At 70.5% G+C, this 46,455-nt stretch carries 49 protein-coding genes and 2 pseudogenes; 25 read left to right on the forward strand and 26 right to left on the reverse strand.

From position 1 onward, the window contains the following. Positions 1-234: 234 nt before the first annotated feature. Positions 235-696: a DUF4231 domain-containing protein gene (locus tag VGX25_RS31705; protein WP_326921639.1), complete on the reverse strand. Its 462-nt coding sequence runs from the start codon at positions 694-696 to the stop codon at positions 235-237. Positions 697-720: 24 nt separating this feature from the next. Continuing rightward, positions 721-2,025, reverse strand: a complete 1,305-nt coding sequence (locus VGX25_RS31710; RefSeq protein WP_326921640.1) for a TIR domain-containing protein — start codon at positions 2,023-2,025, stop codon at positions 721-723. 415 nt (positions 2,026-2,440) lie between these two features. Between VGX25_RS31710 and VGX25_RS31715 the strand changes: the two genes are divergently transcribed. The 3 genes from VGX25_RS31715 to VGX25_RS31725 are packed head-to-tail and all read left to right on the forward strand — an operon-like array spanning position 2,441 to position 5,384. Further along, entirely contained in the window at positions 2,441-3,361 is a 921-nt protein-coding gene (locus VGX25_RS31715; protein WP_326921641.1) for an efflux RND transporter periplasmic adaptor subunit, read from the forward strand. Between the two features lie 2 nt (positions 3,362-3,363). Continuing rightward, positions 3,364-4,062, forward strand: coding sequence for an ABC transporter ATP-binding protein (locus VGX25_RS31720; RefSeq protein WP_326921642.1), 699 nt, complete (start codon positions 3,364-3,366; stop codon positions 4,060-4,062). Next, a complete protein-coding gene (locus VGX25_RS31725) occupies positions 4,059-5,384 on the forward strand; it encodes an ABC transporter permease (RefSeq protein WP_326921643.1) in 1,326 nt (441 codons plus the stop codon). Before VGX25_RS31720 ends, VGX25_RS31725 begins: the two co-directional genes overlap by 4 nt. A 21-nt stretch (positions 5,385-5,405) precedes the next feature. On the opposite strand, the gene VGX25_RS31730 is transcribed toward VGX25_RS31725, so the two are convergent. Further along, positions 5,406-6,212, reverse strand: coding sequence for a carbon-nitrogen hydrolase family protein (locus VGX25_RS31730; protein WP_326921644.1), 807 nt, complete (start codon positions 6,210-6,212; stop codon positions 5,406-5,408). Between the two features lie 65 nt (positions 6,213-6,277). Here VGX25_RS31730 and VGX25_RS31735 point away from each other — a divergent pair, with 65 nt between their 5' ends. The 4 genes from VGX25_RS31735 (at position 6,278) to hisB (ending at position 11,064) form a co-directional block, all read left to right on the forward strand. Continuing rightward, on the forward strand, positions 6,278-7,849 hold the full coding sequence (locus tag VGX25_RS31735) for an ABC transporter substrate-binding protein (protein ID WP_326921645.1): 1,572 nt from the start codon (positions 6,278-6,280) through the stop codon (positions 7,847-7,849). A 114-nt stretch (positions 7,850-7,963) separates the two neighbouring features. Then, positions 7,964-9,280 (forward strand): histidinol dehydrogenase, encoded by a 1,317-nt coding sequence (gene hisD, locus VGX25_RS31740; RefSeq protein WP_326921646.1) that lies wholly within the window; start codon positions 7,964-7,966, stop codon positions 9,278-9,280. Further along, a complete protein-coding gene (locus VGX25_RS31745; protein WP_326921647.1) occupies positions 9,277-10,371 on the forward strand; it encodes a histidinol-phosphate transaminase in 1,095 nt (364 codons plus the stop codon). Before hisD ends, VGX25_RS31745 begins: the two co-directional genes overlap by 4 nt. Positions 10,372-10,464: 93 nt before the next feature. Next, entirely contained in the window at positions 10,465-11,064 is a 600-nt protein-coding gene (gene hisB / locus VGX25_RS31750) for an imidazoleglycerol-phosphate dehydratase HisB (protein WP_326921648.1), read from the forward strand. On the opposite strand, the gene VGX25_RS31755 is transcribed toward hisB, so the two are convergent. Then, positions 11,061-11,645, reverse strand: a complete 585-nt coding sequence (locus tag VGX25_RS31755) for a trimeric intracellular cation channel family protein (RefSeq protein ID WP_326921684.1) — start codon at positions 11,643-11,645, stop codon at positions 11,061-11,063. The two genes, hisB and VGX25_RS31755, sit on opposite strands and share 4 nt — an antisense overlap. Before the next feature lie 96 nt (positions 11,646-11,741). Between VGX25_RS31755 and VGX25_RS31760 the strand changes: the two genes are divergently transcribed. The 3 genes and pseudogenes from VGX25_RS31760 to VGX25_RS31770 form a co-directional block, all read left to right on the forward strand. Continuing rightward, positions 11,742-12,749 (forward strand): serine hydrolase, encoded by a 1,008-nt coding sequence (locus VGX25_RS31760; RefSeq protein WP_326921649.1) that lies wholly within the window; start codon positions 11,742-11,744, stop codon positions 12,747-12,749. 11 nt (positions 12,750-12,760) lie between these two features. Further along, positions 12,761-12,919 (forward strand): hypothetical protein, encoded by a 159-nt coding sequence (locus tag VGX25_RS31765; RefSeq protein ID WP_326921650.1) that lies wholly within the window; start codon positions 12,761-12,763, stop codon positions 12,917-12,919. A gap of 93 nt (positions 12,920-13,012) precedes the next feature. Next, positions 13,013-13,564 (forward strand): annotated as a pseudogene (locus VGX25_RS31770) (hypothetical protein); the annotation flags it as partial. On the opposite strand, the gene soxR reads toward VGX25_RS31770, so the two are convergent. Next, the gene (soxR, locus tag VGX25_RS31775; protein ID WP_326921652.1) at positions 13,561-14,025 is read right to left on the reverse strand and encodes a redox-sensitive transcriptional activator SoxR; all 465 of its coding nucleotides are present in this window, start codon (positions 14,023-14,025) and stop codon (positions 13,561-13,563) included. The pseudogene VGX25_RS31770 and the gene soxR overlap by 4 nt on opposite strands. A gap of 56 nt (positions 14,026-14,081) precedes the next feature. On the opposite strand from soxR, the gene hisH reads away from it, so the two are divergent. Continuing rightward, positions 14,082-14,711, forward strand: coding sequence for an imidazole glycerol phosphate synthase subunit HisH (gene hisH / locus VGX25_RS31780; RefSeq protein ID WP_326921653.1), 630 nt, complete (start codon positions 14,082-14,084; stop codon positions 14,709-14,711). On the opposite strand, the gene VGX25_RS31785 is transcribed toward hisH, so the two are convergent. Continuing rightward, positions 14,708-15,031 carry a hypothetical protein gene (locus tag VGX25_RS31785; protein WP_326921654.1) on the reverse strand — a complete coding sequence of 108 codons (324 nt, stop codon included), beginning with the start codon at positions 15,029-15,031 and terminating at the stop codon, positions 14,708-14,710. The two genes, hisH and VGX25_RS31785, sit on opposite strands and share 4 nt — an antisense overlap. A gap of 93 nt (positions 15,032-15,124) precedes the next feature. Here VGX25_RS31785 and VGX25_RS31790 point away from each other — a divergent pair, with 93 nt between their 5' ends. Both VGX25_RS31790 and VGX25_RS31795 read left to right on the forward strand, forming a co-directional pair. Continuing rightward, entirely contained in the window at positions 15,125-16,036 is a 912-nt protein-coding gene (locus VGX25_RS31790) for a helix-turn-helix transcriptional regulator (RefSeq protein ID WP_326921655.1), read from the forward strand. Further along, positions 15,984-16,151 (forward strand): DUF397 domain-containing protein, encoded by a 168-nt coding sequence (locus tag VGX25_RS31795; RefSeq protein WP_326921656.1) that lies wholly within the window; start codon positions 15,984-15,986, stop codon positions 16,149-16,151. Before VGX25_RS31790 ends, VGX25_RS31795 begins: the two co-directional genes overlap by 53 nt. A gap of 19 nt (positions 16,152-16,170) precedes the next feature. On the opposite strand, the gene VGX25_RS31800 is transcribed toward VGX25_RS31795, so the two are convergent. Genes VGX25_RS31800 through fxsT form a run of 3 tightly spaced genes read right to left on the reverse strand, consistent with a single transcriptional unit; the run spans position 16,171 to position 19,626 of the window. Next, the gene (locus tag VGX25_RS31800) at positions 16,171-17,196 is read right to left on the reverse strand and encodes a tetratricopeptide repeat protein (RefSeq protein WP_326921657.1); all 1,026 of its coding nucleotides are present in this window, start codon (positions 17,194-17,196) and stop codon (positions 16,171-16,173) included. Next, positions 17,165-18,136 (reverse strand): tetratricopeptide repeat protein, encoded by a 972-nt coding sequence (locus tag VGX25_RS31805; protein ID WP_326921658.1) that lies wholly within the window; start codon positions 18,134-18,136, stop codon positions 17,165-17,167. The genes VGX25_RS31800 and VGX25_RS31805 overlap by 32 nt, the downstream gene beginning before the upstream one ends. Beyond that, the gene (fxsT, locus tag VGX25_RS31810) at positions 18,133-19,626 is read right to left on the reverse strand and encodes an FxSxx-COOH system tetratricopeptide repeat protein (protein WP_326921659.1); all 1,494 of its coding nucleotides are present in this window, start codon (positions 19,624-19,626) and stop codon (positions 18,133-18,135) included. Before fxsT ends, VGX25_RS31805 begins: the two co-directional genes overlap by 4 nt. Positions 19,627-19,658: 32 nt before the next feature. Between fxsT and priA the strand changes: the two genes are divergently transcribed. Continuing rightward, positions 19,659-20,393 carry a bifunctional 1-(5-phosphoribosyl)-5-((5-phosphoribosylamino)methylideneamino)imidazole-4-carboxamide isomerase/phosphoribosylanthranilate isomerase PriA gene (priA, locus tag VGX25_RS31815; protein WP_326921660.1) on the forward strand — a complete coding sequence of 245 codons (735 nt, stop codon included), beginning with the start codon at positions 19,659-19,661 and terminating at the stop codon, positions 20,391-20,393. On the opposite strand, the gene VGX25_RS31820 is transcribed toward priA, so the two are convergent. After that, positions 20,359-20,733, reverse strand: coding sequence for a helix-turn-helix domain-containing protein (locus tag VGX25_RS31820; protein ID WP_326921661.1), 375 nt, complete (start codon positions 20,731-20,733; stop codon positions 20,359-20,361). The genes priA and VGX25_RS31820 overlap by 35 nt on opposite strands. 52 nt (positions 20,734-20,785) lie before the next feature. Between VGX25_RS31820 and VGX25_RS31825 the strand changes: the two genes are divergently transcribed. Further along, entirely contained in the window at positions 20,786-21,394 is a 609-nt protein-coding gene (locus tag VGX25_RS31825; RefSeq protein WP_326921662.1) for a hypothetical protein, read from the forward strand. Here VGX25_RS31825 and VGX25_RS31830 read toward each other — a convergent pair. Genes VGX25_RS31830 through VGX25_RS31850 form a run of 5 tightly spaced genes read right to left on the reverse strand, consistent with a single transcriptional unit; the run spans position 21,381 to position 24,494 of the window. After that, positions 21,381-21,761: a PPOX class F420-dependent oxidoreductase gene (locus VGX25_RS31830; RefSeq protein ID WP_326921663.1), complete on the reverse strand. Its 381-nt coding sequence runs from the start codon at positions 21,759-21,761 to the stop codon at positions 21,381-21,383. The two genes, VGX25_RS31825 and VGX25_RS31830, sit on opposite strands and share 14 nt — an antisense overlap. Before the next feature lie 16 nt (positions 21,762-21,777). Further along, positions 21,778-22,401, reverse strand: a complete 624-nt coding sequence (locus VGX25_RS31835; RefSeq protein ID WP_326921664.1) for a class I SAM-dependent methyltransferase — start codon at positions 22,399-22,401, stop codon at positions 21,778-21,780. Then, on the reverse strand, positions 22,398-23,132 hold the full coding sequence (locus VGX25_RS31840) for an ABC transporter permease (RefSeq protein WP_326921665.1): 735 nt from the start codon (positions 23,130-23,132) through the stop codon (positions 22,398-22,400). The genes VGX25_RS31835 and VGX25_RS31840 overlap by 4 nt, the downstream gene beginning before the upstream one ends. Beyond that, positions 23,129-23,866 carry an ABC transporter ATP-binding protein gene (locus VGX25_RS31845; protein ID WP_326921666.1) on the reverse strand — a complete coding sequence of 246 codons (738 nt, stop codon included), beginning with the start codon at positions 23,864-23,866 and terminating at the stop codon, positions 23,129-23,131. Before VGX25_RS31845 ends, VGX25_RS31840 begins: the two co-directional genes overlap by 4 nt. 55 nt (positions 23,867-23,921) lie before the next feature. Continuing rightward, complete coding sequence (locus tag VGX25_RS31850) at positions 23,922-24,494, reverse strand: TetR family transcriptional regulator (protein ID WP_326921667.1); 573 nt, start codon at positions 24,492-24,494, stop codon at positions 23,922-23,924. Positions 24,495-24,529: 35 nt separating this feature from the next. Between VGX25_RS31850 and hisF the strand changes: the two genes are divergently transcribed. Together hisF and hisI are read left to right on the forward strand one after the other, a co-directional pair. Next, complete coding sequence (gene hisF, locus VGX25_RS31855) at positions 24,530-25,294, forward strand: imidazole glycerol phosphate synthase subunit HisF (protein ID WP_326921668.1); 765 nt, start codon at positions 24,530-24,532, stop codon at positions 25,292-25,294. Positions 25,295-25,670: 376 nt separating this feature from the next. After that, a pseudogene (gene hisI / locus VGX25_RS31860) lies at positions 25,671-26,000 on the forward strand (phosphoribosyl-AMP cyclohydrolase); the annotation flags it as partial. On the opposite strand, the gene VGX25_RS31865 reads toward hisI, so the two are convergent. Further along, entirely contained in the window at positions 25,993-26,607 is a 615-nt protein-coding gene (locus VGX25_RS31865) for a TetR/AcrR family transcriptional regulator (RefSeq protein ID WP_326921669.1), read from the reverse strand. The pseudogene hisI and the gene VGX25_RS31865 overlap by 8 nt on opposite strands. A 123-nt stretch (positions 26,608-26,730) precedes the next feature. Between VGX25_RS31865 and VGX25_RS31870 the strand changes: the two genes are divergently transcribed. From VGX25_RS31870 to VGX25_RS31905, 8 genes are all read left to right on the forward strand, one after another. Then, positions 26,731-28,272 (forward strand): anthranilate synthase component I, encoded by a 1,542-nt coding sequence (locus VGX25_RS31870; RefSeq protein WP_326921670.1) that lies wholly within the window; start codon positions 26,731-26,733, stop codon positions 28,270-28,272. A gap of 1 nt (position 28,273) precedes the next feature. After that, on the forward strand, positions 28,274-28,792 hold the full coding sequence (locus tag VGX25_RS31875) for a Trp biosynthesis-associated membrane protein (protein ID WP_326921671.1): 519 nt from the start codon (positions 28,274-28,276) through the stop codon (positions 28,790-28,792). A gap of 195 nt (positions 28,793-28,987) precedes the next feature. Then, on the forward strand, positions 28,988-29,797 hold the full coding sequence (gene trpC, locus VGX25_RS31880) for an indole-3-glycerol phosphate synthase TrpC (protein ID WP_326921672.1): 810 nt from the start codon (positions 28,988-28,990) through the stop codon (positions 29,795-29,797). Next, positions 29,776-31,023 (forward strand): tryptophan synthase subunit beta, encoded by a 1,248-nt coding sequence (trpB, locus tag VGX25_RS31885; protein ID WP_326921673.1) that lies wholly within the window; start codon positions 29,776-29,778, stop codon positions 31,021-31,023. The genes trpC and trpB overlap by 22 nt, the downstream gene beginning before the upstream one ends. Then, positions 31,023-31,817, forward strand: coding sequence for a tryptophan synthase subunit alpha (gene trpA, locus VGX25_RS31890; protein WP_326921685.1), 795 nt, complete (start codon positions 31,023-31,025; stop codon positions 31,815-31,817). Before trpB ends, trpA begins: the two co-directional genes overlap by 1 nt. 211 nt (positions 31,818-32,028) lie before the next feature. Continuing rightward, positions 32,029-33,090: a prolipoprotein diacylglyceryl transferase gene (lgt, locus tag VGX25_RS31895; protein WP_326921686.1), complete on the forward strand. Its 1,062-nt coding sequence runs from the start codon at positions 32,029-32,031 to the stop codon at positions 33,088-33,090. Between the two features lie 147 nt (positions 33,091-33,237). Further along, complete coding sequence (locus VGX25_RS31900) at positions 33,238-34,989, forward strand: substrate-binding and VWA domain-containing protein (RefSeq protein ID WP_326921674.1); 1,752 nt, start codon at positions 33,238-33,240, stop codon at positions 34,987-34,989. 5 nt (positions 34,990-34,994) lie between these two features. Next, complete coding sequence (locus VGX25_RS31905) at positions 34,995-35,993, forward strand: alpha/beta fold hydrolase (protein ID WP_326921675.1); 999 nt, start codon at positions 34,995-34,997, stop codon at positions 35,991-35,993. On the opposite strand, the gene VGX25_RS31910 is transcribed toward VGX25_RS31905, so the two are convergent. From VGX25_RS31910 to VGX25_RS31955, 10 genes are all read right to left on the reverse strand, one after another. After that, positions 35,953-37,035, reverse strand: coding sequence for a diacylglycerol kinase (locus VGX25_RS31910; RefSeq protein ID WP_326921676.1), 1,083 nt, complete (start codon positions 37,033-37,035; stop codon positions 35,953-35,955). The genes VGX25_RS31905 and VGX25_RS31910 overlap by 41 nt on opposite strands. Further along, positions 37,035-37,823 carry an SDR family oxidoreductase gene (locus VGX25_RS31915; protein WP_326921677.1) on the reverse strand — a complete coding sequence of 263 codons (789 nt, stop codon included), beginning with the start codon at positions 37,821-37,823 and terminating at the stop codon, positions 37,035-37,037. Before VGX25_RS31915 ends, VGX25_RS31910 begins: the two co-directional genes overlap by 1 nt. 147 nt (positions 37,824-37,970) lie before the next feature. Further along, the gene (locus VGX25_RS31920) at positions 37,971-38,642 is read right to left on the reverse strand and encodes an ESX secretion-associated protein EspG (protein WP_326921678.1); all 672 of its coding nucleotides are present in this window, start codon (positions 38,640-38,642) and stop codon (positions 37,971-37,973) included. 95 nt (positions 38,643-38,737) lie between these two features. Further along, positions 38,738-39,526: an ABC transporter ATP-binding protein gene (locus VGX25_RS31925; RefSeq protein ID WP_326921679.1), complete on the reverse strand. Its 789-nt coding sequence runs from the start codon at positions 39,524-39,526 to the stop codon at positions 38,738-38,740. Further along, positions 39,523-40,554, reverse strand: a complete 1,032-nt coding sequence (locus VGX25_RS31930) for an iron ABC transporter permease (RefSeq protein WP_326921680.1) — start codon at positions 40,552-40,554, stop codon at positions 39,523-39,525. The genes VGX25_RS31925 and VGX25_RS31930 overlap by 4 nt, the downstream gene beginning before the upstream one ends. Next, entirely contained in the window at positions 40,547-41,509 is a 963-nt protein-coding gene (locus tag VGX25_RS31935; protein WP_326921681.1) for an ABC transporter substrate-binding protein, read from the reverse strand. Before VGX25_RS31935 ends, VGX25_RS31930 begins: the two co-directional genes overlap by 8 nt. Positions 41,510-41,946: 437 nt before the next feature. Beyond that, positions 41,947-42,972 carry a LacI family DNA-binding transcriptional regulator gene (locus VGX25_RS31940; RefSeq protein WP_326921682.1) on the reverse strand — a complete coding sequence of 342 codons (1,026 nt, stop codon included), beginning with the start codon at positions 42,970-42,972 and terminating at the stop codon, positions 41,947-41,949. Further along, on the reverse strand, positions 42,969-44,330 hold the full coding sequence (locus VGX25_RS31945) for a GH1 family beta-glucosidase (protein ID WP_326921683.1): 1,362 nt from the start codon (positions 44,328-44,330) through the stop codon (positions 42,969-42,971). Before VGX25_RS31945 ends, VGX25_RS31940 begins: the two co-directional genes overlap by 4 nt. Next, positions 44,327-45,106 carry a carbohydrate ABC transporter permease gene (locus tag VGX25_RS31950; RefSeq protein WP_414636047.1) on the reverse strand — a complete coding sequence of 260 codons (780 nt, stop codon included), beginning with the start codon at positions 45,104-45,106 and terminating at the stop codon, positions 44,327-44,329. Before VGX25_RS31950 ends, VGX25_RS31945 begins: the two co-directional genes overlap by 4 nt. 382 nt (positions 45,107-45,488) lie before the next feature. Then, positions 45,489-46,455: carbohydrate ABC transporter permease (locus VGX25_RS31955; RefSeq protein ID WP_414636048.1), on the reverse strand; the 967-nt coding region annotated here is incomplete at its 5' end.

Raw genomic sequence — 46,455 nt, forward strand, 5'->3', positions numbered from 1 at the left:
GCGCCGGGCCGGCCGCGGTCGACGGCTGGGCCATGCTCGCCGCGCACGCGGCCGCCACCGTGCTCACCGCGGCCCTGCTGGCCAAGGCGTCCGCGGCCCTCACCCTGGTCTCCGCCGCGCTCGACTGGCTGCGCGGCCAGCTGGCCGTGCTGCGCTCCGCGCCGGTCCCCGCGCCCGCGGCGATCGTCCCGACGTCGGCGGTGCCGGACCGGCCCGTTCCCGGATTAGATGATGTTAGGACTTCGGGCGGTCGGCAGCAATTTTTATCCAGCCACTCATTTCCTCTTGTTCGATTCGTGACACCGCCATCGCGAGCTGCTGCTCTCTGGTCTCCGGGTTGTCATACGGATTCGCATGAGTATGGTAGAGTCGCCGCTCAGCCTCAATGGCCTCGCGTGCTCTGCTGAACCGCAGAAAATTGTCCTGCCAGTGGAAGATGCTTCGCAATCCATGAAGGATCACGACTAGCGCTCCCAGCGTCCCGGTGACCGCCGAGTTACCCGGCGACAGTACGGCAGAGGCAGGAACGGCGGTGGTACTGACAAGAAGTGTCGTTTCGGAGATCCGATAGGCGCGCCGGCATCGAATCGCACGATCTCGATACCATTCGTAGGAGCCGTTCGCGAGTTTCAACGCATAGCTCGCGGCGTCTGATTGTCTGGGCGGATCACCCGTCATCTGAAGCTCGGCTTCCATTAAAGCAGGGGCTCTGCGATCCTGCTAGGCTTTGCTCTGTGTCCCAATGTATCGACGCGAACCCGGTGGCGCTTTGCCAAGGGTGGTTGCGCGATTCCGCAAAGCTCGCATCAACTGGCTCCTGCCTTCTGGCTGAAAAAAGTCAACGTATTGATATCTGGAAATTCTGAAGGGAGGCTCGCAAGGTTCCAATCGTACGGGTATCAGGTATATCTCGCCTTCGGGTATACGCTCGACCATATCCAGGGCGCGCTTGATCTCCGTCTGTACATATCCCGCCTTGCTGATTGATCGGCCGGACATGCATACGACTATCGCATCGCTTCCGTGGATCGCCTTGTTGATCTCAAGCTCCCAATCCTGTCCTGGAAGAAGCCGCTCGGCGCTAATCCACGGGTCGATGTTGTTCTCGACGAGCCACTCGCGCATCTCTGCCACCATCGAGAGGTCGGCCGAAGAGTATGAGACGAATACTTTCAGCCGCTCCATCGGAACCGGTCGCAGTGATTCAATCACCCATCTCTTCTCCGCCAGCGACGTTCTCACCAGGCGGACGATCTCGTAGAATCCGTCTGGCCAGTGGTATTGTTCCAGTTGCTCCAATGCGTCGGTCGGAATCCGCTCGATCGCGGAGATGTCCTCCTCGGAGATCTGGCTGCGGGAGTCGAGCAATTGTGCAGCTAATACCTCTGATAGCACGACCCGGATCCTGCTGCGTTGATCAGTCAGCTTGGAAGTTCTCGCCAGCTGGTTGGTAGCTAGATACTCATAGAGGTACTTCGCGCTCGATGCGCCCTGCTCCTGGAGCAGGTCCTCCAGCTCGACGGTGGCGCCACCCACCACCCGTATGCCCAGATTCCTGATGGCTTTACCGTCGGTCCGATAGAGAATGTTCCGCCGCGCCAACTCGTGCACCTTGTCGATGAACAGCGGCCATCCTATGGCGTTCTGGAGAAGGTCGAAGTGGAACAGTGACCCCGGATGTTGCTCGACGAGACCGTTCACGCCGAAGAATTTCTCGAGCATCTCATCCTGGGTCCCATTGACGTTCTCATCGATGCACTCGACTGTATCGTCGCCAGGATTCCCGCGGGCAACCAGCTCTAGAAACACGTTTTTGCCGGTCCCGAACTCTCCTATCAGCATGAACGGGTTCCGATGCTGGCGGGCCTGGAGAATCTGTTTCACAAGATGGGGATCACTGATGAATACGTTTCTGATGCGAGAATACAAGAACTTGGGAAGCCCCGATTCACCTTCAGGTTCAAAATCGCCTGCCCGAACGGCGTCAACGAGCTGCCGCCATTCTAATTTGATGTTATTGGCCATCCAGCGACTATGCCTCCTGTCTAGTGAATCCGGCGCACCGGTGCGAGGCCGAGAGGATCACCTATGACCTTAACCGCGTCGGCCGGCATGTGGGCGTGCACCATCGGCCTCGCCTGCGCCGGGACCACCTAGCATCCCCGATTGCGCAGTTAAGGAGCGCGCCCGCGTCGGGCATGGCCAACCCTTGCTCGCGCCGACCGATATATACACATGGTGTATAGACAGGTTGTATAGACCCACTGTAGTGTGCGCGCCACGCCCTTGGGCAGCTTCACGACGATTGGGGGCACTGACGATGCGACGAAGCAGCTTTCTGGGGATCGCCGCCGGGGTAGTCGTCACACTGGGGGTGGCGGCGTGCTCGACGTCGAGCGCGCGTCCCGAGCCTCCCGGTCTTGCCGCGCGCGGAACCACGATGACGACGGTCACCCTGACCAGGCAGGATCTGATGAACAAGGTCAGCCTGACCGGGAAGGTCACGATGAACCCGATCTTCGGGATCGTGGCGCCGGTCGACGGCGAGGTGCGCTACCTCGACGTCACGCCGCCGAGGCGCACCCCGACCAAGCCGACGAAGGTGGCCGGCGTATGGGTGCGAGGCAAGGCCACCATCGTCGAGATCCCGGCGGGGGCCACCCTCGCCGGCCGGCTGGTGGACGACAAGGCCGCCGTCACCGCGGGCATGCCCATCGTCGCGGCCAAGCACGCCGGCTACGGGATCGTCGCCGAGATCGACAGTGCCCAGGCCTACCAGCTGTCCGACACGCTCGGCGAGGTCATGGTCCAGATCAAGAACGGGCCGGGGCCGTTCCCCTGCACGGTGCTCGGCACGATCGCCGCGCTCCCGGCCGGCACGGTTCCCGAGCCCCCGGCCCCGCCGCCGGCCGATCAGCAGAACCCGCAGAACCCCGACCAGCCCCCGGTCCCCGCGCCCAACGCGCCCAACGCCCCCGGCACGCCCGGCGGCCCCGGAGGAACCCCGGGCAGCCAGGACGGATCCGACGCGACCGGCATGCGCCTGGTCTGCATCCCGCCCGCCGACGTCAAGCTGATCAACGGCGCCGCGGCCACCATCGAGGTGATCACCCAGCGGGCCACCCAGACCATGGTCGCCCCGGTCGAGGCCGTCGCCGGCCGGCAGGGCAACGGCAAGGTCGACGTGATCGGCCCGGACGGCGGCCGGCAGACCAAGGACGTCGTGCTCGGCCTGACCGACGGCCGGGTGATCGAGATCAAGTCCGGGCTGACCGGGACCGAGACGCTGGCGGTGCCCGGCCCGAACCTGCCGGAGGCCCCGCCGGGACCCGACGGACCCAACGGGCCCGTCGGGAAGTGACCATGACGCCGCTCATCCAGCTCGCCGGGATCAGCAAGACGCTCAGGGGCCAGGGCGCGCCGCGGATCGTCCTCTCCGGACTGGACCTCACCGTCCACAGTGGAGAGAGCGTGGCCATCCTCGGCCGGTCCGGCTCCGGCAAGAGCACGCTGCTCAGCCTGATCGGCCTGTTCGACCGGCCGGACGGCGGGCGGTACGTGTTCGCCGGGCAGGACATCAGCCGGCTGTCGGAACGCCGGGCCGCCCGGCTGCGCAGCGACTCGTTCGGGTTCGTGTTCCAGCGCTTCTTCCTGCTCAAGCACCTGACTGCGGCGCAGAACGTGGCCATGGCGCTGGTCAACGGCCAGGGCTGGCTGCCCCGCCGCATGCGCCGCGCCAAGATCATGGCCGCGCTGGACCAGGTCGGCATCGCCCACCTGGCCAAGCAGAAACCGCCGCGGCTGTCCGGCGGGGAGCAGCAGCGGGTGGCCATCGCCCGCGCGCTGGTGCGCCGGCCAAGGGTGCTGCTGGCCGACGAGCCCACCGGGGCGCTGGACACCGAGACCGGCAACCTGGTCGTCGATGCCTTGCACGCCACCACGAACCACGGTTGCGCGCTGATCCTGGTCACCCACGACCATGATCACGCCGAGCGGATGGGCCACGTGCTGCGGCTGTCCGACGGCGTGCTGCACGAGGCCCGGCAGGAGGTGTCGAGGTGATCCGCCTGTCCGGCCGGCTGCGCTCCGCGCTGATCATCGGCGGGCAGGGCATCCGGGCCCGCAAGCTGCGCGCGTTGCTGTCCATGCTCAGCCTGTTCCTCGGCGTGCTGGCGATCGTCGCGGTCCAGGCCGGCTCGGAGATCGCCGACCGGGCGCTGCTCGCCGACGTGGAGTTGGCCCAGGGCAAGGACGGCACGGTCCAGATGTACCTGCCGGCGCACCCGCGGACGATCCCGATCGTGCTGGACACGCTCAAGGACGCGCCGGACGCCGTCGCGGTGATCGAGGGCCAGGCGATCATCGGGGAGCCCGGCGTCACCCCGGTCAACCCCGGCGCCGCGCCGTTCGACCAGTCCTTCGGCGGCGGTTCGTTCTACCCGACGTTCTGCGACGCCAGCGGCGTCTGCTACGCCACCGGACCCGTCGGCGGCCCGGCCGGCGCCCCGCCACCGGGCCAGGCGATCGAGCTCCGCCTGGTCGGCCTGACCGGGGACATCCGCCGGTTCCGCCCGTTCGAGCCGGACTCGGGCCAGTGGCTGGACTTCACCGGCGACGCGTCGCTGTCCCCCCGGCTGGTGATCAACCGGGAGGCGCTCAAGGGCTTCACCCGCCACCGGGTGCCCGCCGAGATGCGCCTCACCGGGTCGACGGTCAACCCGACCCCGCGGATCACCGGCGTGGTGCACGACGCCGGGTACGGCCCGACCGCCTATGTCCGCGCAGACGAGTTGCTCAACTGGCAGGCCACCACCGCCGACCCGAGCCGGGGTGGCGGCCCCGGCGTCATGGTGCTCCTCGCGCCGACGGCCACCGGGATCGAGCAGACCCTGCGGGCACGCCTGGCCGCGGCGGGCGCCCCGATGGACCAGATCTACGTCAGCACGATCAACTCCAGGGAGCACTTCACCGACCAGCTCTCCCTGGTGCGGTGGATCTTCTACGGCATGGCGATCCTGGTGCTGCTGATCGGCGTGGCCGGGATCCTCAACGTCGGCCTGGCCACGGTCGGCGAGCGCGTCGAGGAGTTCGCCCTGCGCCGGGCGGTCGGCACGCCGCGGTTGCTACTGGCCGGGATCGTGCTGGCCGAGACGCTGTTCATCGGGCTGTTCACCGCGCTGGCCGCGATCGGGGTCGGCATGGTCGGCCTCACCTACGTCGGCCGGGCCGTCGACCGCTTCGCACCGCTGCTGCGCGACGTCACCTTCCCGTGGCAGGCCGGCGTGGCCGGGGTGATCGCCGGCGTCGCGGCCGGGCTCCTCGGCGGGCTCGTCCCCGCGGTCCGCGCCGCCAGGATCCCCATCGCCACGGTGATGCGCGCGTAGGGGTCACGAGTCTTTTGTGTGCTATGACCCACGGAAAGGCTCACGACGGTTGACCAGCACCGGGATGACTTTTCGCGTCTGGTCGACCAGCCCGAGATCGATGTCCACCACCAAGGTGTCGGGCTCGGCGCCGAGTTGGGCGTGCATGCGGCCGGTGGGGTCGGCGACGGTGCTGTAGCCGATCCCGGTGGGGGCCTTGGGGTTCGGGGTCAGGCCGGACGCCAGCGGGTTGGCCTGGCCGCAGGCGAGCAGCCAGCAGGTTGAGTCAAGGGCGCGCGCCCGGACCAGCAGCTCCCACTGCTCGCGCTTGCCCTCGCCGGCGCCCCAGGAGGCGCCGAGCAGGATCGCCACCGCGCCCCGGTCGGCAAGCGCGGTGAACAGCCCGGGGAAGCGGACGTCGTAGCACGTGGCCACGCCGAGCACGGTGCCGCCGACCGGGACCGTCACCGGCGTCGAGCCGGGCGCCACGGTCCGCGACTCGGTGAACCCGAACGCGTCGAACAGGTGGATCTTGTCGTACCCGAGGTGCTGGTCGCGCCCGGTGACCAGCAGCGTGTTGAACACCCGGCCGTCCGGCGCCGGGGTGAACATCCCCGCGACCACCAGCACCCCGTGCGCGGCGGCCAGCTCGCGGACGGCGGACGCCCACGGTCCGTCCAGCGGCTCGGCCAGTGGACCCAGCGGCACCCCGAAGCACGCCATCGTGGCCTCCGGGAACAGCGCCACCGCGGCGCCCTCCGCGGCGGCCCGGCGCACGCCCGCCTCCACCTCCTTCAGGTTCGCCTGTGGATCGTCGGTCGAGGTGATCTGGCACAGCGCTACTCGCACGGTTTCCGGCCTCCCGGAGGTAATCCACCCGCGCGGACGGGCGCGGGCGGCTAGGGTCGGGGGTCGTGCACATCCTGTCCCGCCGCCTTCGATTCTGGCCTGCGCTGGCGGTGTGCGCACTCGCGTCGGCCTGCACCGGCGACCCGGCCCCGTCCGCGTCCGGCGATCCGGCCGGCACCTCGATGGTGATCGCGATCGCCGACGAGCCGGTGAGCGTGCACCCGCTCGCCGGGTACGCCGAGCACGGCGCGGCCAAGGTCTTCGACGGGCTCCTCGAGCACCGGGCGAACCTGTCGCTGCGGCCCGCGCTCGCGGTCGAGCCGCCCGAGCCGGCGCCGGACGGCAAGTCGTGGACGGCGCGGCTGCGCGAGGGCATCACGTTCTCCGACGGCACCGCGCTGGACGCGGCCGACGTCGTCGCCACCTACCGCGCGCTGCTCGACCCGGCCTACGCTTCCCCGGTCCGGCAACGGTTCTGGATGCTCACCGGGATCAGGCAGCTGGACGCCCGCACGGTCCGGTTCGACCTCAACCGGCCGTACGCCGCCTTCCCGCAGCTGCTCGTGCTCGGCATCGTGCCCAGCGAGGCGCTGGCCAAACCCGGCCCGGTCACCGAGAGCGGCCCGCCGCCGGCCGGCACCGGGCCGTACCGGGTGACCGAGTGGTCGCCGGGCCAGCGCATGGTTCTGGAGGCCAACAAGTCCTATTTCGACGGTCCGCCGGCGATCACCAAGGTGACCGTGGAGTTCCTCCCCGACGACGACGCCAGGGCGCGCCGCATGCGTGACGGCAAGCTCGACGGCGCCGCCCTGCCGCCCGCCCTTGCCCGCACCTTCGAGGGCGCCGACGGCCTGCGGGTGGTCGCGCACAGCGCCGCCGACCTGCACGCGATCGCGCTGCCCGCCGGCGAGCCGGTCACCGGTGACCCCGCGCTGCGCCTGGCGCTCAACTACGGCGTCAACCGCAAGGCCCTCGTCGACGGCGTCCTCGGCGGCAAGGGCACCGAGGCGTCCACCCCGATGCCGGAGGCGCTCGCCGAGTTCGTCGAACCCACCGCCAAGTTCCCGTACGACGTCACCCGGGCCCTCGACCTGCTCGCCGAGGCCGGCTGGCTGCCCGGCGCCGACGGCATGCGCGCCAAGGCCGGCGTCCCCGCCCGCTTCACCCTGCTCTACCGCAGCGGCGACACCCTCGCCCGCGACCTGGCCAGCGCGTTCGCCACCGGCGCCAAGGGCATCGGCATCCAGGTCTCCGCCGAGGCCGCCGACGCCGACACGCTGCTCACCCGCTCCACCAAGGACGCGGTCCTGTTCGGCTTCGGCAACCCCTTCGACCCCGACCTGTACCTCTACCAGCTCCTGCACTCCTCGGCCGACGGCCGCCTCGCCGCCAACCCGACCATTGACGCCGCCCTCGACACCGGCCGCACCGCCACCGACCCCGCCCAGCGCGCCACCGCGTACCGCAAACTCCAGCGCACCTACCTGACCGCGCCCAGCATGGTCGTCCTCGCCGCCCCCCAGCACACCTACGTCCTGCGCGAAACCTGGAACGGCTACGAACCCGTCATCGACGCCCAGGACCCCGACTTCACCTGGGGCGCCTGGTGGAACGTCCACAAATGGACCCCGCGCTGAAGGGCGACGAAGGGGCCTTTCCGCACGCCCAGCGCGACGAAGGCGGCATTCATCGCATTGCATGGCGCCCCTCCACCGGAGCTGGTCCGAGCGGCACCGCCTACCCTGAAGACCATGTTGACCCGTATCGACCTGCGTGGCCGGGTTCCGTCGGCGGCCGAGCTGCGTGCGCGCCTGCCGCGGGCCGAGATGGACGTGGACGCGGTGCTGCATCAGGTTCGGCCGATCGTGGACACGGTGCGGGAGCGCGGGGTCGAGGCGGTGCTGGAGCTCAACCAGCGGTTCGACCGCGCGCAATATGAAACCGTGCGGGTGCCGGCCGAGGAGCTGGGCGGGGCGCTGCACGAGCTGGATCCCAAGGTCCGGGAGGCGCTGGAGGAGTCGATCACCAGGGCCAGGGCGGTGCATGCGGATCAGCGCCGGACCGACACCACTACCCAGGTCGTGCCGGGTGGGACGGTGACCGAGCGGTGGGTGCCGGTCGGCAGGGTGGGGCTGTACGCGCCGGGTGGGCTGGCCGTGTACCCGTCGAGCGTGATCATGAACGTGGTGCCGGCGCAGACGGCCGGGGTGGAGTCGCTGGTGCTGTGCTCGCCGCCGCAGGCCGAGTGGCGGGGGCTGCCGCATCCGACGATCCTGGCGGCGGCGGCGCTGCTGAACGTCGACGAGGTGTGGGCGGTCGGCGGGGCGCAGGCGGTGGCGCTGCTGGCGTACGGCGGCACGGACACCGACGGCACCGAGCTTTCCCCGGTGGACCTGGTGACCGGCCCGGGGAACATCTACGTGACGGCGGCGAAACGGTTGCTGCGCGGGCTGGTCGGCATCGACTCCGAGGCGGGGCCGACGGAGATCGCGGTGCTGGCCGACGCGACGGCCGATCCGGTGCACGTGGCCGCGGACCTGATCAGTCAGGCTGAGCATGACACGCTGGCGGCCAGCGTTCTGGTCACCGATTCGGTGGAGCTGGCCGACGCGGTGGACGCGGAGCTGGCGCGCCAGGTGCACAACACCAAGCACAGCCAGCGAATCGCGACGGCGCTGGCCGGCCGGCAGTCCGGGTGCGTGCTGGTGTCCACTGTGGACGATGGTTTGAAAGTCGTGGACGCGTACGCCGCCGAGCACCTGGAGATCCAGACCGCGGATGCCCGTGCCGTCGCGCAAAAGGTGCGCAACGCGGGTGCGATCTTCGTGGGGCCGCACGCCCCGGTGTCGCTCGGCGACTACTGCGCGGGCTCCAACCATGTGCTGCCGACCGGGGGCTGCGCGCGGCACTCGAGCGGCCTGTCGGTGCAGACGTTCCTGCGCGGCATCCACGTGGTCGAGTACACCGAGGACGCGCTGCGGGCCGTGGCCGGCAAGGTGGTCGCGCTGGCCAACGCCGAGGACCTCCCGGCGCACGGCCAGGCCGTCACGGCCAGGTTCCCCGCATGATCGGCGGCGAGGTCCGGCTCGACGACCTGCCGCTGCGCGCGGACCTGCGCGGCCGCACCCCGTACGGAGCGCCGCAGCTCGACGTGCCGATCCGGCTCAACACCAACGAGAACCCGTACCCACCGCCGCCGGAGCTGGTCGCCGACGTGACCGCGGCCGCGCACGAGGTGGCGGCGACGCTGCACCGCTACCCGGACCGCGACGCGGTCGCGCTGCGCACCGACCTCGCCGCCTACCTCGCCGAGTCCACAAAGGTCCCGTTGCGCACGGCGAACCTGTGGGCGGCCAACGGTTCCAACGAGATCCTGCAGCAGATTCTGCAGGCCTTCGGCGGCCCCGGCCGGACCGCGCTCGGCTTCGAGCCGTCCTACTCGATGCATCCGATCATCGCCGCCGGCACCCGCACCGAGTGGACGCCGACGCCGCGGCGGCCGGACTTCACCGTGGACACCGCGAGCGCCGCGGAGATCGTCGCCGAGCTGGCGCCGGACGTGGTGTTCCTGACCAGTCCGAACAACCCGACCGGCGGCTCGATCCCGCTGGCCGACCTGCGCGAGGTGATCCGCGCTGCGCCGGCGCTCGTGGTGATCGACGAGGCGTACGCGGAGTTCTCGGCCCGGCCGAGCGCGGTGCACCTGATCGCGGAGTTCCCGGCCAAGGTGGTGGTCAGCCGCACGATGAGCAAGGCGTTCGCGTTCGCCGGCGGCCGGCTCGGCTACCTGGCCGCGGCACCGGCCATTGTGGACGCACTGCAGCTGGTCCGGTTGCCGTACCACCTGTCCGCGCTGACCCAGGCAGCCGCCCGTGCGGCGCTCAGGCACGCCGAGCAGACCCTGGCCTCGGTGCACGCCCTGGCCACCGAGCGCGACCGGGTCGTAGAAGCGCTGAGCGGCCTCGGGTTCAGCCCGGTGCCCAGCGACGCCAACTTCGTCCTCTTCGGACGGTTCGAGGACGCTGCGGCCGCCTGGCGGTCCTATCTGGACCTCGGGGTGCTGATCAGGGATGTCGGCATTCCTGAGCACCTGCGGGTGACCATCGGCACGCCGGAGGAGAACGACGCGTTTCTGAGCGCGAGCAAGGAGATCAGGTGAGAGCGAGCTTGCGAGCGAACCATTGGACACTGCGCCAGCGCCGAGCTTGCGAGGCGATGGCGTTCAGCGTCACCGAGCTTGCGAGGTGACGGCATGAACCGGAGCGCCAAGGTCGAGCGAGTCACCAAGGAGTCGAAGGTGACCGTCGAGATCAACCTCGACGGCGCCGGCCGCGCCGACGTGTCCACCGGCGTGCCGTTCTACGACCACATGCTCACCTCGTTCGGCGTGCACGGCGCGTTCGACCTGACGATCCACGCGACCGGTGACGTCGACGTCGACGCCCACCACACGGTCGAGGACGTCGCCATCGTGCTCGGCGAGGCGATCCGCACCGCGCTGGGCGACAAGCGGGGCGTCCGCCGGTTCGGCGACGCCTGGATTCCCATGGACGAGACCCTGGCGCACGCCGCCGTGGACGTGTCCGGCCGGCCCTACTGCGTGCTGACCGGCGAGCCCGAGACGATGGTCACCTTCGTGATCGGCGGCAACTACCCGGCCGTGCTCAACCGGCACGTGTTCGAGTCGATCGCCTTCCACGCCCGGCTCGCGCTGCACCTGCGGGTGCTGCACGGCCGCGACCCGCACCACATCACCGAGGCCCAGTACAAGGCGCTGGCCAGGGCCCTGCGCGCGGCCGTCGAGCCCGACCCCCGGCTCGGCGGGGTGCCGTCGACCAAGGGCGTGCTCTAACTTTCGGGAGCGACCGGCGCGTCCCAGCGGCGCCACAGGGCGATCAGCCGCAGCGACACGATGAGCACGGCGCCGACCACCGCGACCGGCCCGGTGGACAGCCCCGCGGTGTCCCCGACGGCGACCACGACCGCGCCGGCCAGCGCGGCCAGCCCGTAGATCTCCCGGTGGAACACCAGCGGGATCTGCCGGAGCAGGACGTCGCGCAGCGCGCCGCCGCCGATCCCCGGGGCCATGCCGATCAGGCACGCCGAGTACGCCGGCACGTCGTGGGCCAGCGCGGTCGCGGTGCCCGCCACGGTGAACAGGGCCAGCCCGACCGCGTCGGCGACCGGCATCGCCGGCCGCAGCCCGGCCAGCTTCGGGTGGAAGGCGAACACGACGATCGAGGTGGCCACGGCGCCGAGCAGGTACGGCCACTCCCGCAGCGACGTCGGCGGCGTGATGTCGAGCAGCACCCCGAGGATCACGCCACCGCCCAGCGCGGTGATCATGCCAAGGACGACCACCCCGAACACGTCCAGCCTGGCCCGCACGGCGGCCAGCGCCCCGGACGCGGCGAACGCCACCACACCGATCATGTCCAGCACGAACAGCACGACTGAGCAGGCTACGGGTTCGGCCCCGGCACCGCAGGCAACCCGGCCGCCGGGTTGATCGTCTTCCTGGTCATGAGGATGAACCGCAGGCAGGTATTCGGAGTTGGCGCGGCGGCCGCGGGCACGGTGCTCGTGTCGGGCGAGGGGTCGGCCGCCGCGCAGGAGGACGACACGGCGGTTCCGGCCACGCCCGAGCAGGCGCGCCGGAGGATCGCCCGGGTGTACCGGCGGGAGGTGGAGCGGGCCGGCGGCACCTGGTCGTCGTACATCAGCGTGGCGGGGGAGGCGGCGGTCGCCGAGGGCGCGGACACCGTGGTGGAGGCGTACAGCGTCAACAAGATCGCGGTGGCCACCGCGGTGCTGGACAAGATCGACCGCGGGCTGCTCACCCTGGACCAGCGGGTGGACGTCACCGAGGCGATCGTCATCCGCGACACCGACGGCATCATCCCGCTGGACGGCGCCTATCCCAGCTCGATCACCCTCGGCCACGTGCTGGCCATGCTGCTGACCGTCTCGGACAACACCTGCGTGCGGCTGTGCGGGCTGGTCTGCCCGGCCGCCGAGCTCAACGAGATCCTGCGCGCCAAGGGTTTCGTTCACACCCAGGTCGTGCCGGTGGCCAACCCGAACCGGTTCTTCCTCGGCAAGACCACACCCGCCGAGACGCACACGCTGTTGCAGATGCTGGTCGGCGGCACGCTGCTGTCCGCGGAGTCCAGCGCGTACCTGCTCAACGTCCTGCGCTCGCTGACCGCGTTCACCGACGGCGTCCGGCTCGACCTGTCCTCGGCCGAGCGGCTGCGGGTGGCCACCAAGGCCGGCTGGTTCGCCACCGGCCGCAACGAGGCCGGCGTGATCTTCGACGCCGAGGGCCGGCCGACGGTGACCTACGCGCTGTTCGCGTCGGGGGAGTACACCGGCGACCCGGCCGCCAACGCCGACAACTACAGCGCCACCCACCCGGCACTGCGGGCGCGCGCGAAGCTCGGCCGCACCATGATGGACGCCGTCGCCCGGATCAGCGCCGCCCCGGCGGCCCGCAGCTTCGGGGCGAAGGCGTACCACCCGGTCAACGGGGGCTAGGCTCGGCGGCCGTGTCCAAAGAGGTCGCCGTCATCCTGCTGATCGCCCTCGCCGGCTTCCTCGTCGGCGGGGCCTACACGACCTGGAAGACCGCCAGGACCATGGCGATCGTGCTGCTCGTCCTCGCGCTGCTCGCGGCGGGCGGCGCGGTCGCCTGGCTGGCGTCGTAATCCGATGGACCGCGCGGTTATCGTGAGCGCATGAAGGTCGTGCAGGGCAAGCGGCTGACCTCGTTCAGTCCACATTAAGCCGACTACACCGCCGTCGCGGTCGACGTCGGAACCGGAGACGGCCGGTTCGTCCACCGGATGGCAAGGGCCCACCCGGACCGCCTGGTCGTCGGCATGGACCCGGCCTGGCAACGGATGATCGGGTCGGCGACCCGCGCCCAGCGCAAGCCCGACAAGGGCGGCGCGCCCAACGCGCTGTTCGTCTGTGCGTCCATTGAGGCCCCACCGGAGGAGCTGCTCGGCCTTGCCGACGAGGTGTACGTCAACCTGCCGTGGGGTCGGCTGCTGACCGGTGTGGTGCTCGGCGAGCCGGATGTGTGCGCCGGACTGCGGGCGCTGGCCCGGCCGCGGGCCCGGCTCCGGGTGGTGGTCGGCACCGACATCTGGCGCCCGCCGGTGCCGCGCGAGATTCGCGGCCTGCCCGAGCTGACCGCCCGCTACGTCGACGAGACGCTGGCCGCCCGGCTGGCCGAGCACGGCTGGAAGGTCACCGACTTCCGCGCGCCGGACCCCGGCGAGGTGCCGACCTCCTGGGCCCGCCGGCTCACCTCACCGCTCGTCGCGCTGCACGCGGAGGCGGTCTAGTCGATGCCGCCCTCGGCCGCCGGCTTGAGCCGGGGCGCGCCGGGGCCGAGCACGGCCATCTGATCGTCGAAGTTGTGCAGGTAGCACGTCTTGAGCGACAGGCAGCCGCACCCGATGCAGACGGTCAGGTTGTCGCGCAGGCGGTGCAGCGCGTCGATGCGGGCGTCGAGCTCGGCGCGCCAGGTGTGGGACAGCCTGGCCCAGTCGGACTTGGTCGGGGTGCGCCGGTCGGGCAGCTTCTCAAGCGCGTCGCGGATCTCCTCGAGGCTCAAGCCCACCCGCTGCGCGGTGCGGATGAACGCCAGCCGCCGCAGCACGGCCCGGCGGTACTTCCGCTGGTTGCCCGCGGTCCGTTCGGACGAGATCAGCCCGCGCTCCTCGTAGAACCGCAGCGCGGTGTGCGGCACCCCGCTGCGCTGCGCAACCTCACCGATGGTCAGCGTCTCCGGCAGTTTGGGCACGCCACCGACCCTACCCGCGAATCTCGAGCAAGGTCGAAGTTCGGTAGCCTGGGTCGGTGGCACGAGTAGTGGTCCTGGACTACGGGTCCGGCAACCTGCGGTCGGCGGAGCGGGCGCTGCGCCGGGTCGGCGCCGACGTCACGGTCACCGGCGACCCGCATGCCGCGCTCGACTGCGACGGTCTGGTCGTGCCCGGCGTCGGCGCGTTCGCCGCGTGCATGGAGGGGCTGCGGTCGGTGCGCGGCGAGCGGATCATCAGCCGGCGCCTCGCCGGGGGCCGGCCGGTGCTGGGTATCTGCGTGGGCATGCAGATCCTGTTCCAGCGGGGGATCGAGCACGGCGTCGAGACCGCCGGCTGCGGCGAATGGCCCGGCGTCGTCGACCGCCTCGAAGCCGACATCGTCCCGCACATGGGCTGGAACACCGTCCGCGCCCCCGAAGGCAGCATGCTGTTCGCCGGCCTCGACCCCGACACCCGGTTCTACTTCGTACACTCCTACGCCGCCCGCCGCTGGGACCTCGAGCCCAATTCGACGCTGCCCGCCCCACTCGTCACCTGGGCCACCCACGGCGACGATTTCGTTGCGGCAGTGGAGAACGGGCCGTTGTGCGCGACCCAATTCCACCCGGAAAAGTCGGGCGACGCCGGCGCCCACCTGCTCCGCAACTGGCTCAAGTCGGTCTAACGCCGCCCATCCATCCGTTTCAGGATCTTGACGAACTCGCCGTCCGGATTCTTCACCAGCCGGTGCAGGGTTTCCAACGCCTGGCACGGCCAGGCCATGTCGCAGGTGCGGCACCGGGTCCCGTTCGGCGTATCGTGCAGGGCAACGACTCCGCGCACCACGGTGACCAGATCCTGGATGAGCGCCCGCGCCGACTGGATGTCCTCTTCGGACCAGACAGCGGGCTCGGTCGCGGTCAGCTCCGCGCCATCCAGATGGAGATAGATATCCTGCCGCAGCAAGTGGAACGCACTGGACAGCACCGGTGAGAGTTGCTTCATGTGATCTTATACAAGCGTGTGACGCCGGGACAGCGAAGAGACCACCCGAGTGACAAATTGCATTGTCCCAGTGTCAAGCGCCAAGCTTTCTACATGCGAGATCGTCAGCCTACGGTGCGCAGTCGGGAACTTGGCGAAGGTCTGCGCCAGGCGATGAAGCAGGCGGGGCTCACCGGCCGGCAAATCGCCCGCCAGTTGGGATGGTCCGACAGCCGAGTCTCCCGCCTGCTCAGCGGCACTCGAGGCGGTTCCGAATCGGACGTCGCATCCATCCTTGCCCTCTGCGGAGTCAAGGGCAAAGACAAGGAGCGCCTGCTGCGGTTGTGCAAGGAGCAGCACAGGCCCGGCTGGTTCCAGCAGCACGGCTCCCGGATGCCCAAACAGGTCCAGACCCTGGTCGACCACGAGACCAAGGCCGTGTCCATCCGCGACTTCCAGAACACCTTGGTTCATGGCCTGCTGCAGACGGGGCCCTACGCGCGAGCGGTCATGAAGGCATCCCCGTCGGTGCCCGAGTCCGAGATCGATGACCGGGTCGCCATTCGGCTCGCTCGACGGAACCTGTTCAGCCGAGAACGACCTCCCAAATTCATTTTCTTCATCCATGAGTTTGTGCTGCGCCTACCTGTCGGTGGGGCGGTCATCATGTCCGAGCAGTTGCATGAGCTGCTGCAGTTCTCCGTGCGGCCGTACATCACGCTTCGGGTGCTCCCAGCCGAGGCCGGCGCACACGCCGCGATGTCCGGGCCGTTCTCGCTCATGGAGTTCCCCGACTTCAAGCCCGTCGTGTACCTGGACAGCGAGACGTCGAGCCTCTTCCTTGAGGAGCCCGAGGAGATTGCCGCGTATCGACGCATCCTGACCGCGTTGGAGGACACCGCCCTCGATGAGGGACAATCGAGGGACCTGATTCGCAAACTTGCGGTCGAACTCTACGCGGATCGAGAGGATCATGATCAACTGGAGGAAGAGCAGCTTCAGCGCCAACGGTGGCAACTGCGTTGAGGTGAGCTGGCCAGACCGCGCGGTGGCCGTCCGCGACTCCAAGAGCACCCCAGGCCCCACGATCGAGTTCCCCCTGACGGGCTGGCGCGCCCTCATCGCCAACCTGCAGCGATGACGCTCTCCCTCCACCATCACTACGTCTGAGACCGGGTCAGCCTGTCCAGGTTCGCGCGGATTGCTTGGGTGGTGGGGTGGTCGGGTCCGTAGGCGGCTTCTGCGACGGCTAGAGCACGCTCGGCCAGGGGCCGGGCCGCAGCCGGGTCGCCCAAGTCGCCCAGGATGGCGGCGAGATTGTGCAGGCGTATGGCGACGGTGGGGTGGTTGGGTCCGTAGGTGGCTTCGGCGAGGGCTAGGGCCCGTTCGGCCAGGGGTCGGGCGGTGGCCGGTTCGCGCAGGTGATGCATGATGGTGGCGAGGTTGTTCAGGCTGCTGGCGACCTCTGGGTGGTCGGGTCGGTAGGTGGCTTCGGTGAGGGCTAGGGCCCGTTCGGCCAGCGGTCGGGCATTAGCCGGCTCGCTTAGATCCAGCAGAATTAGGGCGAGGTTGTTCAGGCGGATGGCGACGGTGGGGTGGTTGGGTCCGTAGGTGGCTTCGGTGACGGCTAGGGCCCGTTCGGCCAGCGGTCGGGCAGTGGCCAGCTCGCCCAGGTGCCGCAGGATGGTGGCGAGGTTGATCAGGGCGATGGCGACGGTGGGGTGGTCGGGACCGTAGGCGGCCTCGGCGACGGCTAGGGCCCGTTCGGCCACGGATCGGGCGGCAGGCAGCTCGGCCAGATCGCGCAGAATTAGGGCGAGGTTGTTCAGACGGCCGGCGACGGTGGGGTGGTTGGGCCCATAGGTGGCTTCGGCGACGGCCAGGGCCTGTTCGACCATGGGCCTGCCTTCGCGGGCGCGGCCGTGGACGTGGAGGTAGACACCGGCGCGGTCCAGCAGCCACGACACCATCTCATTGATCGTCTCGTCGATACCCTCGATGGTCTCGAGGTGATCCAGAGCGGCGAGGACATGCGGGAGCAGGACCGCCCACCGCGGCCAGTCCTCCGGCGCACCCATGATCCTCCCAGGCGCGTCCACCCGCAGCAGACGCAACGCGACGGCATGTTGCGGGGTCAGCTTTTGGGTCCGCGGCTCACTCATCGCTTGGTCGATCCAGGCGCGCACGGATTCCCTGGGTGATGGGGTGGTCGGATCCGTAGGTGGCTTCGGCGATGGCCATGGCCCGTTCGGCCAGTGGTCGGGCAGTAGCGAGCTTGCCCAGGTCGCGCATGATCAGTGCGAGGTTGGTCAGGTGGGTGGCGATCGAGGGGTGGTCAGGTCCATAGGTGGCTTCGGCGATGGCCAAGGCTCGCTTGGCTAGGGGTTGAGCGGCGGCCGATTCGTGCAGGTTGCGCAGGATCAGGGCGAGGTTGTTCAGGTCGGTGGCGACCTCGGGGTGGTTAGGTCTGTAGGTGGCTTCGTCGATGGCTAAGGCACGTTCGGCCAGGGGTCGGGCGGTAGCCGGTTCGCCGAGGTCGTGGAGGATCATGGCGAGGTTGGTCAGGCGGGTGGCGACCTCGGGGTGGTTGGGTCCGTAGGTGGCTTCGGCGATCGCTAGGGCGAATTCGGCCAGGGGTCGGGCGCTGGTCAGCTCACCCAGGTCCTGCAGGATCATGGCGAGGATCGTCAGGCGGGTGGCCACGGTGGGATGGTCGGGCGGATTGGTGGCTTGGGCGATGGCTAGGGCACGTTCGGCCAGGGGTCGGGCGGTGGCCGGTTCGCCGAGGTCGCGCATGATCAGTGCGAGGTTGGTCAGGCGGGTGGCGACCTCGGGGTGGTTGGGTCCGTAGGTGGCCGTGGCGATGGAAACGGCCCGCTCGGACAGCGGTCGGGCTTCGTGCGAGCGGCCGTGGACATGGAGGTAGGTACCGGTGCGGTCCAGCAGCCACGACACTGCCTTGTTAGTCGTGTCGTCGTGGCCCTCGATCGTCTCGAGGTGTTCGAGGATGGCGAGGACATGCGGGAGCAGGAGGGCCCACCGTGGCCAGTTCTCCGGCGCACCCGTGATCGTCCCGGGCGCGTCTGCGCGCAGTAGACGCAGAGCCAGCTGTGCGGGGGTGGTCACGGGTTCACCGGAGTAGTGGTCTGGTGGCGCAGGCGGACAGCGGCCTGCACTAGCCGGTGGAGTTGGAGGCTGGTCGATGTGCGTTTGGCGAGCGAGTAGTCGATCAGGGTGGCTATTGCGTTGTTGAAGACGACCGGGTCGGCGACGGCTTTGGCCAGTGGTGGCGGGAGTTCGTCGGGATGGAGGGTGAACAGGTCGAGCGGGATGGCTTCAGGCGCGAGATAAGCGCAGATGCCGAGTAGCTCCATCGCTGCCGGATCCTCGCGGGCGATGCGGTCCAAGCTGAGGTTCCAGACCGTGGCGAGAGAGTGGCCGTGGGCGTGGACGACACCGTCGGCGAGCATCGCCCGTGGTGCGGTCTGCAGCAGATGGAGGTAATCGGCGGCGGGGGTTTGGGTGCGGTCGAGATAGGCGGCGGCTTGTTCCAGGCCGAGGGGGAGACGCCCCAACTGTTCGGCGAGCTGTTCGGCAATGTCTTGGTCGAGGTCGGGGACGCGGGACCGGAGCAACCGGACGGCGGCCGGCAGTTCGAGCACGTCGAGGTCCAGGACTTGTCCGATGCTGCCGAATCCGCCCCGGCGGGTGGTGACGATGACGTGTCCCGGTGTGCCGACGGGGAGAGGGATGCTCGGCAGCCACGGTTGGATGTCGGGGACGGAGTCGGCGTTGTCGAAGATCAGTAGCCAGCCGGCGGTGTGGCGTAGTGCGTCGTGGACCTGGTCGCGTAGGTCGTCGGGATCGGGGGCCGGTGTCAGACCCATCTTGCGGGCCAGGGTGGCGAACTGGTCCGGGATCGTGGCCCGGTCTTCGGCGGCGATGGACCACACCAAGTCGTATTCCCTGGCGTGGGTGTAGGCGTACTCGATGGCAAGCTGGGTCTTGCCCACCCCGCCCAGACCGTGTACCGAGTGGACCGTCACCGTCGATCCGGCCGACAAATTCTTGGCAACGGCGGCGAGATCCGCGTCGCGGCCGGTGAAGTTCGGGTTGCGGGCCGCCACTTTCCACACCGCGGGCAACGCTCCCGGGAATCGGGCCGGCTGGGGCACGGCCCGACCGGGGAACTCCACTTTCCGCTTGGCGCGACCGGACAGTGCGGCGGCAATGGAACTGCGCAGAGTGGCCTTGGCGTCGGCCTCGTCCAAGCCGAACAAGTCCACGCCGACCACACCCCCGAGGAATCCAGGCCGTTCGCAATTCTCAACCCTGACCGGCAGAAGCTTGCGCTCCTCCCCAAGGGGATCGGCGGCCCATGCCGCCAGCCATTCCGTTTTGCCGTACACCGACTTCAGGTAGGCGTTGGACAGCACGGCGATGGTTCGACCGGCACCGGTGACGCCCTCCTGCATGCTCTGGGTCCAGTTGGTGCCCGGCACGAAGTCCCATGCTTGGATCAGTACCTGGTATCCGTCCTCCTCGAGGATCCAGGCGATCCATTCGGCCCAGGCTCGGTCGGCCTGTGTATACGAGACGAAGAAGTCCCACGCCACCGGGCAATCGTAGGCCTCGCTAATCTGCGGGGGTGACGTTCTACCTTCTTCCGGCCGTCGACGTGGCCGACGGCAAGGCCGTGCGGTTGGTGCAGGGCGCCGAGGGCACCGAGACGTTCTACGGCGAGCCGTGGGACGCCGCTCTGGCCTGGCAGAACGACGGGGCCGAGTGGGTGCATCTTGTCGATCTTGACGCCGCGTTCGGGCGGGGCAGCAACCGTGAGCTGATCGCCGACGTCATCGGCCGGCTCGACGTGCAGGTGGAGCTGTCCGGGGGGATCCGCGACGACGAGTCGCTGGCGGCGGCGCTGTCCACCGGGTGCGCCAGGGTGAACCTCGGCACGGCCGCGCTGGAGGATCCCGACTGGTGTGCCAAGGCGATTGCCGATCATGGCGACAAGATCGCCGTCGGGCTGGACGTGCGGATCAACGACGAGGGTGAGCACCGGCTGGCCGCGCGCGGCTGGACCCGCGACGGCGGCAACCTGTGGGAGACCCTCGACCGGCTCAACCGGGACGGCTGCGCCCGGTACGTGGTCACCGACGTGTCCCGGGACGGCACGCTCACCGGGCCCAACCGCGACCTGTTGCGGGCGGTCTGCTCCCGCACCGACGCCCCGGTGATCGCCTCCGGCGGGGTCGCCAGCCTCACCGACCTCACCCAGCTCGCCGCCCTGGCCCCGGTCGGGCTCGAGGGCGCGATCATCGGCAAGGCGCTCTACACCGGCGCGTTCACCCTGCCCCAGGCCCTCGCCGCCGTCCGCTGAAGTCGCCCAACCGCCGCGTTCCCGGCACGTTCGCCACCCCCCACGTCGCCATCGCGTCCAGCACCGGCCCCAGCGCCCGCCCGCGCTCGGTCAGCCGGTAGCTGGCCCGCGGCGGCCGCTGGCTGTACAGCTCCCTGCTCACCAGCCCGGCGTCCTCCAGCTTGCGCAGCCGGTCCGCGAGCGTGTTCGTCGGGATCCCCTCCCGTGACGCCAGGAAGTCGCCGTACCGCAGCTCCCCGCCGAACAGCAGATCGCGCACGATCAGCAGCGTCCACCGATCCCCGACGATGTCCAGCGTCGCCGCCACCGCGCACTCCGACCGCAACTCCACCCTAGCCACGCGTGCTAGTTTACTTGTGACTTGCAATTCACAAGTAACTTGGGAGGACCTGATGTCCACGCTCGCGCCGACCCGCCCCCAGACTTTCCCGGTGCTCCTGGTCGCAGCCTGGTTCGCCGCCGCCTACCTGCTGGCCGATGCGGGCGCGTTCGTCGGCACCGCGGACGAGCCGCCGTGGCGTATCGGCCTCGCCATCCTTGTGCCTATCGGGGCAGCCGGCCTCGCCCTGTGGCTCTCACCCACCGCCCGAACGTGGGCCCGCTCCCTGGACCTGCAACTCCTGATCACCATGCAGGCCTGGCGCTACGGCGGCTTCGCCTTCATCGCCCTGTGGGCCGCCGGCCTGCTCCCCGCCGGCTTCGCCCTCCCCGCCGGCCTCGGCGACATCGCCATCGCCACCGCGGCCCCCTTCGTCGCCCGCCACACGGCCGCCCACGGCCCGACTCGGGTCTTCTACGCCTGGACCGCGCTCGGCATCCTCGACCTCGTCGTCGCCGTCACGCTCGGCATCCTCAATTCCCCCGGCCCCTTCGGCCTCCTCGCCGGCGACCCCACCACCGCCGTGGTCGACACCTTCCCCGTCGCCCTCATCCCCGCCTTCGGCGTCCCCCTGATGATCGTCCTCCACCTGCTCTCCCTGGCCCGCGTCAGGTCAACCTGATCGCGATCCCCACGGTTCCCCTCTTCCCCCGCCTGATCACGCTCCCCGTCACCGAGACCCATCCCATGACCCCATACTTCGCCCTGAGCAGCCGCCGCACCCGCTCCGACCCCTCGGCATCCAGCACCCTCGCGACCGCCTTCACCGCCGCCCCGCTCGGCCTCCCCCGAAGGTCACACGCCGCCACCTCCACCGCGGGATTGTTTCGGATCCGCTTGACCTTTCCAGCATCCACAGCGGACCACACCACCAGCTCGTCGCCATCCCGCGCCACCCAGACCGGCGTCGCCACCGCCGCCCCGCTCTTTCGAAACGTGGTCACCAGCAGGTACTTCCCAGCGGCCAGCCGGTCCATCTCAGAAGCCATGCCCGCACGCTAGACCTCACTGCGCTCGGCGGCGGAACTGGTAGCGGTGGGGATGGAAGTGGCCGCGGCGGAGGGCGGCGCGGAGGGGTGCGGGACCGCTGATGTACTGGTGCATCTGCTCGCCGGGGACGGGGTCGGCGGCGAGCAGGTCCCAGCCGGTGAAGCGCTCCTCCAGTTCCTCGCGGTCCATGCCGAAGGCGAGGAGCTTCGTGAAGCCGACCATGATCAGTATGGCGCCGGGGGCGGCCACCGCCGAGACGCTGTGCACGTAGGCGTCCCGGCGGTCCTCGGGGATCATGTGGTAGCAGCCGCCGTCCATCAGCAGCGTGTAGCCGGTGCCGATGTCCAGTTCGGACAGTCGGGTGACGTCGCCGTGGACCCACCGTACGGGTGAGGAGTGGCGGCGGGCGATCCGCAGGATGTGCTCGTCCAGCTCGACACCGGTCGTCTCCCACCCGCGGGTGGCCAGGTACCTGGCGTTGCGCCCGGTGCCGGTGCCGACGTCGAGGGCGCGGCCGGGTGGCAGCCGGTCCGGACCCTCGACCACCTCCATCAGCCGGTGGTCGGCCACGTCCGACGGCCGAGGGGTGATGCCCAGGCGAAAGGCGAGCCGGCCCAGGGTCAACAGCGCCGCCGTCACGGCGTCCGCCTCCGCAGGGTTGCCGCGCCGAGGACAAGGGCCAGGACCGCGCAGCCGGCGACGATCAGCAGGTTGCGGATGAGGGTGGCGGTGATGTCGGATGAGATCGTGACATGGGTGAGGGCGTCGACGGCATAGGACAACGGCATGACGTCGGACAGCCAGTCGAGGATGGGGGTCATCTGGTCGCGGGGGGCGAACAGGCCGCAGAGGAGGACCTGGGGCATGACGAAGGCGGGCATGAACTGGACGGCCTGGAACTCGGTGCGGGCGAAGGCGCTGGCGAACAGGCCCAGCGCGGTGCCGAGGAGCGCGTCGAGCACGGCGATCAGCAGGAGCATCCAGACCGAGCCGCCGATCTCCAAGCCCAGCCAGGTCAGGGAGATTCCGGCGGCGATCATCACCTGGAGCACGGCGATCAGGCCGAACGCGAGGGCGTAGCCGAACAGCAGGTCGAGCTTGGCGATCGGCATCGTCATGAGCCGCTCGAGGGTCGCGGTGGTGCGCTCGCGCAGCGTCGTGATCGAGGTGACGATGAACATGATCGCGAACGGAAACACGGCCAGCAGCGCGGGTGCGGCCCGGCTGAAGGCGGCCTCGGTGTTGAAGACATAGCGCAGCAGGATCATCAGGACCGAGGGCAGCAGGATCATCAGGGCCACGGTGCGGCGGTCGTGCCGGAACTGGCTGAGGATCCGGTGGGTGGTGGCGACCATGATCGACGGGTTCATGACGTGAGCGCCTCTCGCTCACGGACCAGGTGCAGGAAGGCCTGCTCCAGATCCGGGGTGCCGGTGGACGAGCGCAGCGCGAGGGGCGTGTCGTCGGCGAGGATCTGACCCTCGCGCATCAGCAGCAGCCGCTCGCACCTGGCGGCCTCGTCCATGACGTGGCTGGAGATCAGCAGGGTGACGCCGCGGTCGGCGAGCCGGCGGAACAGCGCCCACAGCTCGTCGCGCAGCAGCGGGTCGAGCCCGACCGTGGGCTCGTCGAGCACCAGCAGCTCCGGGGCGCCGAGCAGGGCGACCGCGAGGCTGGACCGGGACAGCTGGCCGCCGGACAGCTGCCCGACGAGCTGGTCGGCGTGATCGGACAGGCCCACCTCGTCGATCACCCGCCGCACGGCGCCGTCCTCGGAAGCGGGCTTGCGCAGCACGGCGGCGAAGTAGCGCAGGTTCTCGACGACGGTGAGGTCGGCGTAGACGGAGGGGCTCTGGGTGGAATAACCGATGCGGTTGCGCAGGGCGGGGCTGCCGGCGGGCTCGCCGAGCACGGTGACGGCGCCGGCCTCGACGATCTGCACGCCGACGATCGCGCGCATCAGCGTGGTCTTGCCGCAGCCGCTGGGGCCGAGCAGGCCGGTGACCGAGCCTCGCGGGACGGCGAAGCTCACGTCGCGCAGGACTTCGCGCCGACCGCGGCGGACCCGGAGTCCCTCGACCACGATGGCGGAGGAATTAGTCATACGTTTAATTCTGTGCGCGTTGAAAGGCCCTGTCAAGTGCTGACCCCGGGTGCGGTCAGCCGTCGATGTAGTGCTGGATCACCGGGGCGACCAGGGCGACCAGCTCGTCCTCCTCGGCCGAGGCCAGCGGCTCCGCCCTGATGATGTACCGCACCATGGCGATGCCCATAACCTGCGACATCACCCCGGTCAGCCGCAGCCGGGAGATCCCGAGCGCGTCGGCCACCCTGGTCAGCATCACCTGCTCGAGGAACTGCCGCAGCGTGCCGGCTGCCTGCTCGTTGGTCGACACCGAGCGGACCAGCGCGAGGAACGACTGGCGGGTCTCCGGCTCCCGCCACAGCGACAGGAACAACCGCAGGATGCGCTGCGCGATCTCCCCGCGCGGGCCCTCGGTGATCGTGGCCAGCACCACGGTCGGGTCGACCGGCAGCTGCAGCGCGGCCGCGAACACCTGCTCCTTGGTGCCGAAGAAATGGTGGATCAGGGCCGGGTTCACCCCGGCCTCGGCGGCGATGCCGCGGATCGTCGTGCCGTCGTAGCCGCGCTGGCCGAATTGGTTGCGCGCCGCGGCAAGGATGTGCTCTCGGGTTTCCGTCTGTCCGGGACGGCGACCGGTCCGCGCCATGCCCGCCAGTATTCCCGCACCGTAGGCTTACCGGCATGGCTGTGGCGGTCCGGGTGATCCCGTGTCTCGACGTCGACGCCGGCCGGGTGGTCAAGGGCGTCAACTTCACCGACCTCAGGGACGCCGGCGACCCGGTCGAGCTGGCCGACGCCTACGATTCCGAGGGCGCCGACGAGCTGACCTTCCTCGACGTGACGGCGTCCTCTTCGGACCGCGAGACCACCTACGACGTGGTGCGGCGCACCGCAGAGCAGGTCTTCATCCCGCTCACCGTCGGCGGCGGCGTGCGCAGTGTGTCCGATGTGGACCGGCTGCTGCGGGCCGGCGCCGACAAGGTCAGCATCAACACCGCGGCGATCGAGCGGCCCGAGCTGCTGCACGAGGCGGCGCAACGCTTTGGCGCACAGTGCATCGTGCTGTCGGTGGACGCCCGCCGGATCCCCGGCGGCACCGGCTTCGAGGTGACCACGCACGGCGGGCGGCGGGGCACCGGCATCGACGCGATCGGCTGGGCCGCCCGCGGGCAGGAGCTGGGCGTGGGGGAGATCCTGCTCAACTCCATGGACGCCGACGGCACCAAGGCCGGCTTCGACCTCGAGCTGATCCGCCTGGTGCGGCGCGTGGTCGACGTCCCGCTGATCGCCAGCGGCGGCGCCGGCGCGGTCGACCACTTCGCCCCCGCCGTCCAAGCCGGCGCCGACGCCGTCCTCGCCGCCAGCGTGTTCCACTTCGGACAGTTGCGGATCGGGGAGGTCAAGGCCGCGCTGCGCCAGGCGGGGGTGGAGGTCCGGTGGCAATGAGGCGTGTTTCGACAATGGTGATCGAGCCGCTGCCCGTGCTGCGCTCGCCTCGGCTGACAGCGGGCCCGAACCCCGCCCGCCCCTCGGTTGCCGAGAGCTGCGCGGTCAAGGCCGCGCTGCGCCAGGCGGGGGTGGATGTCCGATGGCACTAGGGCGTGGTTCAAAAACTGCGCTGGGGTCGGCCGATCTTTGGCGAGGGCGGCCGCCACACGACGACCAGGGCAGGGGCGAGGAACGAGCCCCTGCCCGCAGGCGTCGTCAGCCGACCACCAAAGACACCCAACCACCCACCCCGGCCCGCAACCCCCCACCCAACCCGACCCAAGGCCGCTCGCCGAAGGCGACCGGCGGCCCTGCCCGAGCTGGAAAACACCGCCTAGCGCCGGAGATCGCGGCCCGGCTCAAGCGCAATTCCGACGGGCTGATCTGCGCCGTGGCCCAGCAGCGCGGCAGCGGCGAGGTGCTCATGGTCGCCTGGATGAACGACGAAGCCCTCGAGCGCACCCTGACCACGCGGCGCGGCACCTACTTCTCCCGCAGCCGCAACGAACTCTGGGTCAAGGGCGACACCTCGGGCCACACCCAGCACGTGCACGAGGTCCGCATCGACTGCGACGGCGACACGGTCCTGGTGATCGTCGACCAGACCGGCCCCGCCTGCCACACCGGCACCCGCACCTGCTTCGACGACGGGCTGATCAGCTGAGGTCGCCGGTCAGGTAGCGCTGCACGTTGGGGGCCACGGCCGTGACCATGGTGTCGATGTCGGTGCCGGCCAGGGGTTCGAACTTGACGACGTAGCGGGCCATGCCCATTCCCACGATCTGCGAGGCGACCAGGCTGCCGCGGAACAGCGCGCGGTCCGGGGCGACCGAGCCGGCGATCCGGGAGAACACCTGCTTGACGAAGAAGTCGTGCAGCAGGTGGGCGGCCTGCTCCTGGCTGGAGACGCTGCGGATGATCGCCGTGAAGTATGCGCCGCCGGTGGTGTCCCAGATGGTCAGGAAGGTGCGCACGATGCGCTCGCCGAGCGTCTCCGGTGGACCGTCGACCAGGCGGTCGATCAGCTCGGCCGGGTCGAACGGCAGTTGCAGCACGGCCTTGATGAACAGGCCCTCCTTGCTGCCGAACCAGTGGTTGACCATGGCCGCGTCCACGCCGGCCCTGGTGGCGATGGTGCGCACGGTCGCGCCGTCGTAGCCCTGCTCGGCGAACACCTCGCGCGCGGCGTCCAGCAGCGCGGCCCTGGTGTCCGCGCCGCCCGGCCTGCGCCCGCGCCGCCTGGCCTTGGTCTGGTCAACGGACTTGGTCACGGATCCATCATGACCGGTCGGGCAAGCTTTTTCAACGGTACATGAATTCCGGCCGAGCCCGATCGGGCCCCCACCGACCCCGCCCGAGCCCGGACGACCGGGGCACACGGCACAATCGTCGGCATGGTCACCACGGTCGGGCAGGATCTGAGCCTGGCAGCCGGGATGGGCGCGGTCAGCCCCACGCGCGAAGAGTTCCACCTGCTCGCGGCCGATCGCCGGGTCATCCCGGTGGTACGCCGGGTGCTCGCCGACGCCGAGACGCCGGTTGGGGTCTACCGCAAGCTGGCCGGGGACCGGCCGGGCACCTTCCTCTTCGAGTCCGCCGAGAACGGCCGCTCCTGGTCGCGCTGGTCGTTCGTGGGCGTGAACAGCCCGGCGGCGCTCACCGCGCACGGCGGCGAGGCGCGCTGGACCGGCACACCTCCGGTCGGCCTGCCGACGACCGGCGACCCGCTGGAGGCGCTGCGCGAGACGGTTCAACTGCTGCACACCGACCCGCTGCCCGGGCTGCCCCCGCTGACCGGCGGCATGGTCGGCTACATCGGCTACGACGCGGTGCGCCGGCTCGAGCGCCTGCCCGAGCGCGCCGCCGACGACCTGCGGCTGCCCGAGCTGATCATGCTGTTCGCCACCGACCTGGCGGCGCTCGACCACCACGAGGGCACGGTCACGCTCATCGCCAACGCCGTCAACTGGGACAACACCCCCAAGCGGGTCGACGCGGCCTACGACGACGCGGTGGCCCGGCTGGACGCGATGACCGCCCAGCTGCAGACGTCGGCCGCGCCGACCGCCGTGGTGTTCAGCCGGCCCCGGCCGGAGTACCGGCGCCGCCGCGACCGTGAGGACTACTGCGCCGCGGTGCGGGCGGCCAAGGAGGCCATCCGGGCCGGCGAGGCGTTCCAGATCGTCGTGTCCCAGCGGTTCGAGATGACCACAAGGGCCGACCCGCTGGACGTGTACCGGGTGCTGCGCACCACCAACCCCAGCCCGTACATGTACCTGCTGCGGCTCGACGGGTTCGACATCGTCGGGTCCAGCCCGGAGTCGCTGGTGACCGTGCGGGACGGCAAGGCCACCACGCACCCGATCGCCGGCACCCGGTGGCGCAGTCCCGATCCCGAGGAGGACGCGCTGCTGGAGAAGGACCTGCTGGCCGACGAGAAGGAGCGCGCCGAGCACGTGATGCTGGTCGACCTCGGCCGCAACGACCTCGGCCGGGTGTGCAAGCCGGGCACCGTGACCGTCGTCGACTTCTTCCGGGTCGAGCGCTACAGCCACGTCATGCACATCGTCTCGACGGTCACCGGCGAGCTGGCCGACGGCAAGACCGCGTTCGACGCGGTGGCCGCGTGCTTCCCGGCCGGCACGCTGTCCGGCGCGCCCAAGCCGCGGGCCATGGAGCTGATCGAGGAGCTCGAGCCCACCCGGCGCGGCCTGTACGGCGGCGTGGTCGGCTATCTCGACTTCGCCGGCGACGGGGACACCGCGATCGCCATCCGCACCGCGCTGATCCGCGACGGCGTGGCCTACGTCCAGGCCGGCGCCGGCATCGTCGCCGACTCCGACCCGATCGCCGAGGACACCGAGTGCGTCAACAAGGCCGGCGCCGTCCTCGCCGCGATCGCCACCGCCGAAACCATGCGACCAGCCGAGACGTAACATGCTCAAACGTCCACTGTGGATAGTCACGGGAGCGCTGCTGGCCGGCGCGCTCGGGCTGTGGGTGTCGTCCCGGCTGACCTGGGGGACGAGCCGGCTGCAGCACCCCGGTACGGACGCCACGACGGTGGTCCTGACCCATGGCGCCGGGGTCGCGCCGCTGGTGCCGCTGGCGGTCGTGGCACTGGCCGGGATCGCCGCGGCGGTGGCGCTGTCCGGGTGGCCGCGCCGGATCCTCGGCGTGCTGCTGGCCGGCGCCGGGCTCGCCGCGGTCGCGATGGGCGTGTTCGCCGACGCCACCGTGACGACGGACTTCGTTCCGTGGGGCCGCATCCTGGGGGTCGCGGCCGGCGTCCTGATCGTCCTGGCCGGGGTGCTGCTGGTGTGGCGCGGCGGCCGGCTGCCGAGGCTCGGCGCAACGTACGAGGTGCCCGGAGCGACCCGGCGGGAGGACGATCGCGACGGCGATCTCTGGCAGGCGCTGTCTCAGGGTAAGGATCCCACTACCGATGAGCCGTGACAGCGTTGAGCTCAAAGTGCGGGCAAGGCTGGAAGCACTACTTGGCGTTGCTGGGCGGCGATTGCGAGTCACCGACCCCTCGGCGGGCCTCCGGCCCGGCCTCGGCGCCGGTGGGCCCGCACTGCCACCCCGTGCCCCAGTGCCGTTCGGCCCGGGGTTAGCATCCCTTTCGGCGGGAAGGGGCAAATTCTTGTGGTGAGTGTTCTCGAGTCGATTGTCGATGGTGTACGGGAGGATCTCGCCGCCCGCGAGGCAGCCCTTCCGTTCGATGCCCTCAAGGAGCTCGCCGCCAAGGCCGCGCCGCCGCGCAATGCCATGGCCGCGTTGCGCAGCAGCGCCATCGGCGTGATCGCGGAGGTGAAGCGGCGCAGCCCGTCGCGCGGGGAGCTGGCGCCGATCGCGGATCCGGCGGCGCTGGCCAAGGACTACGCCGAGGCGGGCGCCGTCGCGATCAGCGTGCTGACCGAGCAGCGGCGGTTCGGCGGCTCGCTGGCCGACCTCGACGCGGTGCGCGCCGTGGTGGACGTTCCGTTGCTGCGCAAGGACTTCATCGTCAGCCCGTACCAGGTGCACGAGGCCCGGCTGCACGGCGCCGACATCGTGCTGCTGATCGTGGCCGCGCTGGAGCAGAACGCGCTGGTCGCGCTGCTCGACCGGGTCGAGTCGCTCGGCATGACCGCGCTGGTCGAGGTGCACACCCCCGAGGAGGCCGACCGCGCGCTGGAGGCCGGCGCCAAGGTCATCGGCGTCAACGCGCGCGACCTGCACACCCTCGAGGTCGACCGGGACGTGTTCGGCCGGATCGCGCCGGGCCTGCCGTTCGACGTCGTCAAGATCGCCGAGTCCGGGGTGCGCGGGCCCGGCGACCTGATGGCCTACGCCGGCGCCGGCGCGGACGCGGTGCTCGTCGGCGAGGGCCTGGTGGCCACGGAGGACCCGAGGGCCGCCCTGGTCCAGCTGGTGACCGCGGGGTCGCACCCGGCGTGCCCGAGGCCGAGCCGGTGACCGACCGGCCGCGCCAGGACGAGCCGGCCGACGAGCACGGCCCGGACGAGCGGGGACACTTCGGCCCGTACGGCGGCCGGTTCCTGCCCGAGGCGCTGATCGCCGCGCTCGACGAGCTGGCCGCCGAGTACGACAAGGCCCGCGTCGACCCGGACTTCACCGGCGAGCTGAACCGGCTGCTGCGGGACTACGCCGGCCGGCCGTCGCTGCTGACCGAGGCGCCGCGGTTCGCCGAGCACGCCGGCGGGGCGCGGATCTTCCTCAAGCGCGAGGACCTCAACCACACCGGCTCCCACAAGATCAACAATGTGCTGGGCCAGGCGCTGCTCACCAGGCGGATGGGCAAGAAGCGGGTGATCGCCGAGACCGGGGCCGGCCAGCACGGCGTGGCCACCGCCACCGCCTGCGCGCTGATGGGCCTGGACTGCGTGGTCTACATGGGCGAGGTGGACACCAAGCGGCAGGCGCTCAACGTGGCCCGGATGCGGCTGCTCGGCGCCGAGGTGATCCCGGTGAAGTCCGGCTCGCGGACGCTGAAGGACGCGATCAACGAGGCGCTGCGCGACTGGGTGACCAATGTGGACACCACGCACTACCTGCTCGGCACCGCGGCCGGCGGGCACCCGTTCCCGGTGATGGTGCGCAACTTCCACCGGATCATCGGGATCGAGGCGCGCGAGCAGATCCTGGCGAAGGCCGGGCGGCTGCCGGACGTGGTCGCGGCCTGCGTCGGCGGCGGGTCCAACGCGATCGGCATCTTCCACGGGTTCATCGACGACCCTTCGGTGCGGCTGGTCGGCCTGGAGCCGGGCGGCAAGGGCATCGAGACCGGCGAGCACGGCGCGACCCTGTCCGAGGGCAGCCCCGGCATGCTGCACGGCGCGCTGTCCTACCTGCTGCAGGACGAGGACGGCCAGACGATCGAGGCCTACTCGATCTCCGCCGGCCTGGACTACCCTGGCGTCGGCCCCGAGCACGCGTGGCTCAAGGACACCGGGCGCGCCGAGTACCGCTCGGTGACCGACGCCGAGGCCATGGACGCCTTCCGGCTGCTGTCCCGCACCGAGGGGATCATCCCGGCCATCGAGTCCGCGCACGCCCTTGCCGGCGCGCTCGTGCTTGGCCGTGAGCTCGGCCCGGACGGGCTGATCCTGGTCAGCCTCTCCGGGCGCGGCGACAAGGACATGGACACCGCGGCCGCCTACTTCGGCTTCATGGAGTCATGATGGGCCGGTTGGACCCGCTGTTCGCCGCGACGTCAGCCGAGGGGCGGGCCGCCCTCGTCGGCTACCTGCCGGCCGGCTACCCGACCGTCGACGCCTCCGTCGAGCTGCTGCGCGCGATCATCGACGCCGGCGCCGACCTGGTCGAGGTCGGCGTGCCCTACTCCGACCCGGTGATCGACGGCCCGACCATCCAGGCGGCCGCGGACGTGGCGCTGCGCGGCGGTTTCCGGCTGCGCGACCTGTTCCGCGTGGTCGAGGCGGTGTCCGCGGCCGGCGGCCGGGCGGTCGTCATGACCTACTGGAACCCCGTGCACCGCTACGGGGTCGACGCGTTCGCCCGCGACCTCGCCGCAGCCGGCGGGCTGGGCATGATCACCCCGGACCTCATCCCGGACGAGGCCGCCGACTGGCTGGCCGCCTCCGACGCGCACCACCTGGACCGGATCTTCCTGATCGCCCCGTCGTCCACCGAGGAGCGCATCGTCCGCACCGCCGGCGCCGCGTCGGGCTTCCTGTACGCCACGGCCGTCATGGGCGTCACCGGCGCCCGCGACTCGGTGGGCAGCGCGGCCGCCGGCCTGGTGGCGAGGGCCCGCGCCCACACCGCCCTGCCGATCGGCGTGGGCCTCGGCGTCCGCTCCGGCGACCAGGCCGCCGAGGTGGCCGGCTTCGCCGACGCCGTCATCGTCGGCTCCGCCCTGGTGACCGCCGCAGGCGACGGCGAGGCGTCCGTGCGCGCGCTCACGTCGGAGCTGGCAGCGGGCGTGCGCCGGCCGGTGGCCAGCACACGGTAAGCCCCGCGCGCAAGGCCCGCCGCACGCAGGTCGCTTCGCCAAGGGAGACATGCTCGGCCACACGACCACCCCGGTGGCCGGCCGAGCTCCGCCGTGCCCAGCTGCGGTGGCCGCCCGCACGACCCCGCCTGGTCCCTGCCACAACCCCCCAGTCGGTGGGCCCGATGTGTCGCCCATTACGGTGAGCGCCGTGGTAAGTGCCTCCAGTGTGATGTTGGCCAGCTTCCCCAGCCCCGACCGCGGCGTGTGGGAGCTCGGTCCGATCCCGATCCGGGCCTACGCGCTGTGCATCATCGTCGGGATCATCGTGGCGATCTGGTGGGGCGAGCGGCGGTTCGTCGCCCGCGGCGGCCAGGCCGGGACCGTGATCGACGTCGCGGTGTTCGCCGTGCCGTTCGGGTTGGTCGGCGGCCGGCTTTACCACGTGGCCACCGACTGGCACCGGTACTTCGGCGAGGGCAGGAATCCCGTCGACGCGCTGCGCATCTGGGACGGCGGGCTGGGCATCTGGGGGGCCATCGCGCTCGGCGCGCTCGGCGCCTGGATCGGCTGCCGCCGCAAGGGTGTGCCGCTGCCCGCGTTCGCCGACGCGGTGGCGCCGGGCATCGTCGTCGCGCAGGCCATCGGCCGGATCGGCAACTACTTCAACCAGGAGCTGTACGGTGGACCGACCGATCTGCCGTGGGGATTGGAGATCTACCGCCGGGTCAACGAGGCCGGGCTGGACGACCCGCTGGGCGGCGTGGCCGAAAGCCACATCCCCGTGCAGGTCGTGCACCCCACGTTCCTCTACGAGCTGCTCTGGAACCTGGCCGTCGCCGCGCTGGTGATCTGGGCCGACCGCCGCTTCCGCCTCGGCCACGGCCGCGCGTTCGCCCTCTACGTCGCCGGCTACACGGCCGGCCGCACCTGGATCGAGCTCATGCGCACCGACGACGCCACCCACATCGCCGGCGTCCGCATCAACGTCTGGGTCTCGGCCATCGTCTTCATCGCCGCCGTCGCCTACTTCATCTGGGCGCGCCGGCTCGGCGAGCGCGAGGACCTCGCCGCCCTCACCGCCGCCAGGGAGGGCGAACCCGCCGAGCCCGGGGCCGAGGCGGCCGATACCGAGTCCGATTCCGAGACCGGGGAAACCGGCACGGCCGAGGAAGCCGAGGCGGATGCCGACGAGGGCGCGAAAGCCGAGGAGGGCGAGCCCGCAGACGAGGAGCGCGAGAAGGCCGAGAAGGCCGAAGTCGACTCCGGATCACCGCGCTCTACCGATTCCTAGGTCCGGCATTCACTAACCGTGGTCGACGTGTCACACTGATCCCTCTGCGAGGGATCCTGGAGGTTGCACGTGCCTGACCGCATGCCCGCACAACGGTTCGGCATGCTTCCGCTCATTCCCGTCGTCATTGTCGGAATCGCTGCCATCGTGGCGACATATCTGATCTTCAAACCGGACGCTGCCCGGAAGACCTGCGAACAACGGATCCAGCTCGACCTGAACTCGTCGACGGAGAAGGCCGATCTGCTCAACGAGCTCGCCAATCGGTACAACGCGGCGAACCGCGTGCTCGACGGCGGCCGCTGCGCCGTGGTGGAGGTCGGCAAGACGACGTCCGGCACGGCGATGGACGCGCTCGCCGAGGGTTGGAACACCAAGCGCACCGACGCGCGCGAGCCGCAGGTGTGGACCCCGACGTCGTCGATGTGGCTGGATCTGCTTCGCGAGAAAGGCAAGGGGCAACTGCTGCGCGACGCGAAGCCGGCGTCGATCACCCGCAGCGTCCTGTCGGTGGCGATGCCCAAGCAGATGGCCGACGTCCTGCGGCGCGAGGCCCGCGGTGAGCCGGGCTGGTCCGACATTCTCAAGCTGGCGGCCAGGGAGGGCGGATGGGGCACGGTCACCGGAGCGAAGCGGGAATGGGGGAAGTTCCAGCTCGGCCGGGACAACCCGCACATCTCCACCTCGGGGCTGGCCGCGACCATCGCCATTTACCACGCCGCGACCCTCGCGGTGCAGAAAGCGGGTGTCACCAGAGCCGATGTCGACAGCAGTGCGGTTGTCAAGTTCGTGCACGACGTCGAGTCCTCGGTCGCCCATTACGGCGAGGACGCCACGCTCTTCATGAAAACCCTCTACGACGAGGATCAGAAACAACCCGAGGTCCCGTACATCAGCGCCGTCGTGGTTCAGGAACAGCTCGCGTTCCTGTACAACAAGGGCGCGCCGACGGGAGACCCAGCTCAGCTCGGAAAGGGCGCAACGCCCCACAATCCGCTGGTCGCCATCCATCCCGCCGAGGGCACCGTCGTGCTGGACCATCCGTACGTCGTGCTGGCCAGCGCCACGCCCGACCAGCGGGCGGCCGCGGACGACTTCCGCGAGTTCCTCCTCAAGCCCGAGCAGCAGAACCGGTTCGCCGACTTCGGTTTCCGCGACCTGGCCGACCGGCCGCGCCAGGACCTCGCCGACACGCTCGACTTCAACGTGGGCGAGGACTTGGAGGTCATCAATCCGCCCCAGCCCGATGAGCTCAACCGGATGATCGCCGGCTGGGACGCGGTCCGCCGGCCCGCCCGGGTGCTGCTCGTGCTGGACGTGTCCGGGTCCATGAAGGAGCTGGCGAACCCCTCGGGGTCGGACAACAAGACGCGGTTGGACCTGGTCAAACCGGCCGCGCTGAAGGGCATCGAGCTGCTGGGGCCGCATGACGAGGTGGGCCTCTGGACGTTCTCCACCGGGCCGCCGGGCCAGCTTCCCTACACCGAGCTCGTTCCGATGTCCCCGGTGCCTGCCGTCAAACAACGGCTGGTCGAGGCCGTCAATGGGCTGCAGCCCGGCGGGGACACGGCGCTGTACCGGACGACGAGGGCCGCGCACAAGGCGATGCTCGAGCGCCTCGACACCAAGCTGATCAACGCGATCGTGCTGCTGAGCGACGGCGAGAACCACGAGCCCGGCAACCCCGATCCGGCCAGCCAGGATCTCGACCTGCTGCTGAACGAGATCAACGCCGATCGGCTTGAGAACTCGGTGCGGATCTTCACGATCCCCTACAGCAAGGAGGGCCACAAGGAGGTCCTGGAGAGGATCGCGGTCGCATCCAAGGCCGGCACCTACCCCGCAAGCAACCCGTTCGACATCGAGGACGTGTTCGTCTCGGTGTTCCGGAACTTCTGAACGCCATGGCCGTAGGGGATCGGCTCAGGGAACCGGCGACCGCCGCCGCGGTCGTCTGCGGCGGCATCGCCGGCGCGATGGCGGGCGCGCTGTCCAACGCGTTGTGGGCGCTGCCGGTCGGGGCCGGCGTCCTTGCCCTCCTGCTGGGCGTCCGCGCGCTGACCGTGCGGCTGTCGGCGCCCTCCCGTCCGCCGAAACCCCGCCCGGCGCCGGAAATGCCGCCCCTCGCCGGGCCACCATCCGCCCCGCGGGTCGCCGAGCGGCCGGGCGAGCCGGGCGGTGTCGCGGTGGTGTTCGTGCACGGGCTGTTCTCGTCGCCGGACGTGTGGTCGGCGTTCCACCGGTTGATCACCGACGACCCGGAGCTCGATCCGTTGACGCTGCTGTACTTCAGCTACTCGTCACCGTTCGCCAGGTTCGCCCCGCACCGCCGCATTCCCGAGTTCGACGATCTCGCCGACGATCTGAAGAACTACCTCGAGGTGGACGCGGCCGGCTACTCCGCGATCGTGTTCGTGTCGCACAGCCAGGGCGGGCTGGTGGTGCAGCGATACCTGGCCAGGATGATCAACAGCGCCCGGGGCAGGGACCTGGCCCGGATCCGCCGGGTCGTCATGTTCGCCTGCCCCAACTCGGGCTCGAACTTCGGTCTGGCCCTGCGGCGGTGGACGTTTCTGTGGCGGCACCCGCAGGAGCGGTCGCTGCGCCCGCTGGACGGCCCGACGATGACGGCGCAGGGCGTGGTGCTGAGCCGGATCGTGCACGCGACCGAGCACTCCGACATCAGGTGCCCGATCCCGGTGTTCGTCTACGCCGGCTCGGACGACAAGATCGTCACTCCGCCGTCGGCCAAGAGTGTCTTCCCGGACGACAAGGCGTTCGGGCTGCCCGGGGATCACCGTTCGATCGTGCGGCCGGACTCCGCGGCGCACCGTTCGTACCGGACGCTGCGGCAGCACCTGCTCACGGTGCTGAAGGACCGGACACCAGGCCCCGCCCGGTGATCAGCGGCAGGTCCAGCGCGGTCAGCAGGCCCGGCTTCGCGTCGACCACCGCGGGGATCGCGTTGACCAGGCGCATGGCGGTGGCCTTGAGGCCGGCGGTGTTGTGGTCGCCGTCGGAGCCGAGCAGCTGCAGGTCCAGGGTGTAGTTGGGCTCGCCGGTGACCACGACCCGGTAGCAACCCTGGCCGGCCGGTTGCGGCCAGTCCGGGCCGAGGTCGGGGCGCAACCGGGTGACGTGCTCGAGGACGCACACCGCGCGGTCGCCGACCATGCCGCGCACCTCGAACCGCAGGGCGGCCGCGGTGCCCTCGGCGATCGTGCCGGAGCGGACGTCGAAGGTCTCGGGCGCGGCAAGTCTTTGGTAGGAGTCCTCGACGCGGTCGAGCGTGATGCCGAGGCCGGCGGCGAGCTGGCGCACCACGCTGCCCCAGGCCAGCGACAGGATGCCGGGCTGCAGCAGCAGTGGGATGTCGTCGACCGGCTTGCCGAAGCCCATGATGTCGAACAGCACCTTGGCGTTGTCGTACGTGCCGTAGTCCAGGATCTCCAGGCAGCGCACCTCGTCGATGCGCTGGCACACACCGGTGAGCACCAGCGGCAGCCAGTCGTTGGCGAAGCCGGGGTCGACGCCGTTGACCCACAGGGACGCGCCGCCGTCCAGCGCCGCGCGGCGGATCGGCTCGAGCATCTCCTCGGGCACCACGCCGTCCGGGAACTGGAGGAACACCGGCGAGCTGGACACCACGTTGATCCCGGCGCGCAGGAACCCGACGAGATCCTCGACCGCCTCGCCCAGCCGGTCGTCGGCCATCGCGGTGTAGACCACACAGTCCGGTTTGCCGGCGATGAGCCCCGCCGCGTCGTCGGTGGCCGTGACGCCGAGCCGGCGGCCGAGCCCGGCCAGCTCCCCGGCGTCCCTGCCCACCTTGTCCGAAGTGGACACCCAGACGCCGGTCAGCGAGAGGTCCGGTCGCGCGTTGATGCCGGCGATCGCGTGCCGCCCCACGTTGCCGGTGCTCCACTGCACCACCCGGTAGGCCATCACAGATCCGGGAGGCCGAGGTCGAGGTTGGGTGCCTGGGTGCCGCCGTCGACCTCGATCACCTTGCCGGTGACGAACCCGCCGGCGGCCGAGGCCAGGAACAGCGCGGTGGCCGCGATCTCCCGCGCGTCGCCGATCCGCTTGAGCGGGGTGGCCTGCTCCATCCTGGCGCGGATCTCGTCGTTGGTGAGCACGATGTCCAGCGCCGACGTGGCGACCGAGCCGACCGCGATCGCGTTCACCCGGATGCGCGGCGCCAGGTCGAACGCCGCCAGCTCGGTGAAGTGCGCGAGCGCGGCCTTCGCCGTGCCGTAGGCCAGAAACCCGCGCCCGCTGACCCGGCCCATCACCGACGAGATGTTGACCACCGAGCCGCCGCCGCGCTCCAGCATGACCGGCACCGCGGCCCTGGTGAGGGCGTGCGCGGTGCCGACGTTGAACCGGAACGCCTCCTCGAGGAACTCGACCTCGGTCTCCATGAACGGCCGGGGATACGTCCCGCCGACATTGTTGATCACGATGTCCAGCCGCCCGAGCTCGTCCCGGGCGACCGCGGCCAGCCTCGCCATGGAGTCCAATTCGGACAGATCGGCCGGCACGACCGCCGCGCGCCGCCCGGCCGCCTCGATCTGCTTGGCCACCCGTGCCAGATCGCTCTCGGTACGGGAGGAGATGACCACGTCGGCGCCGGCCTCGGCGAGCGCGATCGCCGTGGCCGCACCGATTCCGCGCCCCGCGCCGGTCACCACGGCAACCTTGTCGTCGAGCCTGAACAGGTCGAGGATCACGCCCAGGACAGTAACACGTTCTATCTCATTCGGGAGGCGGCGCCGACTACCTCCTTGACCCGGTGGGCACGCGGGAAGGCGTGTTCGCGTTCCACCTCGGTGGCGTCGACGAGCGGGACTACCCGCTGACCGTCGACAACCTCTCCCTCATCGAGCACGCGTCGTGAGGGCGCCGATCACCTCGCGGATCCGGTGCGCGATGCGCTGGTTGTCCGCCGGCGTGACGCTGACCCAGTCGCCCTGGCGCGCCAGCAGATAACGGCCGTCCCGGGTGTCGAACCAGCGCACCGGTTGGTCGGCGCGGCGCCGGGTGCCGCCAGGGCCGGCCACCGTGACGCCGAACTCGCCGGAACCGACCCGGCCGGCCATCACCGCCGCCAGCGAGATGATCGGCACGACCCGCGCGGCGCCGGGGCCTGGCCACTCCGGTGGCACGATGTCCACAATAGACTCAACGATCAGCTCCGGCCAGACCTCCATCAGCCACACCGTGTTCTGGCTGATCGTGGCGGTGACACCCAGCCCGCGGACCGCGGCCGTCAGACCGCGCAGGGGACCGCCCAGCTGACCGACGGCGTCCACGGACACCTCGCCCTCGGCCAGCACGCCGAGGAACCTCGCGAGGTCGGAGTCGGATGCCTCGTAGGTCAACCCGCGTTCGCCCAACGCCCGACGCACCCGCTCGGCCGTCGCCACCCGCTGCCGCGTGGTGGCCTCGGTCCTTGGCATGGTGAGCGGGTAGGGAACCTGGCCCAACCCCAGCTCGTGCCAGACGGTGTCGAACTCGGTGGCGGTGAGCTCGATCGCGGACGCGATCATCACAAAGCCCCCTTGCGGGTGTGGTGCCGACAGCGTGCACACGTAACAGCGGCGCGAACGGTTCAAAAGAATCTTGAAAGCTCTTCCGCCGCAGCTCAGACCGGCCCACCGGGTAGCCGTGCGGGTGCCACCACGAGCTGCCCGCGGGCGGTGCTGAGCACCTCGACCTCGGCGTCGAAGTGGCGCCGCACGGCGTCGCGGGTGAGAACCTCGGCCGGGGCGCCGGCGGCGACCACCTCGCCTCCGTCGAGCAGCAGCAGGTGATCGGCGTACTGCGCGGCGAACGTGAGGTCGTGCAGGGTGCTGACCACCGTGGCGCCGTCCTCGGCACGCAGCCGGTCCACCAGGTCGAGCAGGGCCTGAGCGTGGCCGATGTCCAGGCCGGTGGTGGGCTCGTCGAGCAGCAGCAGCCCGGCCTGCTGGGCCAACACCCTGGCCAGCACCGCGCGCTGGCGCTCGCCGCCGGACAGGGTGCGCAGCAGGCGGCCGGCGAGGTCGGACAGGTCGAGCCGGGCCAGCACCTGCTCCACGATCATCAGGTCGCGGCGGCCCTCCTTGGCCAGCAGGCCGAGATGCGGGGTGCGGCCGAGCAGCGCGTAGTCGGTGACCGTGAGGCGGTCCGGCAGCACCGGGATCTGCGGCGCGTACCCGATCGCGCGGGCCCGCTCCCGGGCGCCGAGGCCCACCGCGGGCCGGCCGTGCAGCAGGATCTCGCCGTCGCTGTCGGCCAGCCCGACGATCGACTTCAGCAGCGTCGACTTGCCGGCGCCGTTCGGCCCGATGATCGCCAGCCACCCGCCCGGCTCGAGAGCAGTGCTCACATTGAAGACCACCCGATTCGAACCGTAACCCGCGCTCACCGAACGGAGCACCAATGCCGTCATCGGATCCGCCCCCGGTTCAGCCGCAGCACCACGACGAAGAACGGCGCGCCGGCGAACGCCGTGATCACGCCGATCGGCAGCTCGGCCGGGGCGACCGCGGTGCGGGCGATCTCGTCGGCCACGATCAGGAACGCCGCGCCGCCGATCAGCGACAGCGGCACCACGATCCGGTAGCTCGCGCCGGCCAGCAACCGCACCACGTGCGGCACGACGATGCCCACGAAACCGATCAGCCCGCTGACCGCGACCGCCGCCGCGGTGGCCAGCGACGCGGCCGCCAGCACCACGAGGCGCACCCGGCCCGGCCGGATGCCGAGCGACGCCGCCTCGTCGTCGCCGACCGCCAGCACGTCGAGCAGCCGCCCGCACTGCCACAGCACCATCGCCGCGGATCCGATGTACGGCAACGTGAGCAGCACCTCGTGCCAGCCCGCGGTGGTCAGCCCGCCGAGCATCCAGGTGTACACGTCCTTGATCGTGTCGGTGTTCAGCTGCTGGGCGAACGTCTGGATCGCGGTGAGGAACGCGGCCACCGCGATCCCGGCCAGCAGCAGCACCGCGGTGCCGCCGCCGGCCGAGCGGCCGAGCAGCCAGCTCAGCGCCACCCCGCCGAGCGCGCCGGCGAACGCGGCCAGCGGCAGCGGGTCGACCGGCCAGCCGCTCCGCGCCGGCGCCGCGACCACCACCAGCGTGGCCGCCATGCCCGCCCCCGCCGCGGCGCCGAGCAGGAACGGATCGGCCAGCGGATTGCGGAACACGCCCTGGAACGCCGCCCCCGCCACCGCCAGCGCCGCGCCGACCAGCCCGGCCAGCACCACCCGCGGCACCCGCAGCTGCCAGACGATCGCGGCCTCCTGCTCGGACAGCGGCGACGTGCCGCCGGTCAGCTGGGCGATCAGCTCGCGCGCCACCCGGGTCCAGCCCAGCCCCGCGGCGCCGATCAGCGTCGCGCCGACCGCCACGGCGACCAGCACCAGCACCGACACCCCGAGCGTGACCGGCGCCAGCCGGCTGCGGGTCCTATCCACCCGCTGTCTGGCTCGCCTTGCTCACGGCCTCCCCGACCGAGCGCACCAGATCCACGATCCGCGGACCCCACCGCGAGGCCAGATCATCGTCCAGCGCCACGACATTGCCGCCCCTGACCGCCTTCAGCGTGCTCCACCCCGGCCGCGCGCCGACCGTCGCCGCATCCTGCCCGCAGCACTTGGTGTCCGCCAGGAAGATCAGGTCCGGATTGGACCGCAGGATGTGCTCCGCCGACAGCTTCGGATAGCCGCCGGAGTCGACGGTGTCCGCAGGATCGGCCACGTTCGTCAACCCGAAAAGGCCGTACACCTGCCCGATGAACGTCTTCGACGTCGCCGTGTACAGCTCCGTCGTCAGCTCGTGGTAGTAGCTCAACGGCGTGGCCGGCTTCGGCATCCCCGCGACGATGCCGGCGATCTCGTCCTGGGTGCGCGTCGCGAGGTCCTCGGCCTCCTTGACGTGCCCGGTCGCCTTGCCCAGCAACCGAAACTGTGCGTACGCGTCGTCGATGCTCCGCGCCGACGGCAGAAGCAGCACCGGCCGGTGCAACTTCTCCATACCCGCAACCAGATCGTTGGCATCCGCCTGCGCCACCACCAGGTCGGGCTGGTACGCCGCGATCGCCTCCACGTTCGGCGTCAACCCGGACAGCGTCGTCCTCGGCGCATCCGCCGGGAACGTCGACTGATCATCGACCGCGACCACCTGCTCGCCGGCCCCGATCGCGAACAGCGCCTCCGTGCTGCTCGCCGACAGCGACACGATCCGCTCCGGCTTCCGCCGCAACAGGATCACACTTCCGTCGGGCGCCGTCACCTGCGCCGGAAACGCCTGCGCCGCCGGCGCCCCCGTCGCCGGCCCCGCCGCCCGCTCCCGGTTCGCACACCCGGTTGCGGCCAGCACCCCCACCAGAACAACCACCGCCAGGCGTCGCGCGCGCCCGCGAGCACTCACTCCGGACAACCCTCACCTCATGACCGTCGCTACTCCACGCGCCGCCGGCAGTCGACCTGGCTAGGCTCACACCATCACAGTTGCGGGACAGCGCCGGATTCCCACCGGACTTCGCCACCGCGCCGCGCCGCCGATCACAGGACGTGACCAGCGCCCGGACCGTACCACCCGAGCCGCCCTCCCCCTCGCCACGGACCCCGCCCACATGATCGCCGAGTCGGCCGGAAGGTCACGCAGTTCGAGGTCCCGGGAACAACGCCCGCGCCGCGTGGACCAAAGCCACCGGCCGCCCGATTTCGCCTAGACCTACCCCAGACCCAACCTAAGCAGCCCCCACCCCTAATTTTGGGTGGGGGGCGGGTTCGTGGGCAGTTTACCGACCGACACCGAGAGTTGATCTTCGCGGGGCCCGGTTGTCCACAGGTTGGCGACCGTGGTTACGCGGAGTCGCGTTCCACCAGTTCGGTTGGCAGGACCACGGGGTCGGCGGGTGGGTGGCCGCCGATCTGGGCGAGGAGGAGCTCGGTCATGGTGCGGGCCTGGACGGCGATCGGTTGGCGGACGGTGGTCAGCGCCGGCTCGGTGTGTCGGGCGAGCTCGATGTCGTCGTAGCCGACGACGGCGACGTCCTCGGGGACGCGGCGGCCGGCGGAGCGCAGGGTGCGCAGCGCGCCGATGGCCATCATGTCGTTGGCGGCGAACACGCCGTCGAGGTCGGGCGCGCGGTCGAGGAGCTCGGCCATGGCGCGCTCGCCGGACTCGCGGGTGAAGCGGCCGTAGGCGACCTGACCGGCCTGCTGGCCGGCCCTGGCCAGCGCGCGGTGGTAGCCGGTCAACCGGTCGGCGGCGGCGGTCATGTCGGGCGGGCCGGCGATCGTGGCGATCCGCTTTCGCCCCGCGGTGATCAACCGCTCGGTGGCGAGCTGGCCGCCGCCGACGTTGTCGGTGTCCACATAGGTCAGGCCGGGGACGGGACGGTCCGGCCGGCCGCCGACCACGGTCGGGACCCCGGCGCGGATGAGGATCGACGGCAGCGGGTCGTTGCCGTGCATGGACGCCAGAAGCACGCCGTCGACGTGGCCGCCGCGGACGTAGTCGGCGAGCCGTTCGTGCTCGGCGTCGTTCTCGGCGTTGACCAGAACCAGCTGCACGCCGGTGCCGATCAGGGCCTGGCTGGTGGCGATGATGATGCTGGCCAGGTACGGGTCGGCGAGCACGGTGGCCGACGGTTCCCGCAGGACCAGGGCGATCGAGTCGGTGCGGCGCTTGACCAGGCTGCGGGCGGCGCGGTTGGGCACGTAGCCGAGGCGGGCGATGGTGCGGTCGACCGCGATCTTGACCTCGGGCGACACCCGGGTCGAGCCGTTGATCACCCGGGACACGGTCGCCCTGGACACGCCGGCCTCGGCGGCCACCGTGTCCAGGGTGGGCTGCCGTCGCGGGCCCGCCTCGTCAACGCTCATACAACGCCGTTCGCTCGGATCACGTCGCGGTACCAGTGTGCGCTGTCCTTCCAGACCCGGCGCTGGGTGGGGTAGTCGACGTGGACGATGCCGAACCGCTTCGAGTAGCCGAACGACCATTCGAAGTTGTCCAGTAGCGACCACACGAAGTATCCCCGAAGGTCCACGCCTGCGGAGATCGCCTCGTGCACCACCGCCAGGTGGTCGCGCAGGTACGAGATCCGCTCGGCGTCGCGCACCCCGTCGGCGTGCATCCGGTCGTCGAACGCGGCGCCGTTCTCGGTGATCATCATCGGGATCCCGCCGTACTCCTCGTGCACCCGGTGCACCAGCCCGCGCAGCCCGCCCGCGTCGATCGTCCAGCCCATCGCGGTCGCCGGCCCCCGCGCCGCGATCCACCGGACGTCGTCGCATCCGGGCCACGGGGAGGGATTCCCGGACGGTCGCCCGCCGCCGTCGACCGTGTTCGTCGTGTAGTAGTTGATCCCCAGCAGGTCGATCGGCGCGGCGATGGTCTTCTCGTCGCCGTCGGTGACGAAGCTCCAGTCGGTGAGCGCGGCGGTGTCGTGCCGCACGTCGTCCGGGTAGCCGTTGCGCAGCAACGGATCGAGGAACAGCCGGGTGCCGAGCCCGTCGATCCGGCGGGCCGCGTCGGCCGCCTCGGGGGTGTCCGACGCCGGCAGCACCACGAACGGGTTCACGCTGATCGACACCTGCGCGCCGCCCGGCAGCGCGGAGCGCAGGGCCTGGACGCCGAGGCCGTGCGCCAGCAGCAGGTGGTGGGCCGCGCGCAGGGCGAGCGCGGGGTCGGTGCGGCCGGGCGCGTGCTCGCCGGACGCGTAGCCGAGGAACGCCGCGCACCACGGCTCGTTCAGCGTCGTCCACAGTGGAACGCGATCACCCAGCCGCCCGGCTACCGACGCGGCGTACTCGGCGAACCGGTTGGCCGTGTCCCGCTCGCCCCAGCCGCCGGCGTCCTCGAGCTCCTGCGGCAGATCCCAGTGGTACAGCGTGAGCACCGGCATGATGCCGTGCCCGAGCAGCTCGTCGACCAGCGCCTCGTAGTGGTCGAGGCCGGGCTCGTTGACCGGTCCCCGGCCGCCCGGCTGCACCCTGGGCCAGGACACCGAGAACCGGTACGCCGACAGGCCCAACTCGGCCATCAGCGCGACGTCCGCGCGGAACCGGCGGTAGTGGTCGGCGGCCACGTCGCCGGTGTCCCCGCCGAGCACCTTGCCCGGGGTTTGCGCGAACGTGTCCCAGATGGACGCTCCGCGACCGTCCACTGTGGTCGACCCTTCGACCTGGTACGCGGCCGTGGCCGCACCCCACACGAAGCCCTCGGGGAACACCGTCATCCCTTCACCGCACCCTGCATGATGCCTCCAATAATCTGGCGTCCGAGTAGCAGAAAGACGATCAACATGGGGAAGGTCGCGATCACCGTGCCGGCCAGCACCAGCGAGTAGTCCACCTCAATGCCGCCGGCGGTGTTGGCGATGGCCACCTGGACCGTGGGATTCTGAGTGTTGAGCAGGATCAGCGGCCAGAACAGGTCGTTCCAGTACGTGATGAACGTCAGCAGGCCGAGCACCGCGGCGCCCGGCCGGGCCGCCGGCAGCACGATGTTCCAGTAGATCCGCCAGGTCGTGGCGCCGTCCACCCGGCCGGACTCGATCAGCTCGGTCGGGATGGCCGAGGACAGGTACTGCCGCATGAAGAACACCCCGAATGCCACGACCAGCGCCGGGACGATCACGCCGCGCAGGTCGTTGGCCCAGCCGAACCACTGCGTGACCATGATGTACAGCGGGATGATCGCCAGCTGGGTGGGCACCAGCATGGTGGCCACCACCATCCCGAACAGCGCGTTGCGGCCGCGGAATCCCAACTTGGCGAAGGCAAAACCGGCCATCGTCGAGGTGAGCACCACCGATACCGTGATCGTGCCGGCCACGATGACCGAGTTGACCAGCGCGGTCCCGAAGTTGCCCTGCTCGAACGCCGCGGCCAGGTTGTCCCACAGGTTTCCCCCGGGCACCAGCGGCGGCGGATACCGCCCGATGGCCGACTGATCCCGGGACGACACCACCACCGACCAGTACAGCGGAAACGCCGAAAAGATGACGATCATAATCAGCAGTGTTTGACTGCTCCAGCGTGCTCGCGGCCTTGATCCGGTGTCTTCCCTCGTCGCGCGTCGGCCGCGGGGCGGCCTTTGGCGCTCCTCGGTCCAGACACCGGCGGCCGCTCCGCGCGCTGGAGCGCTGCTCGGTCGCTGCGCGACCTGCGCCGGGGCTGGGCGCGCTGGTTGGCTTGGTTCAGCCACCTGGCGATCCCCCGGGGGCCCACCGTCGCGGTTCCGCCTAGTCATGGCGACCCCTCGGCGCACATCGTCGGGGACCGGCCGACCTGGATCGTTGCGGTTGAGCGGGGGTTGCGGCGCAACCCCCGCTTCACGGTCTCGATCCTGGCCGGTGCGGTGCGGCACCTGGGCCCGTCTGCCGAATTTCCGCCTAGTCATCCGACGACCTGATCCGGCGGACCAGCAGCAGGTTGATCAGCACGATGACCACCGTGACGAGGAAAAGGGACCAGGCTATCGCGGCGGCGTAGCCGTAGCGGCCGTTGGTCCAGAACTGTTGGTACAGGTAGAGAACGACGGTCTGGAACTGGCGGGTGGAGCCGCCGTTGTGGTTGCGCGTGGTGTCGAACAGGAAGGGTTCGGCGAACAGTTGCAGGGCGCCGATCGTCGACACGATGGCCGTGAAGATGATGGTGGGCCGGATGCCCGGGATCGTGATCGACCAGAACTGGCGCCACCGGCCGGCCCCGTCGATGGCCGCGGACTCGTAGAGGTCGTACGGGACGGTCTGCATCGCGGCGAGGTAGATCAGCGCGTTGTAGCCGGTCCAGTGCCAGGTCACCATGACCGACACGGCGACCCAGGAGGCGGCCTTGCTGGCCCGCCAGTCGATCGGGTTGTCGAGGAACGGTTGCAGCGCCCAGTTCAGCAGCCCGAAGTCGCGCGCGAAGATCTGGTTGAAGATCAGCGCCACGGCCGCGACCGACGTCACGTACGGCACCAGCACGCCCATCCGCAGGAACAGCCGCGCTTTCAGCCGGTAGTTGAGCAGGTGCGCGATCCACAGTGCCAGGAACAGTTGGGGCACAGTGGACAGGACGCCAATGCCCAGCGTGTTGATCAGCGCGTTCCAGAAGTTGTCGTCGGCCCACAGGGCGCGGTAGTTGCCGAGGCCGACCGAGTCGTTCTCGCTGCCGGGCCGGCGCGGGCTCCACGCCGTGGTCGAGATGAGTGCCGTGTACAGCAAAGGAAACAGCCCGAACACCGCGAACAGCAGGAAGAACGGTGCGATGTAGAGGTACGGCGAGCCCTTGACGTCCAATCGGTACAGTCGCGACCGCCAGGCCCGCCGCGGGGACGGCGGTGGGTCCGCGGGTCGCCACCGATCCGGCCCCGGT

The sequence above is a fragment of the Actinophytocola sp. genome (assembly GCF_035942955.1).
GTDB lineage: Bacteria > Actinomycetota > Actinomycetes > Mycobacteriales > Pseudonocardiaceae > DASYTH01.

Excerpts from the sequence above, each read along its gene's own strand:
- VGX25_RS31705 (WP_326921639.1), bottom strand. The coding sequence starts at position 696 with ATGGAAGCCGAGCTTCAGATGACGGGTGATCCGCCCAGACAATCAGAC.
- VGX25_RS31710 (WP_326921640.1), bottom strand. The coding sequence starts at position 2,025 with ATGGCCAATAACATCAAATTAGAATGGCGGCAGCTCGTTGACGCCGTT.
- VGX25_RS31715 (WP_326921641.1), top strand. The coding sequence starts at position 2,441 with ATGACGACGGTCACCCTGACCAGGCAGGATCTGATGAACAAGGTCAGC.
- VGX25_RS31720 (WP_326921642.1), top strand. The coding sequence starts at position 3,364 with ATGACGCCGCTCATCCAGCTCGCCGGGATCAGCAAGACGCTCAGGGGC.
- hisD (WP_326921646.1), top strand. The coding sequence starts at position 7,964 with ATGTTGACCCGTATCGACCTGCGTGGCCGGGTTCCGTCGGCGGCCGAG.
- VGX25_RS31745 (WP_326921647.1), top strand. The coding sequence starts at position 9,277 with ATGATCGGCGGCGAGGTCCGGCTCGACGACCTGCCGCTGCGCGCGGAC.
- hisB (WP_326921648.1), top strand. The coding sequence starts at position 10,465 with ATGAACCGGAGCGCCAAGGTCGAGCGAGTCACCAAGGAGTCGAAGGTG.
- VGX25_RS31755 (WP_326921684.1), bottom strand. The coding sequence starts at position 11,645 with ATGATCGGTGTGGTGGCGTTCGCCGCGTCCGGGGCGCTGGCCGCCGTG.
- VGX25_RS31760 (WP_326921649.1), top strand. The coding sequence starts at position 11,742 with ATGAACCGCAGGCAGGTATTCGGAGTTGGCGCGGCGGCCGCGGGCACG.
- VGX25_RS31785 (WP_326921654.1), bottom strand. The coding sequence starts at position 15,031 with ATGAAGCAACTCTCACCGGTGCTGTCCAGTGCGTTCCACTTGCTGCGG.
- VGX25_RS31790 (WP_326921655.1), top strand. The coding sequence starts at position 15,125 with ATGCGAGATCGTCAGCCTACGGTGCGCAGTCGGGAACTTGGCGAAGGT.
- VGX25_RS31795 (WP_326921656.1), top strand. The coding sequence starts at position 15,984 with ATGATCAACTGGAGGAAGAGCAGCTTCAGCGCCAACGGTGGCAACTGC.
- VGX25_RS31825 (WP_326921662.1), top strand. The coding sequence starts at position 20,786 with ATGTCCACGCTCGCGCCGACCCGCCCCCAGACTTTCCCGGTGCTCCTG.
- VGX25_RS31830 (WP_326921663.1), bottom strand. The coding sequence starts at position 21,761 with ATGGCTTCTGAGATGGACCGGCTGGCCGCTGGGAAGTACCTGCTGGTG.
- VGX25_RS31840 (WP_326921665.1), bottom strand. The coding sequence starts at position 23,132 with ATGAACCCGTCGATCATGGTCGCCACCACCCACCGGATCCTCAGCCAG.
- VGX25_RS31845 (WP_326921666.1), bottom strand. The coding sequence starts at position 23,866 with ATGACTAATTCCTCCGCCATCGTGGTCGAGGGACTCCGGGTCCGCCGC.
- VGX25_RS31850 (WP_326921667.1), bottom strand. The coding sequence starts at position 24,494 with ATGGCGCGGACCGGTCGCCGTCCCGGACAGACGGAAACCCGAGAGCAC.
- hisF (WP_326921668.1), top strand. The coding sequence starts at position 24,530 with ATGGCTGTGGCGGTCCGGGTGATCCCGTGTCTCGACGTCGACGCCGGC.
- VGX25_RS31870 (WP_326921670.1), top strand. The coding sequence starts at position 26,731 with ATGGTCACCACGGTCGGGCAGGATCTGAGCCTGGCAGCCGGGATGGGC.
- VGX25_RS31875 (WP_326921671.1), top strand. The coding sequence starts at position 28,274 with ATGCTCAAACGTCCACTGTGGATAGTCACGGGAGCGCTGCTGGCCGGC.
- trpA (WP_326921685.1), top strand. The coding sequence starts at position 31,023 with ATGGGCCGGTTGGACCCGCTGTTCGCCGCGACGTCAGCCGAGGGGCGG.
- lgt (WP_326921686.1), top strand. The coding sequence starts at position 32,029 with ATGTTGGCCAGCTTCCCCAGCCCCGACCGCGGCGTGTGGGAGCTCGGT.
- VGX25_RS31905 (WP_326921675.1), top strand. The coding sequence starts at position 34,995 with ATGGCCGTAGGGGATCGGCTCAGGGAACCGGCGACCGCCGCCGCGGTC.
- VGX25_RS31910 (WP_326921676.1), bottom strand. The coding sequence starts at position 37,035 with ATGGCCTACCGGGTGGTGCAGTGGAGCACCGGCAACGTGGGGCGGCAC.
- VGX25_RS31920 (WP_326921678.1), bottom strand. The coding sequence starts at position 38,642 with ATGATCGCGTCCGCGATCGAGCTCACCGCCACCGAGTTCGACACCGTC.
- VGX25_RS31925 (WP_326921679.1), bottom strand. The coding sequence starts at position 39,526 with ATGACGGCATTGGTGCTCCGTTCGGTGAGCGCGGGTTACGGTTCGAAT.
- VGX25_RS31940 (WP_326921682.1), bottom strand. The coding sequence starts at position 42,972 with ATGAGCGTTGACGAGGCGGGCCCGCGACGGCAGCCCACCCTGGACACG.
- VGX25_RS31945 (WP_326921683.1), bottom strand. The coding sequence starts at position 44,330 with ATGACGGTGTTCCCCGAGGGCTTCGTGTGGGGTGCGGCCACGGCCGCG.
- VGX25_RS31950 (WP_414636047.1), bottom strand. The coding sequence starts at position 45,106 with ATGATCGTCATCTTTTCGGCGTTTCCGCTGTACTGGTCGGTGGTGGTG.